General features: G+C 57.8%; 57 protein-coding genes and 1 tRNA gene (2 of these 58 cut by a window edge). 36 read left to right on the forward strand and 22 right to left on the reverse strand.

Translation table 11 applies throughout. The annotated features are described in order from the left end of the window. Positions 1-29 carry the 3' portion of an NAD-dependent epimerase/dehydratase family protein gene (locus FJU08_RS01090; protein ID WP_141147127.1) on the forward strand. Its footprint begins 952 nt before the window's first position, so the window shows 29 of its 981 coding nt (coding positions 953-981); its start codon lies beyond the left edge, outside the window; the stop codon is at positions 27-29. 86 nt (positions 30-115) lie between these two features. After that, entirely contained in the window at positions 116-826 is a 711-nt protein-coding gene (gene lexA / locus FJU08_RS01095; RefSeq protein ID WP_141147128.1) for a transcriptional repressor LexA, read from the forward strand. On the opposite strand, the gene FJU08_RS01100 is transcribed toward lexA, so the two are convergent. Then, complete coding sequence (locus FJU08_RS01100; RefSeq protein WP_181409706.1) at positions 807-3,269, reverse strand: ComEC/Rec2 family competence protein; 2,463 nt, start codon at positions 3,267-3,269, stop codon at positions 807-809. The genes lexA and FJU08_RS01100 overlap by 20 nt on opposite strands. Positions 3,270-3,714: 445 nt before the next feature. On the opposite strand from FJU08_RS01100, the gene gltA reads away from it, so the two are divergent. Continuing rightward, entirely contained in the window at positions 3,715-5,001 is a 1,287-nt protein-coding gene (gltA, locus tag FJU08_RS01105) for a citrate synthase (RefSeq protein ID WP_141147130.1), read from the forward strand. 166 nt (positions 5,002-5,167) lie between these two features. On the opposite strand, the gene FJU08_RS01110 is transcribed toward gltA, so the two are convergent. Next, positions 5,168-5,842 (reverse strand): invasion associated locus B family protein, encoded by a 675-nt coding sequence (locus tag FJU08_RS01110; protein ID WP_141147131.1) that lies wholly within the window; start codon positions 5,840-5,842, stop codon positions 5,168-5,170. A 238-nt stretch (positions 5,843-6,080) separates the two neighbouring features. Here FJU08_RS01110 and FJU08_RS01115 point away from each other — a divergent pair, with 238 nt between their 5' ends. Together FJU08_RS01115 and FJU08_RS01120 are read left to right on the forward strand one after the other, a co-directional pair. After that, positions 6,081-7,898: an extracellular solute-binding protein gene (locus FJU08_RS01115; RefSeq protein WP_141147132.1), complete on the forward strand. Its 1,818-nt coding sequence runs from the start codon at positions 6,081-6,083 to the stop codon at positions 7,896-7,898. 58 nt (positions 7,899-7,956) lie between these two features. Further along, positions 7,957-8,601 (forward strand): DsbA family oxidoreductase, encoded by a 645-nt coding sequence (locus tag FJU08_RS01120; RefSeq protein WP_141147133.1) that lies wholly within the window; start codon positions 7,957-7,959, stop codon positions 8,599-8,601. Positions 8,602-8,617: 16 nt separating this feature from the next. Here the strand turns inward: FJU08_RS01120 and mfd are convergent, their stop codons facing one another. Together mfd and FJU08_RS01130 are read right to left on the reverse strand one after the other, a co-directional pair. Beyond that, the gene (gene mfd / locus FJU08_RS01125) at positions 8,618-12,121 is read right to left on the reverse strand and encodes a transcription-repair coupling factor (RefSeq protein WP_141147134.1); all 3,504 of its coding nucleotides are present in this window, start codon (positions 12,119-12,121) and stop codon (positions 8,618-8,620) included. An 11-nt stretch (positions 12,122-12,132) separates the two neighbouring features. Beyond that, positions 12,133-12,432: a succinate dehydrogenase assembly factor 2 gene (locus FJU08_RS01130; RefSeq protein WP_141147135.1), complete on the reverse strand. Its 300-nt coding sequence runs from the start codon at positions 12,430-12,432 to the stop codon at positions 12,133-12,135. Between the two features lie 93 nt (positions 12,433-12,525). On the opposite strand from FJU08_RS01130, the gene recG reads away from it, so the two are divergent. Both recG and FJU08_RS01140 read left to right on the forward strand, forming a co-directional pair. Further along, positions 12,526-14,631, forward strand: a complete 2,106-nt coding sequence (gene recG, locus FJU08_RS01135; RefSeq protein ID WP_141147136.1) for an ATP-dependent DNA helicase RecG — start codon at positions 12,526-12,528, stop codon at positions 14,629-14,631. Between the two features lie 470 nt (positions 14,632-15,101). Beyond that, positions 15,102-16,742, forward strand: a complete 1,641-nt coding sequence (locus FJU08_RS01140; protein ID WP_141147137.1) for a hypothetical protein — start codon at positions 15,102-15,104, stop codon at positions 16,740-16,742. A 108-nt stretch (positions 16,743-16,850) separates the two neighbouring features. On the opposite strand, the gene FJU08_RS01145 is transcribed toward FJU08_RS01140, so the two are convergent. From FJU08_RS01145 to pcsA, 8 genes are all read right to left on the reverse strand, one after another. Then, the gene (locus FJU08_RS01145) at positions 16,851-17,351 is read right to left on the reverse strand and encodes a GNAT family N-acetyltransferase (protein WP_141147138.1); all 501 of its coding nucleotides are present in this window, start codon (positions 17,349-17,351) and stop codon (positions 16,851-16,853) included. Between the two features lie 74 nt (positions 17,352-17,425). After that, positions 17,426-19,252: a glutamine--fructose-6-phosphate transaminase (isomerizing) gene (gene glmS, locus FJU08_RS01150; RefSeq protein ID WP_141147139.1), complete on the reverse strand. Its 1,827-nt coding sequence runs from the start codon at positions 19,250-19,252 to the stop codon at positions 17,426-17,428. Between the two features lie 12 nt (positions 19,253-19,264). After that, entirely contained in the window at positions 19,265-20,629 is a 1,365-nt protein-coding gene (gene glmU / locus FJU08_RS01155; RefSeq protein WP_141147140.1) for a bifunctional UDP-N-acetylglucosamine diphosphorylase/glucosamine-1-phosphate N-acetyltransferase GlmU, read from the reverse strand. Between the two features lie 445 nt (positions 20,630-21,074). Beyond that, complete coding sequence (locus FJU08_RS01160; RefSeq protein ID WP_141147141.1) at positions 21,075-22,154, reverse strand: BMP family ABC transporter substrate-binding protein; 1,080 nt, start codon at positions 22,152-22,154, stop codon at positions 21,075-21,077. Positions 22,155-22,198: 44 nt separating this feature from the next. Next, positions 22,199-23,116: an ABC transporter permease gene (locus FJU08_RS01165; RefSeq protein WP_141147142.1), complete on the reverse strand. Its 918-nt coding sequence runs from the start codon at positions 23,114-23,116 to the stop codon at positions 22,199-22,201. Then, positions 23,113-24,201: an ABC transporter permease gene (locus FJU08_RS01170; protein ID WP_141147143.1), complete on the reverse strand. Its 1,089-nt coding sequence runs from the start codon at positions 24,199-24,201 to the stop codon at positions 23,113-23,115. The genes FJU08_RS01165 and FJU08_RS01170 overlap by 4 nt, the downstream gene beginning before the upstream one ends. Then, positions 24,191-25,759, reverse strand: coding sequence for an ABC transporter ATP-binding protein (locus tag FJU08_RS01175; RefSeq protein ID WP_141147144.1), 1,569 nt, complete (start codon positions 25,757-25,759; stop codon positions 24,191-24,193). Before FJU08_RS01175 ends, FJU08_RS01170 begins: the two co-directional genes overlap by 11 nt. 177 nt (positions 25,760-25,936) lie before the next feature. Then, on the reverse strand, positions 25,937-26,686 hold the full coding sequence (gene pcsA, locus FJU08_RS01180) for a phosphatidylcholine synthase (protein ID WP_141147145.1): 750 nt from the start codon (positions 26,684-26,686) through the stop codon (positions 25,937-25,939). Positions 26,687-26,865: 179 nt separating this feature from the next. Here pcsA and FJU08_RS01185 point away from each other — a divergent pair, with 179 nt between their 5' ends. After that, the gene (locus FJU08_RS01185; protein ID WP_141147146.1) at positions 26,866-28,047 is read left to right on the forward strand and encodes a UbiH/UbiF family hydroxylase; all 1,182 of its coding nucleotides are present in this window, start codon (positions 26,866-26,868) and stop codon (positions 28,045-28,047) included. On the opposite strand, the gene FJU08_RS01190 is transcribed toward FJU08_RS01185, so the two are convergent. Both FJU08_RS01190 and FJU08_RS01195 read right to left on the reverse strand, forming a co-directional pair. Continuing rightward, entirely contained in the window at positions 28,044-28,994 is a 951-nt protein-coding gene (locus FJU08_RS01190; RefSeq protein ID WP_141147147.1) for an AEC family transporter, read from the reverse strand. The genes FJU08_RS01185 and FJU08_RS01190 overlap by 4 nt on opposite strands. Before the next feature lie 39 nt (positions 28,995-29,033). After that, complete coding sequence (locus FJU08_RS01195) at positions 29,034-29,777, reverse strand: cytochrome c biogenesis CcdA family protein (RefSeq protein ID WP_141147148.1); 744 nt, start codon at positions 29,775-29,777, stop codon at positions 29,034-29,036. A 305-nt stretch (positions 29,778-30,082) separates the two neighbouring features. Between FJU08_RS01195 and FJU08_RS01200 the strand changes: the two genes are divergently transcribed. Then, positions 30,083-30,158 (forward strand) — tRNA-Lys (locus FJU08_RS01200). A gap of 313 nt (positions 30,159-30,471) precedes the next feature. Here FJU08_RS01200 and FJU08_RS01205 read toward each other — a convergent pair. The 7 genes from FJU08_RS01205 to FJU08_RS01235 all read right to left on the reverse strand — a co-directional run bounded on the left by FJU08_RS01205 (position 30,472) and on the right by FJU08_RS01235 (position 33,686). Then, the gene (locus tag FJU08_RS01205; protein ID WP_141147149.1) at positions 30,472-30,762 is read right to left on the reverse strand and encodes a hypothetical protein; all 291 of its coding nucleotides are present in this window, start codon (positions 30,760-30,762) and stop codon (positions 30,472-30,474) included. Positions 30,763-30,766: 4 nt separating this feature from the next. Further along, complete coding sequence (locus FJU08_RS01210; RefSeq protein ID WP_181409707.1) at positions 30,767-31,930, reverse strand: tyrosine-type recombinase/integrase; 1,164 nt, start codon at positions 31,928-31,930, stop codon at positions 30,767-30,769. A 19-nt stretch (positions 31,931-31,949) separates the two neighbouring features. Further along, positions 31,950-32,315, reverse strand: a complete 366-nt coding sequence (locus FJU08_RS01215) for a hypothetical protein (protein WP_141147151.1) — start codon at positions 32,313-32,315, stop codon at positions 31,950-31,952. 13 nt (positions 32,316-32,328) lie between these two features. Continuing rightward, positions 32,329-32,556, reverse strand: a complete 228-nt coding sequence (locus FJU08_RS01220; RefSeq protein ID WP_235890534.1) for a hypothetical protein — start codon at positions 32,554-32,556, stop codon at positions 32,329-32,331. A gap of 311 nt (positions 32,557-32,867) precedes the next feature. Next, on the reverse strand, positions 32,868-33,131 hold the full coding sequence (locus FJU08_RS01225; RefSeq protein ID WP_141147153.1) for a hypothetical protein: 264 nt from the start codon (positions 33,129-33,131) through the stop codon (positions 32,868-32,870). Next, on the reverse strand, positions 33,124-33,405 hold the full coding sequence (locus FJU08_RS01230) for a hypothetical protein (protein ID WP_141147154.1): 282 nt from the start codon (positions 33,403-33,405) through the stop codon (positions 33,124-33,126). The genes FJU08_RS01225 and FJU08_RS01230 overlap by 8 nt, the downstream gene beginning before the upstream one ends. Then, the gene (locus FJU08_RS01235) at positions 33,402-33,686 is read right to left on the reverse strand and encodes a hypothetical protein (RefSeq protein WP_141147155.1); all 285 of its coding nucleotides are present in this window, start codon (positions 33,684-33,686) and stop codon (positions 33,402-33,404) included. The genes FJU08_RS01230 and FJU08_RS01235 overlap by 4 nt, the downstream gene beginning before the upstream one ends. Positions 33,687-33,915: 229 nt before the next feature. Between FJU08_RS01235 and FJU08_RS01240 the strand changes: the two genes are divergently transcribed. Next, positions 33,916-34,530: a LexA family transcriptional regulator gene (locus tag FJU08_RS01240; protein WP_141147156.1), complete on the forward strand. Its 615-nt coding sequence runs from the start codon at positions 33,916-33,918 to the stop codon at positions 34,528-34,530. A 5-nt stretch (positions 34,531-34,535) separates the two neighbouring features. Here FJU08_RS01240 and FJU08_RS01245 read toward each other — a convergent pair whose 3' ends face one another. Further along, on the reverse strand, positions 34,536-35,186 hold the full coding sequence (locus tag FJU08_RS01245; protein WP_181409708.1) for a LexA family transcriptional regulator: 651 nt from the start codon (positions 35,184-35,186) through the stop codon (positions 34,536-34,538). A gap of 71 nt (positions 35,187-35,257) precedes the next feature. Here FJU08_RS01245 and FJU08_RS01250 point away from each other — a divergent pair, with 71 nt between their 5' ends. From FJU08_RS01250 to FJU08_RS01375, 26 genes are all read left to right on the forward strand, one after another. Further along, entirely contained in the window at positions 35,258-35,470 is a 213-nt protein-coding gene (locus FJU08_RS01250; RefSeq protein ID WP_141147158.1) for a helix-turn-helix domain-containing protein, read from the forward strand. Further along, on the forward strand, positions 35,467-35,862 hold the full coding sequence (locus FJU08_RS01255) for a hypothetical protein (RefSeq protein ID WP_141147159.1): 396 nt from the start codon (positions 35,467-35,469) through the stop codon (positions 35,860-35,862). The genes FJU08_RS01250 and FJU08_RS01255 overlap by 4 nt, the downstream gene beginning before the upstream one ends. Further along, positions 35,859-36,116 (forward strand): hypothetical protein, encoded by a 258-nt coding sequence (locus tag FJU08_RS01260; RefSeq protein ID WP_141147160.1) that lies wholly within the window; start codon positions 35,859-35,861, stop codon positions 36,114-36,116. The genes FJU08_RS01255 and FJU08_RS01260 overlap by 4 nt, the downstream gene beginning before the upstream one ends. Continuing rightward, a complete protein-coding gene (locus FJU08_RS01265) occupies positions 36,113-36,379 on the forward strand; it encodes a hypothetical protein (RefSeq protein WP_141147161.1) in 267 nt (88 codons plus the stop codon). The genes FJU08_RS01260 and FJU08_RS01265 overlap by 4 nt, the downstream gene beginning before the upstream one ends. Beyond that, positions 36,376-37,107, forward strand: a complete 732-nt coding sequence (locus FJU08_RS01270; protein ID WP_141147162.1) for a hypothetical protein — start codon at positions 36,376-36,378, stop codon at positions 37,105-37,107. The genes FJU08_RS01265 and FJU08_RS01270 overlap by 4 nt, the downstream gene beginning before the upstream one ends. Then, positions 37,108-37,608 carry a hypothetical protein gene (locus FJU08_RS01275; RefSeq protein ID WP_141147163.1) on the forward strand — a complete coding sequence of 167 codons (501 nt, stop codon included), beginning with the start codon at positions 37,108-37,110 and terminating at the stop codon, positions 37,606-37,608. Between the two features lie 2 nt (positions 37,609-37,610). After that, positions 37,611-37,919, forward strand: coding sequence for a hypothetical protein (locus FJU08_RS01280; RefSeq protein ID WP_141147164.1), 309 nt, complete (start codon positions 37,611-37,613; stop codon positions 37,917-37,919). Between the two features lie 78 nt (positions 37,920-37,997). Beyond that, entirely contained in the window at positions 37,998-38,417 is a 420-nt protein-coding gene (locus FJU08_RS01285) for a Gp49 family protein (RefSeq protein WP_235890535.1), read from the forward strand. A 99-nt stretch (positions 38,418-38,516) separates the two neighbouring features. Further along, positions 38,517-38,771, forward strand: a complete 255-nt coding sequence (locus tag FJU08_RS01290; RefSeq protein ID WP_141147165.1) for a hypothetical protein — start codon at positions 38,517-38,519, stop codon at positions 38,769-38,771. A gap of 13 nt (positions 38,772-38,784) precedes the next feature. After that, on the forward strand, positions 38,785-39,045 hold the full coding sequence (locus FJU08_RS01295; RefSeq protein WP_141147166.1) for a hypothetical protein: 261 nt from the start codon (positions 38,785-38,787) through the stop codon (positions 39,043-39,045). Between the two features lies 1 nt (position 39,046). Then, entirely contained in the window at positions 39,047-39,346 is a 300-nt protein-coding gene (locus FJU08_RS01300) for a hypothetical protein (protein WP_141147167.1), read from the forward strand. Further along, entirely contained in the window at positions 39,343-40,422 is a 1,080-nt protein-coding gene (locus FJU08_RS01305; protein WP_141147168.1) for a DUF7146 domain-containing protein, read from the forward strand. The genes FJU08_RS01300 and FJU08_RS01305 overlap by 4 nt, the downstream gene beginning before the upstream one ends. Further along, the gene (locus tag FJU08_RS01310; protein WP_141147169.1) at positions 40,419-41,294 is read left to right on the forward strand and encodes a hypothetical protein; all 876 of its coding nucleotides are present in this window, start codon (positions 40,419-40,421) and stop codon (positions 41,292-41,294) included. The genes FJU08_RS01305 and FJU08_RS01310 overlap by 4 nt, the downstream gene beginning before the upstream one ends. Before the next feature lie 76 nt (positions 41,295-41,370). Next, complete coding sequence (locus FJU08_RS01315; RefSeq protein ID WP_141147170.1) at positions 41,371-43,248, forward strand: hypothetical protein; 1,878 nt, start codon at positions 41,371-41,373, stop codon at positions 43,246-43,248. 421 nt (positions 43,249-43,669) lie between these two features. Then, positions 43,670-44,185, forward strand: a complete 516-nt coding sequence (locus FJU08_RS01320) for a hypothetical protein (protein ID WP_141147171.1) — start codon at positions 43,670-43,672, stop codon at positions 44,183-44,185. Positions 44,186-44,710: 525 nt separating this feature from the next. Further along, positions 44,711-46,399, forward strand: coding sequence for a hypothetical protein (locus FJU08_RS01325; RefSeq protein WP_141147172.1), 1,689 nt, complete (start codon positions 44,711-44,713; stop codon positions 46,397-46,399). 375 nt (positions 46,400-46,774) lie between these two features. Beyond that, positions 46,775-46,975, forward strand: a complete 201-nt coding sequence (locus tag FJU08_RS01330) for a hypothetical protein (protein ID WP_141147173.1) — start codon at positions 46,775-46,777, stop codon at positions 46,973-46,975. Next, the gene (locus FJU08_RS01335) at positions 46,975-48,525 is read left to right on the forward strand and encodes a portal protein (RefSeq protein ID WP_141147174.1); all 1,551 of its coding nucleotides are present in this window, start codon (positions 46,975-46,977) and stop codon (positions 48,523-48,525) included. Before FJU08_RS01330 ends, FJU08_RS01335 begins: the two co-directional genes overlap by 1 nt. After that, positions 48,522-48,887, forward strand: a complete 366-nt coding sequence (locus tag FJU08_RS01340) for a hypothetical protein (RefSeq protein ID WP_141147175.1) — start codon at positions 48,522-48,524, stop codon at positions 48,885-48,887. The genes FJU08_RS01335 and FJU08_RS01340 overlap by 4 nt, the downstream gene beginning before the upstream one ends. Before the next feature lie 10 nt (positions 48,888-48,897). Beyond that, positions 48,898-49,767 (forward strand): hypothetical protein, encoded by an 870-nt coding sequence (locus FJU08_RS22660; protein WP_181409709.1) that lies wholly within the window; start codon positions 48,898-48,900, stop codon positions 49,765-49,767. Positions 49,768-49,972: 205 nt separating this feature from the next. Next, positions 49,973-50,851, forward strand: a complete 879-nt coding sequence (locus FJU08_RS01350) for a phage capsid protein (protein WP_141147176.1) — start codon at positions 49,973-49,975, stop codon at positions 50,849-50,851. Between the two features lie 59 nt (positions 50,852-50,910). Further along, positions 50,911-51,186: a hypothetical protein gene (locus FJU08_RS01355; RefSeq protein WP_141147177.1), complete on the forward strand. Its 276-nt coding sequence runs from the start codon at positions 50,911-50,913 to the stop codon at positions 51,184-51,186. A 70-nt stretch (positions 51,187-51,256) separates the two neighbouring features. Then, entirely contained in the window at positions 51,257-51,886 is a 630-nt protein-coding gene (locus tag FJU08_RS01360; RefSeq protein ID WP_141147178.1) for a hypothetical protein, read from the forward strand. Further along, positions 51,886-53,922 (forward strand): phage tail protein, encoded by a 2,037-nt coding sequence (locus FJU08_RS22665; protein WP_181409710.1) that lies wholly within the window; start codon positions 51,886-51,888, stop codon positions 53,920-53,922. Before FJU08_RS01360 ends, FJU08_RS22665 begins: the two co-directional genes overlap by 1 nt. 10 nt (positions 53,923-53,932) lie before the next feature. Next, complete coding sequence (locus FJU08_RS01370; protein WP_141147180.1) at positions 53,933-54,499, forward strand: hypothetical protein; 567 nt, start codon at positions 53,933-53,935, stop codon at positions 54,497-54,499. A gap of 2 nt (positions 54,500-54,501) precedes the next feature. Beyond that, positions 54,502-56,432: the 5' portion of a M15 family metallopeptidase gene (locus tag FJU08_RS01375; protein ID WP_181409711.1), read on the forward strand. Its footprint extends 901 nt past the window's final position; only the first 1,931 of its 2,832 coding nucleotides appear in the window; the start codon lies at positions 54,502-54,504; its stop codon lies beyond the right edge, outside the window.

A 56,432-nucleotide genomic window follows, 5' to 3' on the forward strand; every position in this document is an offset into this window, starting at 1 on the left:
CACATGTCCAGCAAAACCCTGACAGATAAAGTCTTTTTCGCCGGGACGCTTGCAGAACACATAAGGAACAGATATAGTCCGTTCCGTATTTGTTTCGAACTGGTGGTGACCACAGATGCTGACTCGCAAGCAACAGGAACTGCTTTTATTCATCCATGAACGGATGAAAGAGACGGGAATTCCCCCGTCCTTCGATGAGATGAAGGAAGCCCTCGATCTTGCCTCCAAGTCCGGCATCCATCGACTGATCACTGCGCTCGAAGAGCGCGGCTTCATCCGGCGCCTGCCCAACCGGGCGCGTGCTCTGGAAATCCTGCGCATGCCGGACAGTTACGTCGCCAGCCAGCAGCCACGTCGCGGCTTTTCGCCGAGCGTGATTGAAGGCAGTCTCGGCAAAAAGACCGAAAAACCCGAGGTCAAGGCGGCCGCCGTGCCCGAAAATGTCGCCCAGGTGCCGATCATGGGGCGGATCGCTGCCGGTGTGCCAATTTCAGCCATTCAGGAGAACACGCATGATATCGCCGTCCCGGCCGAGATGCTGGGCACGGGTGAACATTATGCGTTGGAAGTTCAGGGCGATTCGATGATCGAAGCGGGCATTTTCGACGGCGATACGGTCATCATTCGTAATGTAACGGCAGCAACACCTGGCGATATCGTCGTTGCCCTTGTCAATGACGAGGAGGCTACGCTGAAACGGTTCCGCCGCAAGGGCGCATCCATTGCACTGGAAGCTGCCAATCCTGCTTACGAAACCCGTATTTTTGCCGCAGATCAGGTCAAGGTTCAGGGCAAGCTTGTCGGGCTTATTCGGCGCTATCACTGAAACTGATTTCAGCGGGCAGAGGTAGACGGGGCGAGAATCCGCTTGAGCGCCAGTCATAGAGACGGTGCTGCTCCCAGGCGCGGGCAATATTGCTGATGGCGGGCGTTACGGAAAAGCGTGTGCAACCGGTCTTTTGCGTATCATTTTCAGTGGCTTTGCAGCGGAAACTGGCGCTGGCTTTGATCTCTTCGCCCACCGTTTCCTGAACGGATGGCAGCTGTTCTTTTTGCCTTTGGGTGCCTGACGTTATGGGCATAGTACCTGCTGGAACCGTAGCGTTGATTGCTGCCATTTTTGCAGGCGCGAGGTTCGCTTTGCTTTTCTGCCCGATGCGATCCAGGCGCAAGGCGCCGGACTGGCGCAGCAATGCGGGCGTGATGAGGAAACTGCCTGAGCGGCAGCGGTCAAATCCGGGATCGCGGGTTGCCACAACGATCGCGACGGTATCGCAGGCCGTCATGGCGTAGGCCTTGTGGCCGGTGATGACCGCAATTGCGGGTCCATCCGGTGTGATAGCGACACACCAATTCTTGTCGCGACAGAAGAAGCGGCCGACGGCATTTTGCGCCTCGCTAACCGTTTCGCGCATCTGGCGCTCTGCTATAGCAAGTTGATCGACCGTGAGCGGCTGCTTGGCGTCCGGCGATGGCTGACCATCTTTGGTTATCACGGGTTTGACCGCTGTTTTCAATCGCAATGCCTGCTGCCACTGGTCGTAAATGAAGGATGGCGGTCGCGTGCGACTGAGGTTCGGCACGCGATCGGACACAATGGCGACCAGACTTGCATTCTCCGCGATCAGTATAGCGGTCTGATCCGGTGGACGGGCCATGACAAACACCAGTATTGAAGCAGCGATCGGCACAAGGCCGAGCCAGCGCAATTTCGTCTTGAGAAAGACGACGATCACGAAGCCAAGGCTGAAGAGCAGGAGAAATCCTTTTGGTGGCAGGCCCGTATTGACCAGACCGCCCAGCGCATCGACATGTCGGGCGATGGCTATCACAATATCGAGCCCTTTGCCCATAACGGCCAGAAACGGTGCATCGAGCCCGAAAGGCATGGTCAGCATCGCCATCAGCCCCGCCGGCATGACGATGATTGTGATCACCGGCATAGCGAGCAGATTGCCGATCAAGCCATAGGCCGCTGCACGATGAAAGTGCTGAAGCGCGTAAGGCGCGGTCGACAGTCCACCGATCAGCGACGTCAACAAGATGCCGCCCATAAAGGCAAGCGGAAGGCCGAGCCAGGCCGGTAGTCTGATCAGCCCGTCCTCCCGCTTTGCCGCATGGCCAACCCAAAGACCATAGCCGGCAATCAAGGCTGCGGTTGCGGCAAAAGACATTTGCAGGCTTGGCCCCAGCACCTCGGAAGGCCAGACAAACAGCACGATCATCGCCGCGATGGCGACATTGCGTAGGCTGAGCGCCGCACGGTCGAAGATCGCAGCCATCAGCATGATCGCCAGCATGATGAAGGCGCGGCGGGCAGAGACCTGCATTCCGGAAATGGCCAGGTATAGCGATGCCGTGCACAGGGCAGCCGCCGCGGCTATCTTTTTCGTCGCAACGGCTTCGGCGAAACGCGGGAAAAGCGCAAAACCGATCCTGAGACTGGCAAAGAAAATCCCTGCGGCAAGCGCCATGTGCAGCCCCGAAATTGCGATGACATGTGCAAGCCCGGCATTGCGCAGCGCATCAAGCGTCGCGTCATCCATGCCGCGGCGCTCCCCGATGATGATGGCATTGGCAAAAGCGCCCGATTCGCCGGGCAAAACGGAGCGCACACGTTCGCCAATGAGGTCGCGCAAACGCTCGATCGCAAGCGCCAGACCAAGCCCCAGCCCTCCGGAGACAGTGACACACGGCTTCAGTTCCGGCGGACCATAGAAGAAGCCGATGGCACCGATGCCATCAAAATAGGACAGAAAGGCAAAATCAACGAGGCCCGGCAACGCCGGTCCGGACGGCGGAGACAGCCGCGCTGTGCCGGTGACAATGCTGCCGACAGCAAGGCCAGCCCCGTCGCCGCCGCGCGCCACCAGCGTAACACGCTCGGGTGGACGCCGAAGAACCGGATCATCCGTCTCAAGCAGGCGAATTTGATAGCGCCAGCTGGTTTCGCCCGTCCGTTCACGCGCCTCTATCTGCCCGGTTACATGGGTTGTTACGGTGGAATCAAATATCACCGTTGCCCGCCGTGCGGTCTCGAACTGGGCGAGCAGGCCACCGGCGAAAAAAAGTGCGGCGGCGGCAGCGACGAAGGCGAGCTGCCGCCGCGAATAACGCAGAATGATTGCGACCAGCGCCGTCAGAAGTGTCGCCGCGATCAGGCCGAACAGCATTGGCGCCACCGGCCGTGTCAACCACCATGCTGCCCCCGCCCCGAGAAAAACAGGCGCAAACAGAAAGGCGCGTCCATAGGCGCTTTCGTCAGCCAAAGCTGACGCGACGAAACGCCGCGCTCTTCCAAGATAAAGATACAGGAAATCGAACAGCCTCAACCGGCGACGCAGAGGTGCCGATGGCGCCACAAAAGGCGCCTCTGTGCGGTTTCTCCCCTCGTTTTTGCCCCTATTTGCCTCCCGATCCCGGGTCAGGTCGGCCAGCCAGGCATCACGTTCATCCATAGCGCGTGCCCATCACATGCTTCAACGCTGCATCGTGGCGTCACAATCGGGCTTTTGCAATCGTCACAGATGATATCTTGATAAAAATCCTCTTTTCAGACCGGCAGAAAACTTGCTAAACGCAACTATCAAAGATCAATTGCGCCGCTTTATCGCCCTTTGGGTGACTTGGCAGCGTCCTCTCGATCAGATAGCTAGTTATTATAATCCATGAATATTCAGCAGGCGCTGTCAGCCTGCCAGTTTGGAGGATAGTATGACGGAAACGAACACGCTGAAGCTCGCAGACAAGGATCTCGAGCTCACTGTGGAATCCGGCACGTTCGGCCCCAAGGTCATCGACATCAATACGCTGTACAAAGAAACGGGCATGTTCACTTATGACCCGGGCTTCACCTCTACGGCGTCGTGCAAATCGAAGATCACCTATATCGATGGTGACGAGGGCATCCTGCTGCATCGCGGTTACCCGATCGAACAGCTGGCCGAAGATGCCGACTTCCTGGAAGTCTGCTACCTGCTGCTTTACGGTGAACTCCCCACCGCAACGCAGAAGAAAGATTTCGACTTCCGCATCACCCATCACACGATGATTCATGAGCAGATGACGCGTCTGTTCTCCGGCTTCCGCCGTGATGCCCACCCGATGGCCATCATCTGCGGCGCTGTTGGCGTGATGTCGGCCTTCTACCATGATTCGATCGACATCTCCGATCCGCGCAAGCGCATGATCGCCAGCATGCGCATCGTCGCGAAAATCCCGACGATTGCCGCAATGGCCTACAAGTACTCGGTTGGCGAGCCTTTCATCTATCCGCGTAACGACCTCGATTATGCTGCAAACTTCCTGCATATGTGTTTCGCCACACCGTGTGAGGAATACAAGGTCAATCCGGTTCTGGCCCGCGCGCTTGATCGCATCTTCATCCTTCACGCCGATCACGAGCAGAACGCCTCGACCTCGACCGTCCGCCTCGCCGGTTCGTCGGGTGCGAACCCGTTTGCCTGCATCGCAGCTGGTATTGCCTGCCTTTGGGGCCCCGCCCATGGCGGTGCCAATGAAGCAGCCCTCAACATGCTGCAGGAAATCGGTTCGGTTGACCGCATTCCGGAATTCATCGACCGTGCGAAGGATCGCAATGATCCCTTCCGTCTGATGGGCTTTGGCCACCGCGTCTACAAGAATTATGACCCGCGCGCCAAGATCATGCAGAAGACCTGCCATGAAGTGCTGACCACGCTCGGCATCAAGGATGACCCGCTGCTCGACGTTGCCATGGAACTCGAAAAGATCGCTCTGACCGATCCCTATTTCATCGAGAAGAAGCTCTATCCGAACATTGACTTCTACTCCGGCATCACGCTGAAGGCTCTGGGCTTCCCCACGACCATGTTCACCGTTCTCTTCGCCCTGGCCCGTACCGTTGGCTGGATCGCCCAGTGGAGCGAAATGATCGAAGACCCGGAACAGCGCATCGGCCGCCCGCGTCAGCTTTATACCGGCGCCGCAAAGCGCGATTTCGTTCCGATCAGCGAACGTTGATCCGAAAACATATCATTGAGAAAGGCCGGCTCCACGCCGGCCTTTTTTGTGCGGCTCAATGAACAAAATAGCTGAGCCGGCATAACCGCAGATACAAAAAACCCGCCGGAATGACCCGGCGGGTTTTTGCGACCGCATCAGCGATCGCAAATCGAAGAGACCGGCCTTAGTTGCCGTTGGCAGCCGGTGCGGCTGACCCGGTTGCACTCTGCTGGGCCTGTTCAATCTTCTTGCGACGATCATCAGCCATCTTCTTGACTGATTCGTCGAGATTCCGCTGGCTTTCAACCAGATCAGGCTGGCTGACCGGATCACCGTCATTGGCAGCGGTAAAGCCGCTCAGCGAGATTTCAACCGGGTTGGGCTGCTGACGGAAGTTGACGGAGGTGAAAGTCACCTTGCCGCCCCGCTTCATCGCATTGACCAGATCATCCGTCAGCTGCGCGTGGGCGACACACTTGTCGCTGGTGCAGATGGCATAGGGAAGCGTGACCGGCTTGTTGGTGTCGATCTGCATCGAGATTCCGGCCGGAATAGTCCGGAAGGTCGGAACCGTAACTTCCAGGATGCGCTGATTCTGAGCGCCCGTGGCTGTTATAAGGCCAACGGCCGTCAGAATCTGACCGTTATCGGCACGGGCAATGTTCTGCACCACGCAGACATTGACATCGCCAGCAGGGTTACAGGTCTTGAACCAGCCCTGAGCCGGCGCGCCACCCTGAGCTGCCGCCGGAGCAGGAGCTGCCTGTTGTTCCTGAGCCGAAGCGCCCGTCGCAGCCAAACCGGCAATCGCGAAAACGCAAAGCGCGACATGCTTCATTTTACTGGCTCGTGAAAGCATGAAAATTCTCTCCTAGTCTTCTGCAATCAGATCAATTTGATTTGACCATGACGTGGCATTGTTACCGAATTGCGGCAACCTCCGCCGCAAAGTCACTCTCTGATAGCCTCGGATATCGCACAGAGAAAGCCCTTTGGGCAGAAAAATGCATGCGCGGGCAGAAAATGCGTTTGATATTTTCGTCGCACCGATCGTCATGATACGCTTGTTGAGTTCATAATTAATACAAGGTGAATCGATGCGCCCCGCTGTTCCGCTGATTCTCGCAGCCCTGCTTGCAAGTCCGGCCCTTGCCGATCCGCTCTATGGTATCGCGATGCATGGCGCCCCTGCCCTGCCTGCTGATTTCCAGCACTTCCCCTATGTAAACCCTGAGGTCAAAAAGGGCGGTGAGATCACCTATGGTGTCATTGGCTCGTTCGATAGCCTCAATCCCTTCGTCATCAAGGGCATGCGCTCGTCAGCGCGTGGCATGTGGGAAGAACAGCTCGGCCATCTCATCTATGAACCGCTGATGGAGCGCTCGCGCGACGAGCCCTTCACGCTTTACGGTCTTCTGGCCGAATCGGTCGAATGGGATGATGCCCGCAGCTATATCCAGTTCAACCTCAACCCAGATGCCAAGTGGTCCGATGGCCAGCCTGTGACACCGGAAGATGTGATGTTTACCTTCAAGCTTCTGGCGGAAAAGGGCCGCCCGCCCTATTCCAACCGGCTGAAGCTGGTCGACAAGATGGAAAAGGTCGGCGCGCATTCGGTGAAATTCACCTTCAACGAGAATGCCAATCGCGAGACGCCGCTGATCTTCGCGCTGATGCCTGTCTTTCCCGAACATGCGACCAATGCCGATACGTTCGACACGGATACGATGGCGATGCCCGTCGGCTCTGGTCCCTACCTCATCGACAAGATCGAACCCGGCCAGCGCATCGTCTACAAGCGTAATCCCGACTACTGGGGCAAGGATCTGCCGGCCAAGGTCGGCGTCGACAATTACGACAAGATCACGGTCGACTACTACCTTCAGGACTCCTCGCTGTTCGAGGCCTTCAAGAAGGGCGACGTCGATGTCTATCTCGAAACGGATACCAGCCACTGGGACCGCGCCTATGATTTTCCCGCCGTCAGTGACGGCAAGGTGATCAAGGATGTGTTCCACCCCAAGACACCGACCGGCATGATGGGCTTCGTTTTCAATACGCGGCGGCCGATTTTCGCTGACGAGAAGGTGCGTGAGGCGCTCTCGGACGTGTTCGATTTCGAATGGGTGAACAAGACGCTGTTTAACAATGCCTATCAGCGCACCGAAAGCTTCTGGCAGAATTCCAGCCTCGGCGCCTATGGAAACAAGGCCAGCGATCATGAAATCGCGCTTCTGGGCGATGCCGCCAAGACGATGGACCCTGCTTTGCTCGACGGCACCTATGCCATGCCGGTGACCGACGGCTCGGGCGCTGACCGCAAGGTGCTGGGGGCGGCGGTGAAGGAACTGGCTGCCGCCGGTTACACGATCCAGAATGGCAAGATGATCGGTCCGGACGGTAAACAGCTTTCCTTCGAGATCATGACCACCAACGAATTGACGGAAAAGCTGGCACTCGCCTACCAGCATTCGCTCAACCTGATTGGCGTCAATCTCGATATCCGCACTGTCGACGATGCGCAGTATCAGAAGCGGCTCAACACATTCGACTATGACATGATCATTCTGGCCGCACCGGGATTCTATTACATGTCGTCCCTCTCGCCGGGGTCGGAACAGATCTATCGCTGGTCATCACAATCGCGCGACATGGAGGGATCGTTCAATTTCGCCGGTGTCGATAGCCCGGATGTTGACCGCCTGATTGATTCGATGGTGAAGGCCAAATCGACGGAAGATTTCGAGGATTCGGTGCGTGGTCTCGACCGGTTACTGGTTGCCGGCCATTATGTTCTGCCGCTCTATCACGACGATGGCCAGCGGGTCGCACGCTGGGCGGATATCGAACACCCTGAAGAAACGCCGATTTACGGTTTCCAACTGCCAACCTGGTGGGATAAGACCGCGCAGTAATCTGCCTGCGCTGCGGCAAACCAGCCTTTGCCGCAGCGCCCGAACAGAAAGGAACGGCATGAAAACCGTCACCGTTGACGCCATTATCGATGTTGTCTGCCCCTGGTGTTATCTGGGCAAGGCCCGCCTCGACAATGCGATCCGCTCGCTCGGCGATGCAGCGGAGGTTGTCGTGCAATGGCGCCCTTTTGAGCTTGATTCCACCGTGCCGAAAGAAGGCGTCGACATTCAGGCGATGCTGGCGGAAAAACTTGGCTCGGCCGAGCGCCGCGACGAGATGCATGCCCAGCTGACCGAGATGGGCAAGGCCGAGGGCATTGAATTCCACTTCGAGCGCATCTTGATCCGGCCGAACACCTTCGACGCGCATCGTCTGCTGCTCTGGGCCCATACCGAAAGCATATCGCTGCAAAATGATGTGATTGACCGGCTGTATCGCGCCAATTTCACCGAAGGCCGCAATATTGGCGACCACGGCGTGCTGGCGGATATTGCCGCCGAAGCTGGCATGGACCGCGAATTGGTGATGCGGCTGCTGGCCAGCGATTCGGATGTCGATATGGTCCGCCACGAGATCGACAACGCCAACGAGATGGGCGTCACCGGCGTACCCTTCTTCATCTTCGACGGACGCTACGCCGCCAATGGCGCCCAGCCCGTCGAGGTCTTCAAGGATGTGCTCGGCCAACTGGCCGCTGCCTGACGGAAAGACCGGGGCGTCACGCCCCGGCAATCTTTGCCAGCTTTGACATGATGATGGCCGCCTGACCGAGCCGCTTTTGCGGCGTCGGCAGATCGCGGTTGAAATAGACACTCTGATCGGCGCGGATCTTGGTCGACACGCTTTCCGATGCGATCAGTTGCACCAGTCCGGCCGGATTCGGGAATTCTGCATTGCGGAACTGGACGACAACGCCCTTTGGCCCGGCATCGAGTTTTTCGACATTGGCGATGCGGCAGAGCGATTTGATATAGACCACCTTCAGCAGTGACTGTAGCTCTTCCGGCATTGGCCCGAAACGGTCGATCATCTCGGCGCCGAAGGCATCGATGTCACGCGCGTCCGACAATTCGCCGAGCCGGCGGTAAAGCCCCATGCGCAGATTGATATCCGGCACATAATGTTCCGGGATCATCACCGATGTGCCCAGCGCGATCTGCGGCGACCAGTCGGCTGAGCCGAGATCCTCGTCTCCCTTGGCTTCGGCCACGGCTTCTTCCAGCATCTGCTGATAAAGCTCAAAGCCGACTTCCTTGATATGGCCAGACTGCTCCTCGCCGAGCAGATTGCCCGCCCCGCGAATATCCAGATCGTGGCTCGCCAGCTGGAAACCGGCACCAAGCGTATCGAGCGACTGCAATACTTTCAGCCGGCGCTCGGCCGTATCGGTGAGCTTCTTCTTCACCGGCAGGGTGAAGAGCGCAAAGGCACGGATCTTGGAACGGCCAACACGACCGCGCAGCTGATAGAGCTGGGCGAGACCGAACATATCGGCGCGGTGCACGATCAGCGTATTGGCGGTCGGCACATCAAGGCCCGATTCGACAATGGTGGTCGAGAGCAGCACATCATACTGGCCGTCATAGAAGGCGTTCATGATGTCTTCGAGTTCGCCGGCGGCCATCTGGCCATGGGCAACCGCGACCTTCAGCTCCGGCGCGTTCTCGCTCAGGAAGTCCTGAACCTCAGCCAGATCAGCCAGGCGCGGGCAGACATAGAAGCTCTGGCCGCCGCGATAATGCTCGCGCATCAGCGTTTCGCGGATCACCAGCGGATCAAAGGGGGAGATGAAGGTTCTGACCGCCATGCGGTCGACCGGCGGCGTGGTGATCAGCGACAATTCGCGAACGCCGGTCATGGCAAGCTGCAGCGTGCGCGGGATCGGCGTTGCCGACAGCGTCAGCACATGAACGTCGCTCTTAAGCTCCTTCAGCCGTTCCTTGTGCTTGACGCCGAAATGCTGTTCCTCATCGATGATCAAAAGACCGAGATTGGCAAATTTGATCGATGAACCGAGCAGCGCATGGGTGCCGACGACCACGTCGAGCTTGCCATCGGCTAGATCCTTCTTGGTCTGCGCCAGCGCCTTGCCGGATACCAGGCGCGAGGCCTGGGCAAGCTTGATCGGCAACCCGCGGAAACGCTCGGCAAAGGTTTTGTAGTGCTGGCGCGCCAGAAGCGTCGTCGGCACAACAACGGCAACCTGCACGCCGTTCATGGCTGCGACGAAAGCAGCACGCAGCGCCACTTCCGTCTTGCCGAATCCGACATCACCGCAGACGAGCCGATCCATCGGCCGGCCGGCTGCGAGATCTTCCCGCACCGATTCGATGGCATTGAACTGGTCTTCTGTCTCCTCATAGGGGAAACGGGCAGCAAATTCGTCGTAAAGACCTTCCGTGGTCGTCAGCGCCGGCGCCGAGCGCGTCGTGCGTTTGGCGGCAATGGCAATCAGCTGATCGGCCATATCCAGCAGCCGCTTCTTCAGCCGGGCCTTCTTGGCCTGCCATGCACCACCACCCAGCCGGTCAAGCAGGGCCTCGGTGCCTTCCGCGCCATAGCGCGACAAAAGCTCGATATTTTCGACCGGCAGGAACAGTTTTGCCGCATCGGCATAATGGAGTTCGAGACAGTCACGCGGCGCGCCTGCCGCCTCGATGGTGCGCAGGCCGACAAAACGGCCAATACCGTGCTCGACATGGACGACCAGCGCGCCTTCCTCAAGGCCGGAGACTTCCGAAATGAAGTCGGCTGCCCGCTTGCGCCGTTTCGACTTGCGGATCAGGCGATCGCCGAGAATATCCTGCTCGCCGATGATGACGAGATCGCCGGTCGCAAAACCCGCTTCAAGGTTGAGAACGGCACTCGCCGCCTCGCCCTTGTCGAGACGCTTCATATCCTTCAGCGCCTTGACCGGCTTGATCCGCTCGAGCCCGTGTTCCTGCAACACCTGCAACAATCGGTCGAGCGAGCCTTCCGACCAGCCGGTAATCAGCACTTTCGCGCCATCGGAACGCTTTTCGGCGATGTGCTTGACGGCCTGTTCGAACACATTGACGCGTGGCTCGCCTTCCGCTGCCGGTGCATCGCTCTTGACCGCCCAGCGCGGGCCGGCATGGGCCTCAACGGACAGAACCGGTTTGCCGAGCGATGATGGCTCGTTGAAGGGCGAAAGCCGGATCGAACCGCGCGAATCAAGGCCCGCGCCAAACTGGCCGTCGCTGAGATAGGCAAGCTCGGGCGGAACCGGCTTGTAAGGGGCCGCCTGGCCGACCGACCCGCCGGTCAGGTTTTCGGAGCGTGCGCTGTAATAATCGCGGATCAGCGTATAGCGCTCGGCAGCAGCCTCGCGGGCGGTGTGATCGCAAAGAAGGGTGAAATCATCGAGATAATCAAACATCGTCTCGAGATTTTCATAAAAAAGCGGCAGCCAGTGCTCCATGCCGGCATAACGCCTGCCCTCGGAAATCGCCTGATAGAGTGCATCATCGCGATTGGCGGCGCCGAACATGCTGAGATAGTTCTTGCGGAAGCGCGAAATGGTCTCATCGCTCAGCGCCACTTCGCTCATGGCGTTCAGTTCCAGCGACGTGACCGTGCCGGTGGATCGCTGACTGGCCGGATCAAAGGCACGGATACTTTCCAGCGTATCGCCGAAGAAATCCAGACGGACGCCATTTTCCGAACCGGGAACGAAAATATCGAGAATGCCGCCTCTGACAGCAAATTCGCCAACCTCCCGCACGGTCGGCACGCGCTCAAAACCGGCCTGTCCCAGCCGGTGGATGATCGTGTCCATCGAAATCACCTGACCGGCACGGGCCGAAAGGCCAAGCGTCTTGACGATCTCGGCCGGCGGCAGTTTCTGCAGCATGGCGTTGACGGTGACCAGCAGAATCATCGGATAGGGCTTCTGCCGCCGCATGGCGAGCGCCGAAAGCGTCGACAGCCGTTCCGCGGCCGTGGCAGAGCCCGGAGACACCCGGTCATAGGGCAGGCAGTCCCAGGCTGGCAGCCGCATCACCGGGATGTCCGGTGCGACGAAGGACAGCATCTGCTCGAAATCGGCGATCCGCTGCCCGTCTGACATGACAAAGGCGACGGCTTTTCCGGCGCGCGCCATTTCGGCCAGAACAAGCGGTTCAGTGCCCGGCACGGCATTGGCAATAGTAACGGCCCCGGTCAGGCCATCGAGTTTTTTCGGGTTGAATCCGGCGATCATGTCGTGTCGTATCAGACTTTCACCACCGGATCGAAATCCGGCTTGTAGGCTGCAATTTCTTGAAAGAGCGGGATCTGCAGATGTTCCGGCACGGGTCTCGCGCCATTGATCCAGTTGATCAGATCATTGTCCTCTTCGGCCATGATCATCTCGAAGAGATCGAGCGTCGCCTCGTCCATGGTCTCAAGCCGTTCTTCGGCAAACTGACCGAGGATCAGGTCCATCTCGCGGATGCCGCGATGCCAGCAGCGAAAAAGCATGCGGCGGCGGCGCGGCTCGAGATCGGCACTGGTGCGTTTCAACCCTGTCATGTTCAAAACCTTCCCTGTTGGAATTCTCTATATCGTCTCGTTTCGCGCTTGTCAGCCTTGTCAAAAGCGTCTTGTCAGTCCATTTGAATATCCATGCGTCCGGCTTTGCTCGATCCACTCTTTGCGCCCGTCACCAGCCTCACCGGTATCGGGCCGAAACTCGCCAAGCTCATCGCCCGGCTCACCGGTCGCGAGGATGAGGACGATTGCCGTATCATCGACCTTCTGTTCCATGCCCCTTCCGGGGTGATTGACAGGCGCCTGCAGCCCGGCATTGCCTATCTGCCGGAGGGCGCGATCGTCACGGTGCGCGGTTTCGTCGACCGGCATCAGCCCGCGCCTGCGCGCTCCAATGCGCCCTATCGCGTCTATATTCACGATGAAACCGGCGAACTTGCATTGACCTTTTTCCATTCCAAGGCCGATTGGCTGGAAAAAAGTCTTCCCGTTGGCGAAGAAGTGCTCGTCAGCGGCAAGGCGGAATGGTTCAACGGCCGCCCCTCCATGGTTCATCCCGACCATATGGTTCCCGCCGAAAAGGCCGACAGCCTGCCGGTGGTAGAACCGGTTTATCCGCTGACGGCCGGACTTTCGGCCAAGCTGCTCAATCGCGCGATCGAGGCGGCCCTGCCGCGCCTGCCGGATTTTCCCGAATGGATCGATCCGACCGTCGTCAAGCAGCAGGGCTTTCCGGTCATCCGGACCGCGATTGAAAGCCTGCACAATCCGCGCGATGAGACCGATATCGCCTTCGAAGCACCGGCGCGGCGCAGGCTCGCCTATGATGAATTTCTCGCCGGCCAGCTTTCGCTGGCGCTGGTTCGCCAGCGCATGCGCAAGATCCCCGGCCGCCCGGTGCACGCGAGCGGCGTGCTGTCGGGCCGGGTGCGCGCTGCCCTGCCCTTCGCGCTGACCGCCGGGCAGGAAGATGCCATTACGGCCATTCTCGCCGATATGGGCAAGCCGGAGCGCATGCTGCGCATGCTGCAGGGTGATGTTGGCGCCGGCAAGACAGTGGTGGCGCTGATGGCCATGCTGGCGGTTGTCGAAGATGGCGGTCAGGCGGTGATCATGGCCCCGACGGAAATTCTGGCGCGCCAGCATTTCGAAAGCATCTCCGCCCTTGCGGAAAAGGCCGGCGTCGGCGTGGCACTTCTGACCGGCAAGACCAAGGCGCGAGAACGCCGCGACATAGCCGAGCGCATGACAACCGGCGATGCAAAGATCGTCATCGGCACCCACGCATTGTTTCAGGACAATGTTGACTATGCCGATCTCAGGCTGGTGATCGTCGACGAACAGCATCGGTTCGGCGTCCATCAGCGCCTGAAACTTGCCGCCAAGGGGGCGTCTCCGCATCTTCTGGTGATGACGGCGACACCCATTCCGCGCACGCTGATGCTGGCAGCCTTCGGCGACATGGATGTGTCGAAATTGACCGAAAAACCGGCGGGTCGCAAACCCATCACAACGGTCACCATTCCCTCTGAACGCCTCGGCGATATTGTCCAGCGTCTGCGCGCTGCGATTGCTGACGGAAAGAAAGCCTACTGGATCTGCCCGCTGGTGGAAGAATCCGAAGTCGTTGATCTAATCTCGGCGGAAGAACGTTTCCAGACACTTGCCAAGGCCTTCGGCGCCGAACATGTCGGGCTGATCCATGGCCGCATGGCGACGGCCGAGAAAGAGGTGGCGATGGAGGCCTTCAAGGCCGGACGAACGCGGCTTCTGGTGGCAACCACAGTGGTCGAGGTCGGCGTTGATGTGCCCGATGCCACGATCATGGTAATCGAACATGCCGAACGCTTCGGCCTTGCGCAATTGCACCAGCTGCGCGGCCGTGTCGGACGCGGCGACGAGGCCTCAACCTGCATTCTGCTCTACAAGGGCCCGCTGGGAGAGATCGGCAAGGCACGGCTGAAGATCATGCGCGACAGCAATGATGGTTTCCGCATTGCCGAGGAAGATCTGAAACTGCGCGGCGAAGGCGAGCTGCTCGGCACACGCCAGTCCGGCATTCCGGGCTTTCGCTTTGCAAGCCTTGAGGCGCATGCCGATCTCCTGGAAATTGCGCGCAAGGATGCCGCCTATCTCGTCGGCAAGGATCCGCAGCTGACAGGCAGTCGCGGCGAGGCCCTGCGTGTGCTGCTGTATCTCTTCCGCCGCGATGAAGCGATCCGCTACCTCAATGCCGGATAGGGCATCGCGTGCCAGCACGGATGCCGGCTTTTCGGCAATCCGATGCCCAAGGCGAGGGACAGGGAACACGACAGGTCGTTAACCGCCGGGCCGCCCTGCGTATGAGTTTATCGAATTTCAGCCGGCTCCGGTCCGGAAGCCAGTTTCCCGAGACATAAAGCGACGCGCCACGGCGTCCGATCGTCAACGCCAGTCAAAGCACGCGCTACAGCAAGAAGCTGTCAGCCCCGTTGAGCGATTGACGCGGAAATACACAACTGCCGCGACACATAACGAATTTAACAAACATAGAACACAATATAAATTGATATTTAACTTGTAATATTAAATTTAAATTCACTAGACTCTAGTAAATTCACGTGCAAAAAGCCGAAAATCGGTCGAACAAAGCTACATATACACAATCTTATATCAATATAAATCTGTCGGCCGACCAACCAGGAGCGATGAACGCATCGTCAGGGAAGGCTATGGGTATATCTTCGAAAATCGTCCGCCTGAAACTCGCCGCGACAAACTTCATAGAAACGGCTCCGCAGAAGATCATTAATGGTGTCCGGCCGGGACAGAGGCCCGCAGCGAAAAAGGCCGCGTCAGATGCAAGGAATGGCGCATGCCCTGACGAGAACATTCGGGCGCTTCTCGGCGCCAGTATTTCGCCGAAGACAGCCGAGCTATATCGCAAGCAGGTTCAGGTCGACGGTGTCGGCAAAATCCGGTCGCTGGCACAAAACAAGCTGAGCAAACGCGATATTGAAGTCTTGGTGAATAGCCGCATTCGGCCGCTCAGCGAAACACCGTCCGTTCAGCAATACAAGATGCTGACTCCGGGCGAAGCGCTTGTAGACCTGGCCGCCGTGTTGGGCACAAGCGCAGATCATTCGCAACAGAAAAGCGATACAGAGCAGGCCATCAAGACTATGTGGCTCGATGGCACTGCCGGGCGTGAGGCCATTCCCAGCCTCGCCGCACAGGCAAAGCAGACCCTGGGCGAGAATGATCAAAGCCTTTCCCCCAAGATTGACAGGGTCGTGCAGAACCTGGAGCCGGGCTTCTTCCAGACGCGACGGAATGACGGCTATTATTCGCGCCTTTTCGACACGGAACTTGCCAGATACATCGTCGACAACCCCAGCGATGGCGTACTGAAGACACGCGATCGGGTCGCCGCCTATCTGCATGAACGGCTGGATGAGCTGAGCGAGCCCGAAAGAAACGAATTGTGCCTCGGCGTCGCAAGCATGATGCTAGCAGATCCGCCTTCATGGCGTGCCAACATTGACAGCGCAGCTGCCTTTCTGAGAGAGCCGAACCCAACGACATTAAAAAACATGATAGACGATCGGGGACAGTATTCCGTCCCGCTTGTTTTGCATATCGCCGTCAAAGTTATGGCCAATAAATATGTCGATACGAAGGAAATCAAGGCGGCGACCAAAGCATACATAGAGGACATCCTTCCACAAAGGGAGCTGCGGCATTCCACGGTGACACTTCCGTCAAAGCAGGCGGCCAACCCACCGGGTGTCGGGAACAAAGCAGGCAAGGCGGCCCGCGGCAAAGCAGGCGATCAGGGTGTGAATAAAGATGCCGTCATTGGTTTCCCCTCTTCTGTTCACGGGTTCAGACGGACAGGCATCCGCCTAGCCTATCAGGAGGACCGGCAGGAAAAGCCTGAAAGTCCGATCGGCTATGGTCAACGCCCGTTGGATCGAAGAATTCTTCAGCCGGCAGACACAGGCCTGTCCCCCCACGATGCCGTCGCCCTCACGCATGAAAGGCCGACAGCAGAGGGAATGTCAGGGTCTTCCAACCTGTTGGAGTTTGCCTTCAGAATGTTTAAGGAAAAAGATCCGACCTTCCCCGTCGACGAGGCGCGGCTTGCGACGGCCGCTTGGCTTACCTATAGTGGCGGGCATTCATTCAATGAAGCCTATTCGGTTTTCAATTCCCTGAAACCGGAAACATTTTCTCCGATCTCCTACAATCGCCTCGCTGAGACCAGCGACCTTGCAGCACGGGCCGTAGACCACGCCTATCAGCAGATTGTCGAAAGGTCGCAGGAGCTGGCTGGCCTCGAACACAGCGCCGATAGCAGGTCGAGACATTAAAGCACCATGCGTCCATTTGGACACTCAAACCTGTTGAGCCAGGGCAACCGATCTTAACCGCCCGATGCTCCAAGGCCTTTCCGCCTCGCGCTGAAATGTCAGAGCCATCTAGATTTCGCCAAAAAACGCCTTGTGAAAGGCAACCTCGCCTTTGGGGAGCTCGCCCTCAAAGGGAAGCGCCAGCAGGTTTTCCGCCGGAACGCCCATATGGGTGATCTGCGGTTCGGCGCGAAAGCCGAAACGCTGATAGAAGCCCGGATCACCGACAAGGATCGCGCCATTGGCACCCGTGTCGCGCAACAACTCCAGCCCACCAAGCATCAGCGCCGTTCCGATACCCTTGCCTTGATAGTCGGGATGGACGGCAAGCGGGCCGACGCCGTACCAGCCTTCCGTTCTGTCCGCAAAGCCGACCGGCGAAAAGGCGACGTGGCCGACCGGCATATCATATTCCTCAGCCACCAGCGCCAGAGAGAGCGCACCTGCCTTGCGCAGCCGCTTGATGATGGCCGGCTCGCTGCCATCACTGTGGGGATGGCCGTAAAATGCCTTGGCGACAAGCGGATAGATCGCGTCGACATCCTCGGCACGCTCGCGGCGTATGATCATCACTCCATCCTCCCTCAATGCTGCGGCACAGTATCAAGCCTCCCGCAGGCACGCTGCCCTGTCTCTGACGATTGTCATTCCACAGTAACAGATTTGGCGAGGTTACGCGGCTGATCCACATCCGTTCCCATGAAAACGGCGGTGTGATAGGCCAAAAGCTGGATCGGCAGCGAAAATACCATCGGCGTGATGAATTCCGGCATATCCGGCAGGATGATGGTTTCCATCGTCGGCAGGGTCGAGGCTTTCGCACCGCTCTCATCGGTGATGAAGATGATTTTTCCGCCGCGCGCTGCAACCTCCTGCATGTTCGACACGGTCTTCTCAAAGAAGCGGTCATGCGGTGCGATCACGATCACCGGCATGTTTTCATCGATCAGTGCAATCGGCCCATGCTTCAGCTCGCCAGCGGCATAGCCCTCGGCGTGGATATAGGTGATCTCCTTCAGCTTCAGCGCGCCTTCAAGCGCCAGCGGATAGGACGTGCCTCGCCCGAGATAAAGCACATGACGGAAGCGCGACAGATCCCGCGCCAGACGCTCCATCTGCGGCTGGATCTGGTGCAGAACGCGGTTCATCAGCCGCGGCATTTCCGACAATTCCTGCACGAGACGCTTTTCGTCTGTCTCGCTCAGCGTGCCACGTTCACGCCCGGCCCTGAGCGCCAGCGTCGCCATCAGCGCCAGCTGGCATGTGAAGGCCTTGGTTGATGCCACACAGATTTCCGGACCCGCCAGGATCGGGAAGACAGCATCGGATTCGCGCGCGATCGTTGACCCGGTGACATTGACCAGTGCGCCGGTCTTCAGCCCCTCGCCCTTGCAATAGCGCAGCGAAGCCAGCGTGTCGGCGGTTTCGCCCGACTGCGAGATGAACAGCGCCACCTGATCAGGGCGAAGCGGCAATTCGCGGTAGCGGAATTCTGACGCAACATCGATCTCGACCGGCAGGCGTGCATAGCGCTCGATCCAGTATTTGCCGATCAGGCCGGAGAGATAAGCCGTTCCGCAGGCGGCGATGGCAAGGCCCGAGACATTCGAAAAGTCGATGCCCGTATCGCTCATGGCGACCGTGCCATGGGCGAAATCGCAATAGTGACCCAGCGTATGGGAAATCACATCCGGCTGGTCGAAGATCTCCTTCTCCATGAAATGCCGGTGATTGCCCTTGTCGACCAGCATGGCGGCGAGTTGCAGCGGCTGGCGTGGCCGATGGACGGTCTGGCCATCGAAGGTGACGAAGGTAATGTCATCGCGGTCGACAATCGCCAGATCGCCGTCTTCCAGATAGGAAATGCCCTCAGCGAAGGGCGCCAACGCGATCGCATCCGATCCCACATACATTTCGCCATGACCGTAGCCGACGGCAAGCGGCGGCCCGAAACGTGCGGCATAAAGCCGTTCCGGCTCCTCAGAGAACAGAATCACCAGCGCAAACGCCCCGGTCACCCGCTTCAGCATGGCAAGAACCGCATCAGGCGGAGCCATGCCGGCCTCAAGGTTCTGCCGAACCAGCTGAGCGACGATCTCGGTGTCGGTTTCACTTTCAAAGGTGACGCCGGACGCCTGAAGCTCTGCCTTCAGCTCGGCGAAATTCTCGATGATTCCGTTGTGGACGATGGCGACCCGTCCGGCGATATGCGGATGGGCATTGGCTTCATTCGGCACGCCATGGGTCGCCCAGCGGGTATGGGCAATGCCGGTCAGCCCGTCAACCGGGCTCTCGCGCAACACATCACGCAGATTATCAAGCTTGCCGGGCGCGCGGCGGCGGCTGATCCCGCCATTTTCGATCACCGCAACACCAGCCGAATCATAGCCGCGATATTCCAACCGCTTCAGAGCATCGACCAGCCGCTCCGTGACATTTTCCGAGCCGACAATTCCAACGATACCGCACATATGATCGCTCCTTCAGCCCTTGTTCTTCGTCCGTTCAGCCTTCAACGCGCGGGTGCGTGCGCGGATCACTTCTGCACGGCCGTCCTTCACCGTCTGGCGCGCGCGACCGAAGGCAAGTGCATTTTCCGGCACATCTTCGGTGATCACACTGCCGGAGCCGACATAGCTTTTCGCACCGACAGAGACCGGGGCCACAAGCGCGGTATTCGATCCTATGAAAGCGCCCTCGCCGATGACCGTGCGCCATTTATTGACGCCATCATAATTGCAGGTGATCGTGCCAGCGCCGATATTCACATCTGCGCCGATATCCGCGTCACCGATATAGCTCAGGTGATTGACCTTGGCGCCGACACCGAGCGTTGCATTCTTCACTTCACAGAAATTGCCGACCTTGGACTTCTCACCCGTCACGGCGCCCGGACGCAGCCGTGCAAAGGGCCCGATGGCACTTGCCGCGGCAACCGTCGCGCCTTCGATATGGCTGAACGCATGGATGACAACATCTCCGGCAATCTTCGCTCCCGGCCCGAAAACGACATTGGGTTCAATCACCGTGTCCGCGCCAATCTCCGTGTCATAGGCTAGAAACACCGTTTCCGGTGCGATCATCGTCACGCCGGAAAGCATCAGCTCTTCGCGACGGCGCTGCTGCCAGAGCCGCTCCAGCACCGCAAGTTCGGCCCGGTTGTTACAGCCTGCCACCTCGTCGACATCAGCCATGACAACGGTGGCGCGGCCGCCTTCGGCCAGCATCACTTCCACGATGTCGGTCAGATAGAATTCGCCCTTGGCATTGTCGTTGCCGATCGCATCCAGAAGCGCCAGTGCCCGGCGGCCATTGATCGCCATCAGCCCGCTGTTGCAGCTCGTCACCTCGCGCTCGGCATCGCTGGCATCCTTTTCCTCGCGGATGGCGTAAAGCGCACCGTCACGGGTCAGAAGCCGGCCGTAACCGGTCGGACGATCCGTCTCAAAACCAATCACCACCACATCATTGCCCTCGGCCAGCTTTTCACGCGCGGCAGCGAGCGTCGCTGTCGTGATCAGCGGCGTATCGCCATAGGTGACCAGCAGGTCATCATAGCCGCGGGCAATCGCCGCACGCGCCGAAAGAACGGCATGCGCCGTCCCCAGCCGCTCCGTCTGCTCGAAGGTTTCAAGCGCCACGCCCGGCAACCGGCAGGCCGCCTCCACCATCGCGCCATCACGTCCGACCACCAGGGCGATATCGTCAACGCCGGCACCTGCGACACTGGCAACCGCATGCGCGGCCATTGGCCGGCCTGCGATTTCATGCAGCATCTTGGTTTTGGCGGATTTCATCCGGGTTCCGTCGCCTGCGGCGAGGACAATGGCGAGACTGGTGCGGGACATGGGGCCTCCGATATTTCAACGGACCTGCTTTTAGCCCAATATGCGCTGCGACCTATTCAAAAAATGTGAAGATGCGTCACGAATACCAGTGAAACGCTGGCGAGGAATCGGGAACATTCGTTGTTGAGTCATAATTATAATTAAAATCAGTTACTTAGCAACACATATTCAGAAATGAAAAGAGGCGCCCGAAGGCGCCTCACGCTGCTGGCAAACCCCGCCTTTTTTCTGTCGTCATGCCTGTGCTTGGTCCACAGGCATCCAGCCGACGCGCGTCTGTGCGGCGAAAAAACTATTCTATTCAATATTTTGTGAAGCTGGATCCCCGTGACAAGCATGGGGATGACGACTGAGAGGCGGATTCGACCCCGGAACAGCCAATCTGAACGACTTTGTCAGCAGTCTGAGGCGCCCGAAGGCGCCTCTCTATAGGAACAGTTTTCGTTCACTGGGCAGATGGCAGCGAACCTTCGACGCCTTCAACCAGAACATTCAGCCCCAGAAGCGTGCCGTCATCGGCCTCTTCGCCAGCTGCAAGCCACGGCGAGCCGTCCTGCAGATTGATCGGGCCGGTGAACGGCTTCAGCTCGCCGGACTTGATCTTGGCTTCGGTTTCCTCTGCCAGCGCTTTCACATCGTCAGGCATGTTGGTGTAGGGCGCCATGGTCAGGATGCCTTCCTTGAGGCCATACCAGTTCTGAACCGGCTCCCAGGTGCCGTCCATCACAGCCTTGACCCGTTCAATGTAATACGGACCCCAGGTATCGACGATCGCGGTCAGCTGGGCATCGGGACCGGCCTCAATCATGTCCGAGGCCTGGCCGAAGGCCTTGATGCCGCGTTCTTCTGCAACCTGCATCGGAGCGGTCGTATCGGTGTGCTGTGCCAGAACATCAACGCCTTGGTCAATCAGCGCCTTGGCGGCATCAGCTTCGCGGCCGGGGTCAAACCAGGTATTGGCCCAGACGACCTTGGTCTTGAAATCGGGATTGACCGACTGTGCACCGAGTTCAAAGGCATCAATACCCATGACGACTTCCGGGATCGGGAAGGAGCCGATATAGCCGCCGATGCCAGATTTGGACATCTTGGCAGCAATCACGCCGGAGATATAGCGGCCTTCATAAAAGCGCGAATTATAGGTACCGACATTCGGGGCGGTCTTGTAGCCGGTGGCGTGTTCGAACTTCACGTCGGGATACTTGGCGGCAACCTTCAGCGTCGGTTCCATATAGCCGAAAGACGTCGTGAACACGATGTTGCAGCCGGAACGGGCCATGCGCTCGATTGCGCGCTCGGCGTCCGGACCTTCCGGAACTTCTTCGATATAGGGCGTTTCGATATTCAGGGCTTCAGCCAGCTGCTGGCGGGCCTTGTCATGACCTTCGGTCCAGCCACCATCTGTAGCGGTCCCGAGATAGACGAAGCAGGCCTTGAAATCACTGTCGGCAGCGGAAGCCTGGCTGGCGCCAAAACCAGCAATTACGGCCGCCGAAGCGGCAAGGGCAATAGCGAGCGTCTTCATTGTTCACCTCTTTGCAATGAATGCGAAGTTCTTGGTTGATCACATCAGCGGTCAGGGACAAATGGTTTGCCCAGCGCCGCCGGCGTGTTGATGAGGGTCATTCTCCGATTCTGGGAGATGATGACCAGCACGAGAATGGTCACGACATAGGGCAGCGCCGAGAGAAATTGCGAGGGTATCGCAATACCAAAGGCCTGCGCGTGAAGCTGCCCGATGGTGACCGCACCGAACAGATAACCGCCAAGAAGAACGCCCCAGGGCCGCCAGGAGGCAAATACCACCAGCGCCAGCGCGATCCAGCCACGCCCGGCCGCCATGTTTTCCACCCATTGCGGCGTGTAGACGAGTGACAACTGCGCCCCGGCAAGTCCCGCCAGAGCACCGCCGAACATGACGGCGAGATAGCGAATGCCGATCACATTGATGCCCAGCGCATGGGCCGAGGCGTGATTGTCGCCGACCGAGCGCAGCACCAGGCCCGGCCGGGTGCGAAACAGAAACCAGCCAGTACCGGCGACCAGCGCGAAGGTCAGATAGAAGAAGATATCCTGATCGAACAGCAGCGGGCCGATGAAGGGAATATCGGCCAGAACGGGGATATGGATCGATGGCATCTTGACGCCTGCCTTGCCGACAAAATCCTCGCCGATCATGGCCGACAGGCCTTGCCCGAGGATGGTCAGCGCCAGACCGGTGGCCACCTGATTGGCAACGAGTGTCAGCGTCAGGAAGGCGAAAAGCAGCGAGAAGATCATGCCGGTCAGAAGTCCGGCAATCATGCCGACCCAGGGCGACCCGGTGAAATGCGCGGCGACGAAAGCGCCAACCGCCCCCATCACCATCATGCCCTCAACGCCAAGATTGAGAACGCCGGCCCGCTCTGTCACCAGCTCGCCAAGCGCGGCCAGCACCAGAGGCGTCGATGCGGTAATGACGGTCAGAAGGATGGCTTCAATAATCATGAGCGCACCTCCTTGCGATGATGGCGGGAAAAGACGATGCGCACGCGATAAAGGATCAGCGTATCGCAGGACAGCACGAAGAACAGCAGCATGCCCTGGAAAACCCGGGTGACCTTTTCGGAAACGCCAATGGTGAACTGCACCCCTTCGCCGCCAATATAGGTCAGCGCCAGAACCAGGCCGGAAACGATGGCACCAAGGGGGTTCAACCGCCCGAGAAAGGCAACGATGATCGCGGTAAAGCCGTAGCCGGGTGAAATGGTCGGCTGCAGATAGCCGATCGCGCCGGACACTTCGCAGATCCCGGCAAGACCGGCGAGACCGCCCGACACCAGAAAGGCAAACCAGACCATGCGGCGGGAAGAAAAGCCGGCAAAGCGCCCGGCCCGCTCCGACTGCCCCATGACGCTGACTTCAAAGCCTTTCAACGTGTAGCGCATCATGAACCAGACCGCGATGGCGGCGAGAATAGCGAGCGCGAACCCATAATGGGCCCGGCCGGAGGAAAACATTTCCGGCAGGATCGCAGCATCAACGAACTGACGCGATTGCGGGAAATTATACCCCTCCGGATTGCGCCAGGCGCCGCGGACGAGCCAGTCCAGAAACAGCTGAGCCACATAGACCAGCATCAGCGATGTCAGGATCTCGTTGGTGTTGAAATAATTCTTCAAAAGCGCCGGGATCGCCGCATAGAGCATGCCGCCGGCAATCCCCATGAGCAGCATGATCGGCAGAAGCAGCGGCGACGACCAGGTGTAGAAATAGATCGGCACGACCGAACCGACAATCGCACCGGCAATAAACTGGCCTTCAGCACCGATATTCCAGATATTGGAACGGTAACAGACCGACAGGCCGACCGCGATCATGATCAGCGGCGCCGCCTTGATCATCAACTCATGTAGCGACCAGATGTCAAAAAGCGGCTCGATAAAGAAGTGGTAGAGGGCCGAAAGCGGATCCTTGCCGAGTGCTGCAAACAGGATGGCCCCGAAAATCACGGTCAGGGCAAAAGCAATCAACGGCGACAGTATGCCGAACAGACGCGACCGGTCCGTCCGCTTTTCCAGTTCAATGCGCATGCGCAGCCTCCGTGGTCTCGCCGTGGAAACCGCCCATCAACAGGCCGATCTTCTCGCGCGTCATGGTCTCGGCCGGAAAACACTCGGAAAGCTCGCCCTCGGAAATCACCGCAATCGTCGAGGCTATTTCGAAAATCTCATCGAGATCCTGCGAGATAATCAGGACCGCCGAACCGGATTTGGCCAGATCGACCAGCGCCTGACGGATATGGGCGGCAGCCCCCGCATCAACACCCCATGTGGGTTGGTTGACGATGATGACCTTGGGCTGCCGGTCAAGCTCGCGGCCGACGATGAATTTCTGCAGATTGCCGCCGGACAGCGACCCCGCCTGGGGATTGTCGCCGCTTTTGCGCACATCCATGACCTCGGAAATTTCCCGCGTCCGGGCCCTGGCCGTTGCCTTGCGGATGATTTTCAGAATGCCACCAGAAAGAAACACGCTCGCCTCGGAAAGATTGCGGGCAAGAATCAGGTTTTCCGACAGCGACATCCCCGTCACCGCTGCATGTCCGTGGCGTTCCTCCGGCACAAAACCGGCGCCGAGCTTGCGCCGCGCGGTGATATTGCGGGTGCCGACAGCTGTACCCGCGATCTTCACCGCATCGGCGCGCGACACCGGAAACTCGCCGGAAAGCGCATCAAAAAGCTCTGACTGACCATTGCCTGCGACCCCGGCAATGGCGAGAATTTCGCCCTCCCGGACGGTCAGATCAATATCCTTCAATGCCGTTGCGAAAGGCGTGCGGGCTGGAACAGAAAGCAGTATCGTCTCCAGAAGTACCTTGCCGCGCTCAATCTTTTCCGGACGCGCAACCTCGGCCACATCATTGCCGACCATCATGCGCGCCAGCGATGCCGGGGTTTCCTTGCGCGGGTCGCAGGCCCCCGTCACCTTGCCGTGGCGCAGCACGGTGGCGCGATCACAGATGCGCTGCACCTCTTCCAGCCGGTGCGAGATATAGAGAACGGAGCGCCCCTCGGCCTTAAGCTTGTCGAGCGTCTCAAACAAGCGGTCAGCCTCCTGCGGGGTCAGCACCGATGTCGGCTCATCGAGAATGATCAGGCTCGGATTTTGCAGCAAGGCCCTAACAATCTCGATACGCTGGCGCTCGCCCACCGACAGATCGGCCACATGAGCACGCGGATCAAGCGGTAGCCCGTATTGCACGGAAAGGGTCCGCGCTTCTTCAGCGACCTTGGAAAGCGAAATGCCGGGATCGAGCGATAATGCGATATTTTCCGCGACGGTCAGCGCTTCGAACAACGAGAAATGCTGGAAAACCATGCCGATCCCCAGCTTGCGGGCATGGGCGGGCGCCTCGATTTCAACGGACTTACCGTCCCAGATGATCTCTCCATCTGAAGGTTCGAGCACGCCGAACAGCATTTTGACGAGCGTCGATTTACCCGCACCGTTCTCGCCGAGAAGCGCGTGAACCTCACCCTTCCCGATTTCCAGGTCGATGCCTGAACAGGCTGCAAAATCTCCGAAATACTTCGTCAGTCCACGCACTGAAAGCAACGCGTTTCCGACAGACGGTTGAATATCCGCCACCCGGCCCCTCCGGTTTTATCGACAGCTCAAATCAAATCTGAATTCATGTCTTTGGCCGCCGCGCCCCACACTTAACGCATTGGCAAACCATCCACACCACGCTGTAATCTGGCACAGTTTCGCCACAAACCGCAACAGGCTTTGCGCATTGCACACCAGTGATCACATTCGATATGTCTAAAGTTCGGCGGACGTTTCCAGAGCCTTGGCATCGATGCCGGGAAAGAGCTGCAACACAGCACCGATGACATAGAGATAAATGCCGGCCGCAATGAAGATTACATCCATCCAGAATGGCTGCTGAAATGCATTGATCAGCGCATAGGCTCCCGTCAGTGACCAGAGCGTGAAAACGGTGAGGTTCAGTGGACGCAACCGCTTGACCCGCACGGGATGCAGGAAGTTGATCGGCAGGAAGGTCAACACGACCGAGACAACGACAATGGCCATGGCTACGCTTGCCGGAGGATTGATCACGAACAGCGCAAAGACGACCATGTTCCAGACAACGGGAAAGCCTGAGAAAAAATTCTCCGCCGTCTTCATACCGCTATCGGCATAATAGATGGCACTGGAAACGACAATCAGCGCAGCAGCCACGAAGGACATGGGTTCGCCGATCATGTGGCTCTGATAAAGCGCGAAGGCCGGCAGCAATACATAGGTTACGTAATCGATAATATTGTCGAGCATGACGCCCGACCAGTTGGGCAATACCTCGCTCACGCGAAGACGGCGGGCGATCGGCCCATCAACACCATCGACGAAAAGAGCAAGCCCCAGCCACCAGAACATGGTCACAAAGCGCCCTTCGGCTGCGGCGACAACGCCGAGAAAGGCAAGATAGGAGCCTGAGGCCGTCAATATGTGAACGGAAAAGGCGCGAATCTTCGCATAAGGTACCTTCCGTTCTTTCAGCATGCCCATGACTTCGACCTTCGCTACCTCTTGAAAAACGCATCAATACCAGTTCGTACCCTGCGAAGCATGCACTTTAATCGCATGCGTGGCGGGAAAAATCCTGACTTTCCCAAATTTTCTGGCGCGCAATCTCACATGGCACACTATATTCCAGCCAAATCGAATGCGAGGCCGGAGGTAAATCCATGTCTGACTACGAAATCGCCATTGTCGGCGGCGGCCCTGCGGGCCTGATCGCAGCCCTTGCGCTCTCGCGCGCGTCCCGCAAGGTTGCTCTGATCGGCCCCGCCCCCAATCGCAAGGATCAGCGCACGACTGCATTGATGGATCATTCGATTCGTTTTCTCGATCGTCTGGGATTGTGGGAAAATCTCGAACCCGCAACGGCAGCGCTTTCAACAATGCGCATCATCGACGGAACCAAACGGCTGATTCGCGCACCGACCGTCAGCTTCCGGGCCGCCGAAATCGATCTGCCCGCTTTCGGTTACAACGTCCCCAACGGCATTCTCAATGCCGCGCTTGCCGATGCGGTGGCCAGCGAGGCCAACATCGCCTGGTTTGAGACCGTTGTCAGCGAAGTCCTGCCCGGCGACGACGCCGTGACACTGATGCTTGAAGGCGACGACAGCATTTCGGCGGATATGATTGTCGGTGCCGATGGGCGCAATTCCAAGGTTCGCGCCGCCGCTGGAATCGAAACGAAGAACTGGGCCTATCCGCAAACGGCTATCGTTCTCAACTTCACCCATACCCTGCCGCATCGCAATATCTCGACCGAATTTCATACGCCGACCGGCCCCTTCACACAGGTGCCGCTACCGGGCGATCGTTCCAGCCTTGTCTGGGTCGTCAGCGCCGCAGAAGCGGATGTGCTGCTTGAAAAGACATCAGAAGAGCTCGCACAGCTGATAGAAACGCGCATGGCCTCACTACTGGGTACAGTCACGGTTGAGGGCGCGCCGCAGAAATGGCCGCTTTCCTCCATGGTTGCCAACCGCTTCGGCAAGGGCCGGATCGCCATTATCGGAGAGGCCGCTCACGCCTTCCCCCCCATCGGAGCGCAGGGCCTCAACCTCAGCCTGCGCGATATCCTCTCGCTCACACGGCTGCTGGATGGCGTGACGGCAAAGCCGATCGGCAGCCACGCCGGTGACAGGTTTGATCTGAAACGCAAGGGGGATGTCTGGAGCCGCACGGTCAGCGTCGATATTCTCAACCGCTCGCTGCTGGCGGGGTTCCTGCCGGTGCAGATGCTGCGCGCGGCAGGCCTGAAACTTCTCGGCGCCTTTCCGCCTCTGCGCCAGTTCGCCATGCGTGAAGGCGTTGAACCGCTACGCGGCTTCAAGGCACTTCTGCCGCGCTAAAGCGGCAACCAGTCTGAAGACAGCAGGATCAGCAGCAGCGACAGCGTTGCTGCGGAGGCGATCGTGGTGATCAGGATCGTTGCCGAGGCGCGCTCATACCAGATGCCATATTGCTGGGCGATGACAAAGACGTTTGTGGCCGTCGGCAATGCAGCCATAACGATCGCTGCTTCGACCCATATCGGCTCGAAACCGCCATGCAGCAGCATCGCGGCAAGAACGATGATCGGATGCAGGATGAGTTTCGTCGGCACGATATAGCTGATTTCAAAAGGAACCCGCTTCAGCGGCCGCAATGCAAGTGTGACCCCCATGGCAAACAATGCGCATGGGGCAGCCGCCTGGGCAAGATAATCGATAAGCCGGCTGAACGCTTCGGGCGGCGCGATCCCGGCCGCAGCCACGGCAAAGCCAAGCGCCGTCGAAATGACAAATGGATGCAGCAGAGCCTTGCCGAGGATCAGCCGCACCAGTCGCGCCGGATGGGCGACGCGATCACCGAAAAGCGCCATCATCGATGGGGCGACCATGAAGTGAAGCGCGTTTTCAAAACAGATGATCAACGCCACCGGCACGGCCGCTGCTTCGCCCAACGCCAGAATGGCAATGCCGGGGCCCATATAACCGATATTGCCATAGGACGCGGCAAAGGCCTGTATCGTGCTTTCCTTCAGGCCATTCCTGAGGACGAACCGCCCGACGATGAAGATCAGCACAAAGACACAATAGGTCGCAGCCAGGTCGACCGAGATGAAATCAATCCGCGTCAGTTCTTCAAAGGGCGTGCGCGAGACGAGCTTGAAAAAAAGTGCCGGCAATGCGGCATAAATGATGAAGATATTCAGCCATGCAAGCCCCGCCTCAGGCTGACGAAAGATCTTCGCGGCCGCATAGCCCACCGCTATCAGCCCGAAAAAGGGAAAAAGAAGTCCGAATATGCTCGCCAAATGCCCGCTCTCTCGCTGCCGCGCCGACCGGCAACAGTCTCAGCCGATCGTTGAGAGAATCGGAAAGGTAGACTGGAACCAGATGGCAATATCGGCGACGAAACCGAACAGGAAGGCAAGCCCTGTCAGGATCAAAAACGCCCCCATTACCTTCTCGACAGCACCGATATGACGTCGAAAACGGACAAGGAAACGCATGAAGGCGCCGGAAAAGAAGGCCGCAATCCAGAATGGCACCGCCAGTCCGAGCGAATAGATCGACAGAAGCAGCGCACCATCCCAAAGCGTGTTCTTGGAGGCGGCCACAGCGAGGATGGCGCCCAGCACCGGGCCGATACAGGGCGTCCAGCCAAAGGCAAAGGCAAGCCCCATCACATAGGCACCGGTCAGGCTGGCGGGACGGCCAGCGCCGTGAAACCGCGCTTCACGCGCGAGGATCGGTATCTTCACCACGCCGAGAAAATGCAAGCCCATCACGATGATGATCACGCCGCCAACCTTGGACAGAACATCCATCGACTGGCGCAGCAACTGACCGATGGAAGAGGCCCCGACGCCAAGCGCGACAAACACCGTCGCAAATCCGAGTGTGAAGAAAAAGGCGGGGAGCAAGACGGCCATGCGGTTTGCGCGCGTCTCGTCATTCGCGCCCTTCAGCTGCTCGACTGAGATTCCGGCCATAAAGCAAAGGTAGGGCGGAACAAGGGGGAGGACACAAGGCGAGAGGAATGACAGCGCACCGGCGACAAGCGCGCTCAGCAGGGAAATCTCTATCATCGACAATGCGCATTCACCTCTTCTGCTCTCAGTACTGTCGGTAGCCACATGCTTGACGCCCGACCAGCGGGTACAAATGCGCTGTCGCACCGGCTACAAAGTCAATAAGGCACCAGTTGGACCCTTGAGAAAATGGCCTGCCAGCACCAATTTCGTCATAGAGCAAAGACCCGCAATTTGCCAATCACCATCACGCCAGCCAAAAACCACGGAAACTTCACCTCCGAGCTGATATTTCGGGTTGACCTTGCGCAAGAGCCTGCCTATGTTCCGCGCACTTTCAGCCGAACGTTTTCAACGTTGAGGCTTGGGAGCGCGTAGCTCAGCCGGTAGAGCAACTGACTTTTAATCAGTAGGTCCAGGGTTCGAACCCCTGCGCGCTCACCATTTTATTTAATTAAATCAGATATTTACAGTTTTCGTGAGACTTTTGTGAGACTAAATATGAGACCTTTAGACGAATAAATGTCTCACGATATCTCACGGTGTTTTTCATTCGTTCTTATCCATAAGTTTCCGTGCTTCGGCTTTTCCGGCTTGCGTGAGCCCAACACTATTGATCAATCCGCGCCGCCGTAGAGCGACGATAGTATTCGAAAAGCCGCCGTATTGTGAGCGGCCCTTAATGCCATGACCAATGTCGCGGCCATTAGCGAGGTTCAAGATCGCCATTCTCATTGATGGTGAAAGTCTCTGGCCATTAGCCATCAAGCACCTTCCGATCACCGGCATGCGCAATCTTGTAAGCACTTTCATTGATCCACTCACGCAGCTCATCGAATGTGTCAAAATTCCAGTCAGCCAACCGGTCCTCGTCGTGTTCTCGTTCGATCTCTCTTGCCTGATCAAGCACCTCGCTCAACATTGGGGCGCAGTCTTCGCAAAGCGTGATGCCATCCGATGTGCTGCATTGCGGATCGCCTTCGAAGATTAGCTTGCCGCAAGCCTCGCAATCCGACAACGCTTCGCGCATTTCATGATCTTGCTTCATTTCCTCATTTCCCCTTGTACCAGGTTTCCAGCTTATCAATTGCGCTGTCGGCCATATCAGGATGTATTGCCATGTAGTGCTTGAAGATCTGAGCAGCGCCATCAAGGCTGTGGCCCGTGATTGCGCAAATCTCTTGCAGCTCGCAGCCCGCCAGCGCCAGCCATGTTACGGCAGTGTCTCGCAAATCCTGATCGCGAAGTGTTGCGAGCGATGGCATTGTTTTGGCGGCAAAGCGACGAACACGATTGTATTGCTTGCGGTAATGATCCGGCTTGAACGGTTCCCAGACGCGCTCATCAAGGATCACATATGGTGAAATTACCTCAGCTTCAGCACGTCGTTTCGCTGCGTTTTCCAATCGTTGCTTTAGTTCTTCCGCTTCTGGCATGTCGACCCGTGCGCGGGTTTTCGACTGTCTCAACCGCAAGCGGCCATTCTGGCGACTGGAAAACTGGAGATCCAGCCTGTCTCCTTGTCGCTGACCAGACCAGACAGCCAGTATAATCATGTCACCAATCTCATAACGGCCAAGCTCATCAGCAACTTTGACAAAATGTGCGATTTCTTCCTTCGTTCCAGCGCGCACGCGCGGGTCAGGCGATTTCATTTTCAGCTTGTGTGCAGGATTAACTGTTATCGCCGGGAGCTTTCCGCGATCCATTGCCCAGGAATAGGCAATGCCAAGTATGCGCATGGCACCATTCGCGACATGCAGCCCTTTCGCCTGACGCAAATCATCATAAATTCCTTTGCAGATCGGTTTCGTCACCGCTTCTGCTTCTGATTTCCAGACTTCCTTAGCATACATCTCGATCGAACGGATCTTCTGAAGGTAGTCCATTTGTGTTTTTGATGCGCGATCACGAAAATCCTGAGAGGTCGCGTAATCCCGCAGAAGGCTTTCCACCGTGTAAAAACTTAGCTTTTCCGGCAGTGAAGCCGGTTTCTGTTTGGGCTTGATCTTTGGGTTCTTCTTTATGATCACCAGTTGGTCTTCGAACGTGCGCGACCAATCCAGTGCTTCACCGGCCGTCATCCAGGTGCCGCTAACTTCGCTTATAAGATCAAAGCCTTGCAGGCCGCGCTCGCGCAGTGATGGCGATGGTATGAAACGTGGGCGGCCATTGCGCCAGGTGACGTATTTGATTTTGGGATCCTGTTTACTCATGACTGTTGATCCTTTGTGTTCAGAAAGGCCCTTCGATATCGGCCAGATGCCGAGGCAGATAAGGGCAGCCAAGCCCGTTGCAGGGGCTGTCGCGCCGATGCAGGTGCAAGCCATTGAAGCTGCCCATGCCGTCGTGCGCGCACATATCGCAGACGCCGGCGTCGGTGAAATCCACAGCAATGCCGTTCACTTTGGTGATGCTGCGAGCTGAAACATCGTCGCGGGTTTTGGTGCAAATGCATTCACCGTCGAAGCCGGTGAAGATGCCCCATCGTTTGGTGCCGGGACATGATGTGAAGGTGATGTGGTCCCCAGCTCGCAGATAGTGACGGGCGCGATCAGTGGCGCGGATAAGTTCGCGGCGTTGTTCTTCGGTGAGCGGCATTGGTTCCAGCCTCCTATTGTCGTGTTTCCGGGCCATCCGCAGCACGACCCTCAAGTCGCGCGAGATATTCCCGCAGCATGGCGACCATGTCTTCCCGGCTGCCATTGCTGATATAGTTGACGCGGCCGCCATCGATCTTTCCAAACTCGGCAACCAGCAGGACAAAGCCGACGCCCCGTTTGACGCCGGGCAATCGTGGGCCGTTGAACCATTCATCAACTCGTCTGGCGAGCTCGTTCATGCTTGCATGATATCTGTCTTCTATTGGCGCTTCGCCTGTCATCTTCTTCACCTCTCAAACTTCACGAAAAGAAATAGCCAGCGGCAATGGCCTTTGCCGCCGGCTTTGAGTTGGCGGGTTTTCCCGCTTGGTCTTTTGTTTTTCTAAGGTGGGCCGCCGTCCGGTTTCAGGGGGGGATGAAGACGGCGGCCCGGCGCACCCGATCCGAGCGTCAGGGGGTTAGCCCGGATCATCACGCAAAAGGATGACGACAGTCCAAATGACGCCAGGCAGCACAGTGCAGAAGAACGCGAAACAAATGATCTGCACCATCATGACGCCATCCTTTCGGAGGGGATTTCTTTCCTGGGAAACTGCGGCCACACGGCAATGCCTGTCGCAGCTTCCGCCCTGCCCGCCTGGGCAGATGCGAGGAAATCGCGGAAAGCCATAAGCGCATATTCACGCTCAAGCTTCATATCTGGCAGGTGTTGCCAGTCCGGAAGCTTCTCGCCGGTATCCTCAACAAGATCCGCCATGAGGTTTCCCGCTTCCTCGTAGAGTTCACGCAGGCGCGTGAGCGTGTTGTTACGCATTGCGTGCCTCCAGCTTATCCTTTGCCAGCCGACCGGCCATGGTGAGAACCAGGCGCGATCCACGTGGATGTTTCTCACGGCGGACAAGGCCCGGGCGCTCAAGCGCACGAATGGTTTTTAGGCCGTAGAAATTCGGGCCGATATACCAGCTGCCGTCTGCCCGCTTGCGGTGATGACGATAGCGGTCAATCGCGAGAAGCGCTTCACGCTGGGTGATGGTGAGTGCGCTTGCCGGACGGGCGACGGCCGGCTTGTCCAGGAGCGATGTAGTCATGCCGCCACCTCATTCTGATTGGCGCTGTAGCGCGCCATGAGGATCTTGCGATCGCGGTCAACGAGATTGGCGCGAAGCTCGCTCGCGGCTTCCCGCGTTTTGGCGACCGACCAGGCTTCAAACCAGTTCTCGACCGCGCGGCGCGCCCAGCGAAGATTGCGCTGTGCGGGCAGCGCCGCGGGGAAGCCGATCTCACTACGCTTGCGCAGGAAGTGCGCCCGCGACCAGCCAAGCAGATCCGCAATCTCGCCTGCCGTGACCGTTTCAAGTTGCATGCTCATGCCAAACTCCCGTGTGCAAATCAGTCGATATGCAAACGGTAAGCATTATTGCTTATATTGGCAAGCATAAATTTTGCAGTCGTGCAAATTCTAAATTTGCGAATATTCGAAGTTGCGACAGCGATGTAAGCAATCGACTGGACCGGGGCGCCAGCTACGCAAGCCTTAGCGTGAATAGGTCAGCCATTTCCTCTTGAACGGCACGTTTGAGGCTGCGATATCGAATGACATGATGACAGAATTGCGCGATAAGCAGCTGGCCTGGCTGAACCACATAACTGAGGCAACCGGCCTGACAATCACCGAGATTGCCCGAGCGGCTGGCCTGCACCCATCAACGCTTACGCGCTTTCGATATGCTGACAAGAGCGGGCATAGTCTCACATCCTCTACCGTGCATAAGATCGAAATGGCGACCCGTGTAGCGGCTTACGACACAGGCAGACCGAAAATCAGCGCATTGCTTCAACCTGAAGCATCGCCGTTTCTGCCTTCTGATGATGGCAACCCTCTTGAGCTCGCCTTGCGGACGATCGCCGGACGATCGCAGAGCGTTACCTTATGGAAACTCGAAACCGACAGCCTTTCGGCCATTGGGTATCCGAGGAACATGATTGTCGCGGTGGATGCCGATGCCACACCTCGTAACGGCGACGCTGTGTGCGCGCAAAGACCTGGGTTCCGGCGCCAAACGCAAGACCTCATCTTTCGGGTTTACCGCGCACCATACCTGCTTTCAGCGTCCGATCGCACTGCGCCGGAAGCGCCAGAGATCATCGACAATGAAACCACTCTCATCATCGGTGTCATCGTGGGCGGCTTCACGCTGCGTGACAGGAATTAAGCTTTTCAGGATGGCTTGCGAATTACACCGATAGCGGTCCCGGCGATCGACACGCGATCGTCATCAACCTGCTCGGGGCGTTGCGGTCCAAGACGCATGGAATGCGTCGTGATAAATGGCGCCTGGTAAAGCCGCATCACTGTTTCGGCAATACCGCGAACGGGATCGACAATCTGGGCGATGACGATATCACCAGACTTTGCCCGCCTGTTCTGATCAATGATGACCACATCACCCGGCATAACACCGATGCCGTCAAGCGCTGCACCCTTCATGATCCAGGCTTCAACGCCATTGCGTGATGATCTTGCGGCCTTCACCGCAAGCGAGATCCACTCGGGCTGAGGCTCATTGTCATTGTCGAACGGTAATGCGTCCGGCTCCGCAAGATTATTGAGGTTTCGCCCAGGCATTTGCCCGGGCCGGAAACCGGAATAGCGCGCAACGTTTTCGAGCGTGGACTGCGTGATACCGACAGACCCCGTCCGATCGTTAAAATAGCGCGTGAGTGTCGATGCAGCCATACCAGAATTCAAGGCAAGTTTCGACAGCGACAGGTTCATGTGATCCGCCACTGCTTTAAGCCAAACTTTGGTATCGCGCTGATTATCGATCATGCGCGCTAATTTATTCTGTGGAAGTGCTAACGCAGTCACAAAAAAACACCTTGCAGAATAAGCAATATCGCTTATGCATAATTGCAAAGCGGTTCGCAAGGGTGATTTGCATGTTTTCCGAAATCGAAGCGAGACGGCTCGCCGCCAACATCTCCCAGAAGGATCTCTGTCAGCGCGCAGGGGTTCACCAGACGGCCTATACCCGTCGGAAAAGCGGAAGGGGCGGCATGGGGGAGCGAACGCTCTCCAAGCTCAAGACTGCGCTGGATGAGATGATCAGTGAGCAAATCGCCGCGCTGAGCGAGGAAAGGTCAGAGCAATGAGCGAGTCGTCACCGTCAGACTTTCTGCAGGAGCATGTGAAAAATGGCGGGCCTGAAACGGTCAAGGCCATGCTCGATGTGATCCGCGAGCGCTTCCGCCAGATCGGTGAGGAAGGATTTACACCTGCGGATGATGACAAATATGAAGGTCCTGACCTTGCCCGTGCTGCAGCTTGCATGCTGAGCTTCGCCTTAAGGGATCATGTCGGGATCCTTCTGCAATCTCGCCTGAACTATTTGATACCGGTGCTGTGGCCCGCCAGCTGGGACTGGCAATGGTTCAAGAACAGCGATTACCGGCGCACGCTTGTGAAGGTCTGTGCGCTGCTGCTGGCCGAGATTGAACGTGTCGATCGCGCGGAGGCCCGGAAGGGCAAGGCGGGTGCGGAATGAAAAAGGCGACACCGAACCAGCTTTCCGCCCTGAAATGGCTCAAAAACCGCAGCGGCGACGGCGTGTTTGACCGTAATCAGGTGCTCAATGCCTGCGGCGAACGTGCCCCTGTGATGCGCAGCACCTGGAACAAGCTGCGCGATCTTGGCCTTGTCGAACCCTACCTCAATAACCGGCGTCTGCGCATTACCGAAAACGGCCTGCGCATTGACCTTTCGAAGGTTAATGAAAGCGAAAACGGGAAAAGCGAATGACCCGCGCAGGCGCCATCATCACCGCAACGGATCAGGTGCCGGTGACTGCCCGCAATGCCGGGCCACAGGCGGTCCGTGCGTTTTATCAGACCATGATCGACGACATGAATGCTGCTTCGCGCTGGCTTTCGGCGGGCGGCCTGGTGCTGACCGGCCACGGCTATGACCGGGCAACCGGTAATGTGCTTTTGCGCGGGATCGCAACAGACGGCCGGGGCGCAACGATCGACGATCTCAGAACAATCGGGAGTTCATCGCCATGATGACACCGAGGGTTCTCATTGGCTGCGAGTATTCGGGGATCATGCGCCGGGCGTTTGCGGCTCGGGGTTTCGATGCCTGGTCTTGTGATCTTCTGCCCGCCGAGGATGGAAGCAACCGACATATCCGAGATGACGTGCGCAACCACCTTGGAAGCGGCTGGAACCTGCTGATTGTTGCGCATCCTCCATGCACGCGGCTTTGCCGATCCGGCCGGCGTTGGCTTTCCGGCCCTGGCGATATGACGCCGCCCAAGAAATTGCCGAAAGGAAGGACGTGGGAGAGCATGATCACTGAATTTGAGAACGGCGTTGACCTCTTTCTTGCCTGCTGGAACGCGCCTGTTGCTCATGTCGCGATCGAAAATCCGGAAATGCACGATCTTGCCAAGCGGCGGATGCCTTCTGATCTGCCTGTGCCACAGATCGTTCAGCCCCATTGGTTTGGGCATCCCGAGTACAAGGCAACCGGCTGGTATCTGCGTGGACTTCCTGAGTTGCAGGCAACCGATCGGCTGCCTGAGCCGGTGAAGGGCTCGGCAGAGTGGAAACGCTGGAACCGCGTGCACAGGATGCCACCCGGACCGGCCCGCGCAAAGGAAAGAAGCCGCTCGTTTCCGGCCATGGCCGAAGCCGTGGCCAAACAGTGGGGCAATGTGCTTCTGCGCGGGATCGCTACAGACGGCCGGGGCGCAACAATCGACGATCTCAGAACAATCGGGAGAGAATGAATGGCTTTCGAGAAGGTGAATAATCAATCTGATGCCAAAGGTGATGAGACGGGTATCAGGATCTCGCTTGCACGGATCAAGTCGGCGCCGGCAAAGCTGCGCTTGATCGTGGATGATAGCCTGCTGGCGGAAGTCTTTGGCTCTCTGGGTGTCAAGCAATCATTCGATCTGCTTGTTGGTACTGAGGCGGATCACGGCTTTGTACGATTGGTTCAATCTTCCGCTGGCACGATGAAAGCTGTTGTTCGTCACTTCGGCCCCAGTGGCAACCAAAGGAAGGTGCTTGTGTTTAATTGCGGGCACTTGCGGCAGTTCGTTGACCGTTCTGAAGCTGCTCAGCCCGTGCAATGGAAGCGCATTGATGCAGCAACGATCGAGATCGTGTTGCCGAATTGGGCTGATGAAACGCGTCCGGCACAGACCCGAACCAAGCCGGCAATGTCCTCGCAAAAACAGATGAACGATGAAGCTGTAGCGCGGCGCAAAAGGCTGGGGCTTTGACAATGACCAATGATCTTGAACGCATGATCCGTGTTGTCGGGGAGAAGCTTGCCAGTATTCCGCCGATCAAGAGCGACCCGTATGAACGCTATTTTGAAAGCCAAAAGGCGCATCGCGCAGCGGCCCAACAGGCATTTGCCGCGCTGGAAGCAGAGGCCGGAGCGCAAACCGCCGACAATTGGAACGGCGCGATGATCCGGCTTTGCGGAATTCGGTCCACCTCGACCAGCGGCGTTGCCGGTGCGCTCAACAACTGGATCAAGGCAGCGAAGCTGAAGCTTGCTGCCGAGCAAAGGCTGAAACGCCGATGAACTGGATGAATGCCGCCTTAGTCGGCGTCGACATGTTTCTGATCGGCCTCGCATTCTGGGCTGTCAGGGGAATATGGCGTGCGGAGCAACAGCTTCGCGAACTCAAGAAGAGGATGGAAAATGAGTGATCAAGCGATTGAGGCCGAAATTCAGGCCAAGGGAAAGACGGCGCCACGTATTACGGTGGATGATATCGAAGATAAGATAAGAAGCGAGCATTATTTCACTGCACGTCAAGGAGCCGAGCTGGAAGGCGCAGTCACACTCTGGCATCCAGCTTGGGAAGACCCACGCAGCATCGAAGCTCTCGGGCTTTTGACCATCTGTGTCCTGGTGCTGCGCAACGGCTTCACCGTGACAGGCGAAAGCGCCTGCGCCAGCCCTGAAAATTTCGACGCTGAAATCGGCCGCAAGATTGCCCGTCAGAAAGCCGTTGAAAAGATCTGGATGCTTGAAGGCTATCGCCTTCGCCAGAAGCTTTCCGAGGCGGAAGCCTGACACTGCCGGCGGCCTGCTGGCCGCCGTTTCCCGCGCCGAATTTGTCCGTTGTATCGGCGCCAGTTTTCCCCTTGAGACAGAAATGAAGACGTGTGCGCTATGGGCGAACGGACCCCTTACAAGCCGGATCAGACACAGGCGCTTGCTGCGATCGAAAGGCGGCGGCAAGTGCTCGCTGTTAGCCATGCAGATCTTGCTCATACGGCGGGGCTGAGCCAGGCGACATGGCGGCGCATCAGGCGGGAGAAGCGCGCATTTCCGGCACAGGTAAATGCGCTTCGCTATGCGCTCAGAACGATTGAGAAACGCCGCCAGGTCGAGGATCAGTCATTCCCGGAGAGCGATGATGTGTGAACGGCAAAGCACAATGGTTCGTGCGGCCGTAACCGCGCTGAAGGCAATTCGTATTGCTGTCGCTGCCTCACCGCTTCTTTCGCGCCGGCAGCAGGTCGTTGAAACCTATTTGCTTGTGACTGTGTGCAATGTGACGGGCGCCACTGCCGCATCAGCACTCGGCTGCACCAAGCAGAATGTTTCGAAGCACCAGCGAACAGTCGAGCGGTTGCGTGAAAACACCGCTTTCGACCAGGCGCTTTCAGAAATCGAAACTGCAATGCTTGGAGAGTGACATGGCCGATATCCTGCACCTTTCAGCAAAGCTTGTTCGCCTTCTCGGCCGGATAAGAAAGGCAGAAGCAGTCATGCGCATGGCCGCAGACAGCGACAATGCAATCCGCATTGGCAAGGGATTTTCCTACTTCACACTGCCTGACGGCAGGCATGTCAACGCTGATGATGTTCAACGGTTCATCGATGACGGTTTTCTGATTGAGGTACAAGACGGGCTATTCAACCGGGGGGGGCAGACGCTCAAGGTCGCCGAGCCCCTGCCAACCTTCACCACGGGGCGGAGGCGTAGGGAAAAATGAGCCGTTTCTCGATTGCCAAAGACCGGGCCAAGGATGATCTCGAAAACATTATCGAGACACTGTTTCATGCCTCGAAACGCCACAAACGGACAGCGTTGTGGAATGTGGCCAATCCTTATCGCGCCAAGAGCAAGCCAGATCAAATGTGCGTATGGCTGACCGGAAGCCGGCGCGGTGCCTGGAAAGACTTTGTTTCCGGTGACAAAGGCGATGCCATCGACCTCGTTGCCTATGGGATATCCGGTGATGTGAACGATGACAGCCGCATGGCTGCCGTCGAATGGCTGGAAGACCGTTACGGGCTGCGCGACATGAGCGCAGAACGCCGGCAGGCGATGGAAGCCGAAGGAAGAAGCCGCAGGCTCGCTGCGGAGGCCAAGGAAGCGCGCCGGCGCACCAGCAATATCGAGCGGGCCCGCAAGTTTTTCTACGGTTGTTCCGAGGTTATCAGCGGGACGCCGGCTGAGCGGTATCTTGCCAGTCGTGGGGTTACGCTTTCCGCTATCCCCTCCCTTGGCCATGCAATCCGTTATCGTCCGAATTGTGAATACTGGATGGATGATGACCGGCCGGAAATGCCGGCGATGATCCATGGCATGGTGACGGTTGATGGTCGCATTGCAGCCAACCACTACACATTTCTGCGGGCTGATGGCAGCGCCAAGGCTGATGTCATCAAGCCGAAGCTAATGTTCCCGGAAACATCAGGCCTTGTCATCCGCCTTACGAATGGTGCGGCCGGGATCGGCGCCGAGAAGGCAGCAGTCCAGGGCATAACCTCGATCGTTGGTGTGGTTGAGGGGTGTGAGGATGGCTATTCGGCTGCGGTTTCAAACCCGGAACTGCGCATGTGGGCGACGGGGTCGCTTCCCGGGCTTTTGAGCCTGCCGGACCACGCAAGCGCGAGCGCTTACATCATCTTTCAAGACAATGACTGGGGAAAACCGCAGGCGCGCGCGCTGTTTCGCAGAGCCGTCGCGCGGATCAGGAGCTTCGGCAAGCCGGTGCAGGTTCTCGCAATGCCGGCAAGCTGGGGGAAGGACGTGAACGACGCGCTCAACAGGAGGCAATGGTGAAACTGGATATAGCAACACTTGATGTGATTGAGGCGGCGGCGGCCGTAGCACATTCTGCCGTCAGCCAGCTCTACGGCATGTTCAATCAAACGGATGGACTGGACTGGACCGGAAGCGGGCTTGAGGGCGATGCGCTGAATGCCGCGATTTATGACATGGGGCAGTACTGCACCATACGCCAGGCTCATGGAGAGCAGCTCTGGCTGAAATGGCTTCACGGAAAGAAGCTGACTGAGGATGTTCCGGAAAGCGGGAAGTTTCAAGACGTCGAAACGACCCGGAAATGGGCATACCAGCTTTTCGCACATCTGATGCTGACCACGGTCGCGAAATTCTCGGCCGAGAAGGCGCGCGTGATCGAGACGTCTGCCAGGAAGCGGCAGAAGGCAGCGCCGACGCCGGCACTTGAGGACACGATTTTCGAACCGGTCGGCAATCTCGACGAGCTCGAGCAATCGCATGTCGCATTCCTGAAAAATATCGGCCGGGTCACCGGGCCGACCTCGGCGCCTGTGCCTGTTCCAGTCCAGGCGCCGGCGGATCCTTCCGTAATCACCCCCCTGACAATCGGAGAAAAGAGCGATGAAAAAGGCCCAGCAAATGGCGAGCCGCAAGAAGGCGGCGAGGATGGAAAGGCAGCGGGCGCTCCACAGGAAAACGGTGCGGTGGTGGAAGGCAACGGTGTTGCGGCCGCTGATGCAAACAGGCCGGTCGGGCAGCACCCGGATAAGCAGGATGCAAAGGCTGCAGGATCTCGGACTGTGGTGACCCCTCCCCTTGTGCCGAAAAAGAAAACCAGCCAACAGCGCGGAAAGACCCGCCGATCGCGCACTGCGAAACTGAGCGGTGCGCCGAAATCGCCACGAAACTGAGCGCTCAATTGTCAACCGAATGGCGGGTTTTGGCCCGCCTTCTGACCCTTGAAAAAGTTATCCACAGGTAAATTTGATGCAGGAACAGGGGACAAGCGGAGGGGCAGCACGGGTTGGCGGACTGATCGCCGGGGCGAGTGCGCGCGTGAAGCTTGAGAAAAAGCGTGCTGCTGCTGCCTATCCGCCGCCGGGAAAGCCACTTGAAGGCATTTCACCGGGGGAGTGGCAATTGCAGGGCTATGTCGATGAGACAGGGTTTCTGCCGCAAAATTGCCCAGTGCGGCCGCTCGGCTATGACGGCGAGAATTTCTATTTCGTCGACACTATGGGGCAGGTTTTCAACACAGGTGACAGTGCTCTCGGCGTTGAGCGCCTGCAGAAGCTTTTCGCCGGTCATGAAGATTTCCTCTATTGGGCGTGGCCGGCCAAGGACGTCAAGAAGATGTTCGCGGATCCGGGTTTCAAATCTGAGCGGGTGCGGCGTGATCTTTTCGCAGCCTGCAGGGCGCGCGGGGCCTGGACGATGAGCGACACGGTGCGCGGCCGGGGCGCCTGGCGCGATGACCAGGGCAATCTTCTGCTTCATTGCGGCGATGCCATGTGGATCGACGGACAGCTGGAAGATACCGGCGAATATGACGGATATTTCTATCCCCGCCGGCCGAGAAGCTTTGAGCCCTGGGCTGAGCCGGTGAAGCAGGAGGATAATCCTGCAACGCAGCTGTTCGAGATCCTGCGGACGTGGAATTTCGCGCGTGGCGACATTGATGTGATGTTCCTTGTCGGCTGGATTGGCGTTGCGATGCTGGGCGGTGCACTTGAATGGCGCCCGTCTGTCTTCCTTGTCGGTGATGCCGGTACCGGAAAATCAGAGCTGTTCGGCAAGAACGGGCTGATACGATCGGTTCTCGGCCGGATGATGGTGGCAACGACCAATGCGACGGAAGCCGGTCTTTATCAGCTTGTTGGTCATGACAGCGTTCCAATCGCTATCGATGAGCTCGAGGGCGAAGACGGGCAGGATCAGGCGCAGAAAGTAATCAAGATGGCGCGTGATGCCGCGTCCGGATCCGTGCGCATCCGTGGCGGACAAAATCACAAGGGCGTTGAATTCCAGGCGCAGAGCTCGTTTGCCTTTTCCGGTATCAACCCGCCGCCGATACCGCCGGCAAACCTTACGCGACTTGTGATCATCGAAATGATGCCGCTGAAAGTGACTAGCAACAAGGCGCCGGTGCTTTCTGCAGCTGAGACAGTCGGCCCGCGATTACTGCGGATCCTTGCTGATGGCTGGCAGGACCTCGAATACAAGCTGGACCAGTATTATGCCATTCTGCGCGAAGCCGGGCATAACAGCCGAGGCCAAAAGACCTTTGGAACCTTCCTCGCCCTCGCCCATACGCTTATCGGCGACGATGGGCTGAAAAAGCTTGGCCTTCCATGTGAGGCAAACAGCGATACGTATAAGTGGGCCGAATGGCTCAAACCTGATGCTCTGCCGGAACTTGAAGGCGGCGGAGAGACATGGCGCCAGGCGATTGAATTTATCCTGACCAGCGAAATTCAGGCTTATGCCGGCGGTGTGCGCAAGACGGTCGCCGAGGTGATTGAGGATCTGCGCGACGGACGCGGTGACAGCAGCCATGAAGTGGCCTTCAATGATACGAGAACGATGCTTGGCCATGCAGACCTTGGCCTGCTCTCGGCCGGCAAGGCCGGCTATATCCTCGCAGTGCCGCTCTCGTCGAAGAAACTCGGCCGTGCACTTATGGATACGCCTTTCGGTGATCCAGGCGGCAATGGTTCGTGGAAATGGGCATTACGACGCGCTCCACCGCAGATCGTGTCCAGGGATATCGATGCTGGGGGCGCGCCAGACAATCGTATCAGGATCGCGGGGCGGCGAACGCGCTGCCTGTTCATTCACCTAAGGCAATTTGAAGCATCAACATGACGTTCTCTACCGAAAGGTGCAGAGCACCGCCGAATTTTGTCTTTTTGGATAGGGGAACCCGCACCCTGACCCGTCGCAATGCGAGTAATTGCGCGGTTGACCTTCTGCGCTCTGGCGTAGGCTTTATTCATGCGTGTGGTGGCGCGAAATTCTGTCCCGGCTTTGTCCCGGATTTGTCCCGCTCAATTTTCACCATAAGCCATTGTTTTAATACAGCGATTTCTATTCGTGGGACAATGGGACAACGGGACAGGAAAAACTCTCACATACACATGCGCATACGCACATACATGAGGAATAATTTTGTCCCGTTGTCCCATTGTCCCACATATATACCTATATCATTGATATATATGAATAAATATAGAAATAAACATTGGGACAAAGCCGGGACAAAGCCGGGACAGGTTTTGAGGGCGGCATGAATAAACAATCTGAAAATACTGCTGATGAGGGATCGGGTGAGTTCGCCGATGCCGGTGCGGCGTGGGAGCGCCGGGAGGCCGAGCGGCTCGGCCGGGACCGGAAGGCAAAGCCGAGGCGTAAGCCCGGCAGGCCACCAGGATCGACGAACAAGCGATCGCGTGACCTTCTCGCCCTCCAGGAGGAGAAGGGTTACGCGGACCCGGTTGAGGCCCTAATGCAGTACTGCACCATGCCGGCCGAGGCGCTGCATGCCTGGATCTGCGAGCGCGAAAGCGGCAAGAAGCCGTCTTTGTGGGAGGTTATGCAGCATCAGGCCTCCATGCGGGTTCAACTGGCGCCCTTCCTGCACGCGAAGATCATGAGCATGCCGGCCGCAATTGAGGAGCTGTTGCCGTTGCTGATGATCAACCTCGGCACCAATCAGCTCGACCAGGCGCGTCAAATTGCCGAGCAAAAGGGCATCCCGATCGGCTCACCTCTATTGGAAGGAAAAGCCAATGAAAACAAGTAGTTGGATGTATCGTTGTCATGTGATATTTTCTGAATTGCGTCACACGGTATCCAAGCTGTTGTTTTCACTGAATGTTCTACTGATCAAAGATCAGTTGCAGTGCGCAGCCTGGTGCGATGCGGATGCCACCCCTGCCCCTCGATCGATCACGGCATGCGGCGCGCCATGGCCGCGCGGCCAGCGCGCGGGCCTTCCCGACGACGGGGGGTACCCCCCGGTGCAGGGGTCGGCGCTTTCGCACCGATCCCAATTTCAGCCATTGGGCGCTGATATGTCAAAAAACGTTCAATCTGGACGATGCGCCGCGTTTGCCCTGGGCGTGGAAAGGGTCGGGGAACATGAAGCTAAACGGTCCCTCCCGCCTCGATCGGGGTCAGGGGATAGCGGATCAGATATCCTGCTATCCGGATTTTGTGCGGGATTGATTGAAAGGACGATCTCCGGCCTCCGGCCTCCGATCGACATCGAAGGTGTCACCGCGCATGCGCGCGCGGTGACTGGTCTTTCCGTCAGGAGCGCGCGCCGATGAGCGACAGAAACGCGGTAATTACACGCGATGATCTGCGTGCCCTTTCTGCGGCTGAGGAGCGCGCGCTTGTCGCAAGGTATGAGATTGACGAAAAGTTCAATCCGTTCTCATACACCCCGCCTGGTCCAGTTGCTCAGGCCTTTATCCTGTCCAATCTCCCTACGGCTGTCATCATGGGGCCGCTCGGCGGCGGCAAGACCACCGCCTGCACCTTCAAGCGTATCTATGAGGCAACACAGGCACCAATCGCCTGGCACCCTGCTGATGGAAAGCCGACGCGTATGTGCCGCTGGATCGTTCTGCGCGATACGTTCAGATCAGCCGAAAAGACCGTTCTCGAGAGCTGGAAACAGTGGTTTCCGAAAGGGTACCCGGGATCAAGCTGGGCGGGTGGGAATGATCGCCCAGTGACGCATACACTGCGATTTATGGGGTCAGATGGCATCCGTATCGAGGCAATCACCGAATTTGCGGGGCTTGGTGAAAACTCGATCGAGACGATGATGAAAGGCCGTGAATATTCAGGCGGCTGGCTCAACGAGACAGATACGCATGCAGATGGATCGATCGATGACATGGAACAGCGTGTCGGCCGCTATCCATCTGCTGCAATCCTGTTGTCGGTCGATGAGCTGGAAGATCTCGGCCGGAAGCTGGGGCATCGGCTTGTCTCTGGCCAGCGGAAATCGGTCGTTATCGGCGACATGAATGCGCCAACAATCGACAACTGGACGTATCGTGTTCTCGTCAAGTTGAAAACACCGGATCGCCACCTGTTCGAACAGCCTTCAGGCCGGGCCGATGATGCGGAAAATCGGTATAATCTCGAGCCGGATTACTACGATCGGATTGTTCGCAACCAGGAAGATTGGTTCATCCGGCGTATGGTCGATAATAAATTCGGCTATTCGCGCGCCGGCAAGCCGGTCTATGATGGCTTTGACCGTCCCCGGCATGTCGCCCGATCACGCATCATTGTGGATCCACGCCTGGCGCTCGGCATCGGTGTCGATATCAGCATGAACACGCTCAACCCTGCGGCCGTCTTCGGGCAGGTGCATGCGCCAGGCAGGATTATGGCGGTGCGCGAATTATACCTCGGCCATGGTGTCGGCGCTGCGCGCTTTGGCGAGGCTATGTTGCAATGTCTTTCAGAGCATTTTTCGAATGCCTCGAAAGTGCGCCTGTGGGTCGACCCCGCCGCAGAATATGGCGCCGATCGCGAAGGCGGCCAGCTCACAGCAATGGAAACGCTTTCGGTGATCCTCGGCATTCCGGTTCTCATTCCTGCTGGCGGATCAAATGAGCTTGGCATGCGCCTCGATGCCGTCAAGACAGAACTCAGGGGCTATATCGAGCCAAATACACATCTGCAGATCGACCCGGAAGGCTGCCCGCTTCTGCTTGAGGGGTTTGAGGGGAAATATCGCTATAAGCGCAAGCCTGAAAAAGCATCGACCGATTACGAGGAGCAGCCGGAAAAGACGCATCCGTGGTCTGATTTGCAAGATGGCCTGCAATATCTCATCCTCGGTTTCCGCGGTCGCGCTGGCATTATCCGCGGTGCTGCAGACAAGGATCGGGAACCGAAAAATAGTGGCGCCTGGTCAAGTCAGAAGCGCAGCAGTTCGACGCCCTGGGGACAGCAGGGTTTTGACCCGCATGCAGTTGGCCTGAAGCGATGACAGTGGAAATCGAAAGTCCGGCAACAATCTTTGATGTTGCGGCTCTGTCTGGCGCGGCAAGCCAGATTGACTGGGCCGTTGCAAAAGAGATGTGGAGCGCTGGCGAAAGCTTCGTGCTCCGGGCCGATGGTAAGGAAATCGGCCTGTTTGGCCTCTACCCATGCGACAATAACGTGGCGGAAGCATGGTTCTGCGTCACGCCGGCCTGCGCCCGCCACATGCTTTTTCTCATTCGGCAGATCCGGTTGACGCTGGATAGCCGGCCTTACGATTTCATCATGGCTTATTGCAGGACTGATGCGGGCAAGCGGATCGCACGGGCCTCTGGCTTCCGCTTTCTCGCGGACGGAACGGATTTTGAGCAGTGGGTGAGAGATGGGCGATCTATTCGGCGGCAACAGTGGCAAGGATCTGAAGGCGCAACAGGAAGCAAATCAGCGTAAGCAGCTTGCGGATCTGGCGCGGCAACAGGCGGAAGTTGACCAATCCGTCAGCAGCAAGGCCGGGCGCAATACCGGTAGCAAGCTTCTGTCATTCCTTTCCGGCTCGGGTGTAGATACCCTCGGCGGTGCCTGATGAGCAAAACACAACGGCTGAAAGACCGCCGCGAGGCGGCCAAACGTGAGCGTGACGAATTCCAGCCGCTGCTCGATGAGGCCTATCAGTACGCAATCCCCTACCGTAAATCGGCGAATTCCGAACGCAGCGGAACCTCGCGCGGCGAGAAACGTGTCGACCAGGTCTATGATCATACAGCGATCGACAGTGCGTTCCGTTTCGCCGGAAAACTTCAGCAAGATTTCTGGCCTGCAGGTCAGGACAATTTCAAGCTCGAGCCCGGCCCGGTCATAATCTCAAAAGAAGACCGTGATCAGCTTACCAAGCAGCTCGCGCCCATTACACAGGTGGCTGGCGCCTTCTTCGATGATGGCGACTGGGGCATGGCATTTCATGAAATGGCGCTTGAGCTCTCGGCCGGGACCGGTGCAATTCTCATGGATAGCTCTGAAGACCCGGAAAAACTCTGGGAACCGATGAGCGTTCCGATCGATGAGCTATTGCTTGAGAATGGCCCGCGCAATCGCATTTCCGGTATCTTCTGGACCCGCCGCATGACCGTGCGCGTCGTCAGCGAAACATGGCCAAACGCTCCTCTCGGCGAAAATCTGAAAGAAAGGCTGAAGCAGAAGCCGGAAGACGAAATCAAGGTCTACCAGGATACCGTTTACGACCCGAAAAAGAAAAAATGGGTCATGACAGTCTGGTGTGATGACCAGACGGCAGCGCTGCATGAGGTCGAAAGTCGGACAAATCCGTGGCTATCGCCGCGTTATTTCCGCGTTCCGGGTGAGACGCAGGGCCGTGGCCCGGTCATGCTCGCCATGCCGACAATCAAAACGCTCAACACAACAGCCAGACTGCAGCTTCAGGCGGCGGCAATTGCGATGCTTGGCGTCTATACAGCTGTGGATGACGGTGTGTTTAATCCCGATCTTGCAGTCCAGGCGCCGGGCGCTTTCTGGAAGGTAGCCCGCAATGGCGGAACGCTTGGGCCGTCGGTGCAGCGCTTCCCGGATCCTCGCCTTGATCTTTCAAATATGGTTCTCAATGACATGCGCATGGGTGTGAAAGCAACCATGATGGATCAGAGCTTGCCGACAGACGGCGCGGCCGTCAGATCAGCGACGGAAATTCTTGAGCGGGTCAAGAGACTGGCATCAGACCATCTTGGTGCTTACGGGCGGCTGGTGGAGGAAGTCACCATTCCCGCCGTCAAGCGTGTGCTCGAGCTTGCCTATAACAAGGGTTACATCGCCGAGGATATTCCGATTGATCAGCTTCTGGTGCGTATTCGGATCAAGAGCCCGCTGGGAATTGCGCGCGAGGCACAGCGGATCGAAAAAATCGTTCAATGGCTGCAGATGGTGCTGATGATCCTTGCCGATCGCGCCGGCCGCGTTGCCAAGGTCGAGGATGCCTTGATCATGGTCGGCCGCGATTTCGGCGTTCCGGAAGAACTGATCACATCAGCTGATGAGCGAAAGGCAATGGACGAACAAGAAGCGCGGGCGCAGGCCCTGGCGGCTGCCGCTCAGGTTGCCGGCGCTGGAGCGGGGATGGGATGAAAGCTCAGGATTTGGAACAGATTGTCAAAGGTGCTGCCAATGGCGATTGGAGCTGGTTCGAAAGTGCGGACCCTTCGGTAAAGCGGGCGATGGATCTCAAGCAGGCGCGTGATGCTGAAGACCAGAAGACGATTGCCAGCGCCTGGGCGCGATTTGCCGACAGCCCGGACGGAAGAAAGGCGCTCGAGCGTTTGTTTGATACGACGCTGAGGCGAGCTGTCTATTTCGCGACGCTGGGTCTTGAGCCTTCCAGCATGGCGGTTTTTGGCGCCTTCCGGGAGGGGCAGAACTCGGTTGCCCATGAGATCGCAAGACAGATTGGTCTTGCGGAAAATGAGGCCGTGAAGCCTCGCGACGTGTGAGAGGTGATGCATGTTTGACGTGATACGGAAATATCTGCCGCTTTTTGATGCTGAAGGCGGCGGCGCTCCTGGTGGCGGTGAAGGTGGAGACGGCGGCGAAGGCGGTGGAGATCCAGGGGACGCTGGCGGCGGTGCCTGGACTGCGCCGGAAGGTATCCCATCCGAGTTTATCGGCGCAAATGCAGATGAAACGCTCGGAAAGCTGCTTGGCGGCTTCAATGATGTTAGTACCCGCTTCACCGGCATGCGGGACAAGCTCTCAAAAATGCCGGCAGCCCCGAAAACGCCGGATCTTTACAGCTTCGAACCTGGTGAGAACCTATCACCATTCTTCGGTGACCTCTCACAGGACAAGATGTTCTCGGCCGCGCGTGATGCCGCCCACAAACACGGCATGAGCCAGGAGCAATTCTCCGGATTTCTCGCCGATACATTCGGGCCGATGGCAGAAGCCGGTCTTCTTTCGACACCCTTCGATGCTGCTGCCGAACTGACCAGCTTTCAGAATGCGACTGGCCTCGATAAGGCCGGTGTGTCGCGTGAGCTGCAAGCAACCGACACTTTCGCCAAGGGGCTGATCGCGCAGCTCGACATTCCTCAGGGCCTTGCCGACCAGGCGAAAGGCTTGCTTCTGGGGATGACGGACACTGCCGCCGGCAACATCGTGCTGCAGGCACTGGCAAAGCGCATGAATGCATCCGGTTTCGGCCTCGAAGGCCGTGGCGGAAATGAGGGCGCGCTGACCGAAGCCGATCTGCACAAGCTCGATGCAGACCCGCGTATCGATCCCGCGAACCGTGAGCACTCAGACCCTGAAAAGCGCTTCGACCCGGAACTGCGCCAGCGCTATGACGCTGCTTACAAACGGCTGTATGGCTGATCCTCCCACCTCATACATGCAGCCAGAAGGGCCGGCCTTGCGCCGGTCCTTTTCTGTTCCGGTTTACCGGACCGCCTGCCGGGTAGGCTTAAGGCAGACAACGGGCGGACCTGCATGAGCAATGGCCTCTCCGGCCAAGCCGGACCCTGAGCTGCACGCGGCCTCTCCAACCGGTGTTTTCAGCAAAACATCTTGGAGATGCAAAATGACCATCAATGCAAATGCCTGGAATACGACCCAGTTTGCCAACCGTGCGATGCACATCTATCAGCAGAAGGGCAACCGCCTGCGTCCGACCGTTTCCCAGGCGACGCGTATCGAGAAGAATGAAAAGGCGGTTTTCTGGCTCGCCGGAAAGTCCGTCGCCAAGAAGAAAACCCGCCGCGAGCGCAATGTCCCCGGCAACGCCGGACGCAAGAATTTTGAAGTCCCGCTCGAGACATGGGTCGCCTTCGATACCGTCGAAGAATATGACGTCGATCGCATGACGGTCGATGAAAAGGAAATCGTCTATCAGAGCGGCGCCAACGCGCTCGGCCGGGCAACCGATATCGAAATCTACGCTAAGATGGCCGCCGCCAAGACAACCTTTGACACTGGGCTCGACTTCTCGGCCGGAGCCTTCTCGGCCGCCAACGCGCTGGCGCTTTGCGCTGCTCTGCAGAATGACAAGGTTCCGTGGAATGGCGAAGTCTATTGCGGTCTTCCCTCCCTGCAGTGGAACCAGTTCATCGCCAACAAGGTCGTGAATTCGTCCGACCATGTCGGCCCGAACGGCCTTCCCTTTGTCCAGGCGACCGACAGCCGCTTCTGGAATGGCGTCAACTGGTTCCTTTTCGTCGAAGAGGATGCGGAAGACCTGTATCCCGTCCCTGCTGAAAATCAGCAGGATCTGTTCATCTGGCACAAGTCCGCGATGGGATGGGGCAACAATACCGATCTCCGTGTCATTCCGCAGTGGGATAACTACGAGGACTGCTGGACGATCAACATGCAGGCCAAGGGCGCAGCAACCACCATGCAGGAGGGGAATGGGGTCAAGCGCTTCCGTACCTCGACCAATTCCGCCATCGCCATCATCTGAATTTTCCAGCCTGGGCGCTGTTGCGCCCTCGCCTTTCCTTTCAATTGGAGACTGAAACCATGGCTTTTGATGTTAAGGGCTTCCGCACGGTTGATTTCATGTACAACCCGTCCGGCGCTGCCGGTGCCAATCTCGGCGTTCATAACTACGTCACGAACGATGATACGGCGGCGGTGGAAACGGCCGGCTATTTCAATGATCTGACCGACCGTGTGAAAAAGGGCGATCACATCGACTGCACGCTTGATCTCGATGGGACGCCGATGCGGCGCAACTACATCGTACTGTCCAATACCGGCGGCGTCGTTGCCATCTCGGCGCAGAACGTCGCCTGATTTTCTGCGCTGATCGCGGCCGCCGGTTTCACGTCCCGGCGGCCGTCTCTGCTTCTATAAGGAGGATGGCATGGAGCTCGCAACCCCGCTTGACATCGTAAACGCTGCCTGTGCGCTGATCGGTGAAACGGCAATTCAAAGCTTTGATGAGGATGCTGGTGGCGACAGCGGCGCGGCGCTGATCTATGGCATGGTGGTTGATTACAATCTCGGCCTGCAGCCCGCCGGCTTCTCTTTCGCACGCGAAATGCGCCAGCTATCCCGCCTTTCTTCCGGCACGCCCTTCACCGGGTTTGACTATCTTTTCGACATTCCCGGCGACTTCACGGGAACGCCCGTTTTCCTGACAGATGACCCGACCAATCCAGATCGCCGTTTTTCACGTTTCGTTCTTGTCGATCGCCGCGTGAGCGCCAGCGCTGACCCGCTTTATGCTATGGTCAAATTCAGGCCTGAGCCCTCGCGCTGGACGGCAACATTCAAGCGCGCAACAATTACCGCGATTGCCGCTGAGCTTGCTTTCTCGCTTGCCTCAGACCGCAATACGAGATCCGATCTCAATTCGGCCGCCTATGGCAGCTCTGTCGAAAATTACCGTGGCGGACAGATGCGTGCGGCGCTTTCCGAAGATGGGTTCTCAAACCCGCCTCGCCCGGCCGGAACACAGGCGAACCCGCTTGAACAGGCCTGGAGAAGCTGATGGTTGCGCGTCCCGGCAGAACGCAGGCCGCCTTCACGGCTGGTGAGCTCGATCCGCTGCTTTATGAGCGGATACAGCTGAAATACTTCCAGACTGGACTGCAGCATGCGGAGAATGTGGTTATCGCGCCGCAGGGTGGGTTTTCGAACCGGCCGTGCCTGCGGTTTATCGGGGCTCTGCCCTCGACTGCCTCCCGGATATTCCCATTTATGTCATCGCTTGGCACAGCCTATGATATCGTCTTCGCGGGGACGGCCGGGGAAGTCTGGTCAGCATCGGCCAAGGATGCAGATATTACCGTTCCAGATATCGGTGATGTGCTGGACGAGGTCACTGATGCCCAGCGCTTCGATACGCTATTGCTGTTTCACCGTGACGTCGAACCGCGCCGGATCCGGCTGACGGACAGCGGATGGTCCGTTGATGCGCCGCCATTTGAAAACATCCCCAATTACGACTATGGCGGCACATACACGAATGGCGTCTCTGCCGTCTGGTCTCTTCAGTTTGTTGGCCTGACAACTGGCGTATCAGTTTTTACGCTGACCGTTTCAGATCAGGAAACATGGTCAATTACCTATTCCTCAACCATGAGCGAGCTCGTCAGCTGGATCAGCAGCGCGCTCGCCGGTCTTCCGAATGTTGCGTCTGGTTTTTCTGTCAGTTCTCCTGAGAGCAACAAAATTCAAATTACCTTTTCTGGCGAAGGGAATGAGGGCGATGGCTGGGCTGTTTCGGGCGTTGTGGCGAACAAATCTGACGCTGCGATTGTCTCGGTAAAGGAAACCGTCGGCGTTGCACCCGGTGAGCCGCTTATCTCGGCTGACAAGGGCTGGCCGCAATGCGGAACATTCTATAACCAGCGCCTTATCCTTGGCGGTTTCAAAAGCCTGCCGCATGCATGGATGATGAGCCGGCAGGCCGATTATTACGAATTCAACAACCGCTTTACACAGGATGATGGGCCAGCACTTATCCCTATGGATGCGGACGGCGGCGAAGCGATCGAGCATATCTATCCATCGCTCTATCTGCAAATCTTCACCTCGCATGGTGAATACTGGATCGAGCAGCGCGGCCTCTCGCGCAATGAAGCGCCGAACCATGTTCAGTCTTCCCAGAACGGAACTGTACGCGGCATCGCGATCACGGAAAATGAGGGTGCGAGCCTTTACGTCTATAAGAACGGATCCTCGATCGGCGAGCTTCGCTACACCGATACAAGCGGAAATTTTGCCTCTCAGAACATTTCGCTTCTGGCGCCGCACCTTCTGCGTGATGGCATTTCTGACATGGCAGTGAGGCGGGCAACATCAGACAATAGCGGAAACCTCTACGGGGTAGTCCTGAGTACCAGTGCTGCACGACTGGCCACCATTTTGCGGGAACAGGAGGTAACGGCATTCACCAGGATGACGGCTGATGGTCTTACGTTTAAGGCTGTCGCAGCGAATGGAAGAAATGAGCTATCATGGATCACAGATCGCGCCGGCGCGCGCGCGCTCCAGCGTTTCGAAGATGATCTTTTGCTGGATGACGCCATTGATTTCAGTTTTGGCGTTGCCTCATCATCTCTGACCGGCCTGGATCGCCTTAATGGCGTTTCTGTATGGGCGATCGGTGACAGAAATATTTTTGGGCCATTCACTGTTTCGGGAGGAACGATCACCCTGCCCGTTGCTGTGTCGGCTGCTACCGTCGGCGTATGGTCGCCGCCAGTCGTCAAAACGCTGCCGCCTTCTCGCGAAGTCGGGACAAACACGGTTCTCAAACGGCGCGGCAGGATCCCGGCTGTTCGTATTTCGCTTTCCGATACGACAAGCCTTGCCATCTCGGTCAACGGCGGGACGCTGCGCAATGTCGAGCTGGCGCGTTTCGGTGCACTCGCCGATGTTGGTGAGCTCGACCAGGGCTTTACCGGCGAGATCCGCATAAACGGTCTTCGCGGCTATTCCGACCAGCCTTATGTGACAATCTCACAGCTGCGCCCCGGTAGACTGAACGTGAGATCCATTACGCTCGAGGCTGCACTTTAGGGAGCGCTTCATGGAAACAGCAATTGCCGCAATCGGCAGTCTCTTTACGGGTGGCGGGGCAGGCGCTGCGGCGGCTGGTGCCGCTAGCGCCTCTGCCGCCACATCAGCGGCTAGCGGTCTTGCCAGCGCAGCAGCATTGAAAACCGGCTTTGGGATCCTGTCAGGTGTTTCGGCGCTTGGCCAGATTGGTCTTGGCCTGTCGCAGGCCTCAACATTCAGAGCTCAGGCCAATGAAGCCGATTTGCAGGCGGGCCAGGAACAGGTTGCCGCGCAACAGAGACAAAACCAGATCCGGCGAGAGATGGCTGCAATCTTTGGTGACACAAAGGGAAAATATGCGGCGGCCGGTGTCGATCTGACAGGCGGCATTGCCCAGGACCAGGCGCAGAAGAACGCGCAGGCTGCCGTTGATCAGATCTCGATCGACCGACGCGACAGTGAATTCCTGCAGGCGCAATATCGTGCCAGGGCGCGCAATCTCCGCAATAATGCAGGAAGTGCAATTGGCGGCGGCCTGCTGAGTGCTCTTGGCACGACTTCGTCGGCGGGACTTTCAATCGCGCAGCTTGGGAGCTGATGATGGCGAGGATCAGATCTCTTCAGTCTGAGGGCCGCGCCGGCAGCGGTGTGCCATCAGCTGTTACCGGCGGGGGCGGATTTGCCGCGAAACTTGCCGATGTTGCAGGATCGCTTTCGACCAGGATTTATGACCTTGCTCAGGGTGCGGCACAAAGGGCCGGATTGCTGGCTGGCACTCAACAGGTTGAGGCACCGGCATCAGGGCAATATGCCACGGGCGACCCTTATGCTGCGAAAGGATATCTGCAGCAACATACCGACAAGGGTCAGGAGGCTATCCATGGGCTTGATGATAACTTCTCGGTCAAGCTGGCAAACCTGTTTCAGGCGGCACCTGACAACATCAGGTCTGGCCTTGGCATTTATTCCGGCTACCGCTCGAATGAGCACCAGGCCAAACTCTATTCAGCGGCGCTTGCAAAATACGGATCAGAAGCAGAAGCGCGCAAATGGGTCGCGCCACCCGGACACAGCCAGCACAATAAAGGCATGGCCGCCGATGTTTCCTATAACGGGGTTTCGCTCTCCAAGGCGCCTAAAGAGGTCACCGACTGGATCCACCAGAATGCCGCAGCCTATGGGCTGAAATTTCCCCTATCCAACGAGAACTGGCACATTGAGGATGACAGCACACGCGGCGGAAAGGGAACAACGATTGATCCGCGCCCTCTGGCGCTTCGCCGCGACGGTACGGTTTTTGGCGAAGCCTATGACCGTGCTGCATCTTCGGCATATCTGTGGCGCGTCCAGTCCGGCCTTTCACGCGAACTGTTTCAGGCGCAGCAGGATCACCCCGATGATCCTTATGCATTTTCGGCCGCGAAAGAAGAAATCAGAACACGTTATCTGAATGATCCTGCGCTTTCGGACCCGCTTTTGCGTGAGGCGTTTCAAAAGGGATTTGAGCAAACGTCTGACGGCTATCAACGGCAGACCGCAATCGCCTACGGCGCAAAGCTGAAGGCTGAGGAGCAGTCTGCCTTTGCTTCCGGTATCGATGCCATGGGCGTAAATATTGAGCGCCAAGCTTATACCTATGGCGCAAACCCCGATGGCGACAAGGTTGTCGGTGATCTTGTTACCAGCAGCCAGCGCTCCATTGACGCTGCAATTGATGCAGGAACAGTCACGCCGGCGGCGGGCGAGACCCTGAAGCAGGATATCGCCATGCGCGCCAGCCAGGCGCGTATCCAGGGAACCTATGATGCGCTGCCGACGCCTGAGTCCAAACAGGAATTCGCGGCTGGTCTCGTTGATCGCTGGAAAGAGCAGGATCCTGCGCTTGGCGCGTTCAATGATGCGTTCATGAGTGATATCCAGTCTCTGCAGCGAACGCTGCTGAGTAATGCTGCATCGCTGACGACGGCGCAGAAACAGGCGAATGCGACACGCAAGGCGCAGCTTTCCACGCTCATGGATGATGATATTGCCAGCGTTCTAGCATCAGGCAAGGGGCTTGATCCGTCGGCAGGTCTCTCCATGGCCGAGCTTGAGCAGTATTTCACGCCGGCCGAGATTGCCAAATTCCGCGATGAACGCAATCTGAGCCTTGATATCCACGACGCAACGTCTGGCATGGATGCCATGACGGCTGATGATATCGCCGCCCTGGTCGAGGATATGAAGCCGGAACCGGGGCAAAACGGCTATGCTGATCAGCAAAAGATCTATGATGCGGCCTCAAAAAAAGCGGCCGCCATTCTGAAGGCGCGTGAGACTGACCCGCTCGGCCAGGCAGCAGCGGCCGGAATTGTAGAAATCCAGCCGATCGACAGCACCGATAGCGGAACCATCACGCAATCACTTGTTGCCCGTTCACAAGCGGCGAGAATTGCAGGCGGTGTGCTCGGCACTGAAATGCCGCTTTTTACAAAGGCTGAAGTTGATGCGCTGAAGGTACAGGGAAAATCAACTGATCCGGCGCTGTTTGG

The organism is Martelella alba, from assembly GCF_006516955.1.
Lineage (GTDB): Bacteria > Pseudomonadota > Alphaproteobacteria > Rhizobiales > Rhizobiaceae > Martelella > Martelella alba.

What these genes read in the sequence shown, in the direction of transcription:
- FJU08_RS01280 (WP_141147164.1), top strand. Translation starts at nt 37,611, where the DNA reads ATGACCAATGATCTTGAACGCATGATCCGTGTTGTCGGGGAGAAGCTT.
- FJU08_RS01290 (WP_141147165.1), top strand. Translation starts at nt 38,517, where the DNA reads ATGGGCGAACGGACCCCTTACAAGCCGGATCAGACACAGGCGCTTGCT.
- FJU08_RS01255 (WP_141147159.1), top strand. Translation starts at nt 35,467, where the DNA reads ATGAGCGAGTCGTCACCGTCAGACTTTCTGCAGGAGCATGTGAAAAAT.
- FJU08_RS01295 (WP_141147166.1), top strand. Translation starts at nt 38,785, where the DNA reads ATGGTTCGTGCGGCCGTAACCGCGCTGAAGGCAATTCGTATTGCTGTC.
- FJU08_RS01360 (WP_141147178.1), top strand. Translation starts at nt 51,257, where the DNA reads ATGGAGCTCGCAACCCCGCTTGACATCGTAAACGCTGCCTGTGCGCTG.
- FJU08_RS22665 (WP_181409710.1), top strand. Translation starts at nt 51,886, where the DNA reads ATGGTTGCGCGTCCCGGCAGAACGCAGGCCGCCTTCACGGCTGGTGAG.
- FJU08_RS01230 (WP_141147154.1), bottom strand. Translation starts at nt 33,405, where the DNA reads ATGACTACATCGCTCCTGGACAAGCCGGCCGTCGCCCGTCCGGCAAGC.
- lexA (WP_141147128.1), top strand. Translation starts at nt 116, where the DNA reads ATGCTGACTCGCAAGCAACAGGAACTGCTTTTATTCATCCATGAACGG.
- FJU08_RS01270 (WP_141147162.1), top strand. Translation starts at nt 36,376, where the DNA reads ATGATGACACCGAGGGTTCTCATTGGCTGCGAGTATTCGGGGATCATG.
- FJU08_RS01235 (WP_141147155.1), bottom strand. Translation starts at nt 33,686, where the DNA reads ATGAGCATGCAACTTGAAACGGTCACGGCAGGCGAGATTGCGGATCTG.
- FJU08_RS22660 (WP_181409709.1), top strand. Translation starts at nt 48,898, where the DNA reads ATGTTTGACGTGATACGGAAATATCTGCCGCTTTTTGATGCTGAAGGC.
- gltA (WP_141147130.1), top strand. Translation starts at nt 3,715, where the DNA reads ATGACGGAAACGAACACGCTGAAGCTCGCAGACAAGGATCTCGAGCTC.
- FJU08_RS01315 (WP_141147170.1), top strand. Translation starts at nt 41,371, where the DNA reads ATGCAGGAACAGGGGACAAGCGGAGGGGCAGCACGGGTTGGCGGACTG.
- FJU08_RS01350 (WP_141147176.1), top strand. Translation starts at nt 49,973, where the DNA reads ATGACCATCAATGCAAATGCCTGGAATACGACCCAGTTTGCCAACCGT.
- FJU08_RS01305 (WP_141147168.1), top strand. Translation starts at nt 39,343, where the DNA reads ATGAGCCGTTTCTCGATTGCCAAAGACCGGGCCAAGGATGATCTCGAA.
- FJU08_RS01215 (WP_141147151.1), bottom strand. Translation starts at nt 32,315, where the DNA reads ATGCCGCTCACCGAAGAACAACGCCGCGAACTTATCCGCGCCACTGAT.
- FJU08_RS01205 (WP_141147149.1), bottom strand. Translation starts at nt 30,762, where the DNA reads ATGAAGCAAGATCATGAAATGCGCGAAGCGTTGTCGGATTGCGAGGCT.
- FJU08_RS01250 (WP_141147158.1), top strand. Translation starts at nt 35,258, where the DNA reads ATGTTTTCCGAAATCGAAGCGAGACGGCTCGCCGCCAACATCTCCCAG.
- FJU08_RS01275 (WP_141147163.1), top strand. Translation starts at nt 37,108, where the DNA reads ATGGCTTTCGAGAAGGTGAATAATCAATCTGATGCCAAAGGTGATGAG.
- glmS (WP_141147139.1), bottom strand. Translation starts at nt 19,252, where the DNA reads ATGTGCGGTATCGTTGGAATTGTCGGCTCGGAAAATGTCACGGAGCGG.
- FJU08_RS01185 (WP_141147146.1), top strand. Translation starts at nt 26,866, where the DNA reads ATGTCTGACTACGAAATCGCCATTGTCGGCGGCGGCCCTGCGGGCCTG.
- FJU08_RS01320 (WP_141147171.1), top strand. Translation starts at nt 43,670, where the DNA reads ATGAATAAACAATCTGAAAATACTGCTGATGAGGGATCGGGTGAGTTC.
- FJU08_RS01240 (WP_141147156.1), top strand. Translation starts at nt 33,916, where the DNA reads ATGATGACAGAATTGCGCGATAAGCAGCTGGCCTGGCTGAACCACATA.
- FJU08_RS01140 (WP_141147137.1), top strand. Translation starts at nt 15,102, where the DNA reads ATGGGTATATCTTCGAAAATCGTCCGCCTGAAACTCGCCGCGACAAAC.
- FJU08_RS01170 (WP_141147143.1), bottom strand. Translation starts at nt 24,201, where the DNA reads ATGCGCATTGAACTGGAAAAGCGGACGGACCGGTCGCGTCTGTTCGGC.
- FJU08_RS01130 (WP_141147135.1), bottom strand. Translation starts at nt 12,432, where the DNA reads ATGACAGGGTTGAAACGCACCAGTGCCGATCTCGAGCCGCGCCGCCGC.
- mfd (WP_141147134.1), bottom strand. Translation starts at nt 12,121, where the DNA reads ATGATCGCCGGATTCAACCCGAAAAAACTCGATGGCCTGACCGGGGCC.
- FJU08_RS01120 (WP_141147133.1), top strand. Translation starts at nt 7,957, where the DNA reads ATGAAAACCGTCACCGTTGACGCCATTATCGATGTTGTCTGCCCCTGG.
- FJU08_RS01265 (WP_141147161.1), top strand. Translation starts at nt 36,113, where the DNA reads ATGACCCGCGCAGGCGCCATCATCACCGCAACGGATCAGGTGCCGGTG.
- FJU08_RS01260 (WP_141147160.1), top strand. Translation starts at nt 35,859, where the DNA reads ATGAAAAAGGCGACACCGAACCAGCTTTCCGCCCTGAAATGGCTCAAA.
- FJU08_RS01330 (WP_141147173.1), top strand. Translation starts at nt 46,775, where the DNA reads ATGGGCGATCTATTCGGCGGCAACAGTGGCAAGGATCTGAAGGCGCAA.
- glmU (WP_141147140.1), bottom strand. Translation starts at nt 20,629, where the DNA reads ATGTCCCGCACCAGTCTCGCCATTGTCCTCGCCGCAGGCGACGGAACC.
- pcsA (WP_141147145.1), bottom strand. Translation starts at nt 26,686, where the DNA reads ATGGGCATGCTGAAAGAACGGAAGGTACCTTATGCGAAGATTCGCGCC.
- FJU08_RS01220 (WP_235890534.1), bottom strand. Translation starts at nt 32,556, where the DNA reads ATGAACGAGCTCGCCAGACGAGTTGATGAATGGTTCAACGGCCCACGA.
- FJU08_RS01370 (WP_141147180.1), top strand. Translation starts at nt 53,933, where the DNA reads ATGGAAACAGCAATTGCCGCAATCGGCAGTCTCTTTACGGGTGGCGGG.
- FJU08_RS01355 (WP_141147177.1), top strand. Translation starts at nt 50,911, where the DNA reads ATGGCTTTTGATGTTAAGGGCTTCCGCACGGTTGATTTCATGTACAAC.
- FJU08_RS01110 (WP_141147131.1), bottom strand. Translation starts at nt 5,842, where the DNA reads ATGCTTTCACGAGCCAGTAAAATGAAGCATGTCGCGCTTTGCGTTTTC.
- FJU08_RS01225 (WP_141147153.1), bottom strand. Translation starts at nt 33,131, where the DNA reads ATGCGTAACAACACGCTCACGCGCCTGCGTGAACTCTACGAGGAAGCG.
- FJU08_RS01335 (WP_141147174.1), top strand. Translation starts at nt 46,975, where the DNA reads ATGAGCAAAACACAACGGCTGAAAGACCGCCGCGAGGCGGCCAAACGT.
- recG (WP_141147136.1), top strand. Translation starts at nt 12,526, where the DNA reads ATGCGTCCGGCTTTGCTCGATCCACTCTTTGCGCCCGTCACCAGCCTC.
- FJU08_RS01115 (WP_141147132.1), top strand. Translation starts at nt 6,081, where the DNA reads ATGCGCCCCGCTGTTCCGCTGATTCTCGCAGCCCTGCTTGCAAGTCCG.
- FJU08_RS01340 (WP_141147175.1), top strand. Translation starts at nt 48,522, where the DNA reads ATGAAAGCTCAGGATTTGGAACAGATTGTCAAAGGTGCTGCCAATGGC.
- FJU08_RS01210 (WP_181409707.1), bottom strand. Translation starts at nt 31,930, where the DNA reads ATGAGTAAACAGGATCCCAAAATCAAATACGTCACCTGGCGCAATGGC.
- FJU08_RS01300 (WP_141147167.1), top strand. Translation starts at nt 39,047, where the DNA reads ATGGCCGATATCCTGCACCTTTCAGCAAAGCTTGTTCGCCTTCTCGGC.
- FJU08_RS01325 (WP_141147172.1), top strand. Translation starts at nt 44,711, where the DNA reads ATGAGCGACAGAAACGCGGTAATTACACGCGATGATCTGCGTGCCCTT.
- FJU08_RS01160 (WP_141147141.1), bottom strand. Translation starts at nt 22,154, where the DNA reads ATGAAGACGCTCGCTATTGCCCTTGCCGCTTCGGCGGCCGTAATTGCT.
- FJU08_RS01165 (WP_141147142.1), bottom strand. Translation starts at nt 23,116, where the DNA reads ATGATTATTGAAGCCATCCTTCTGACCGTCATTACCGCATCGACGCCT.
- FJU08_RS01145 (WP_141147138.1), bottom strand. Translation starts at nt 17,351, where the DNA reads ATGATCATACGCCGCGAGCGTGCCGAGGATGTCGACGCGATCTATCCG.